Here is a 55,775-nt window from a genome sequence, read left to right as displayed (position 1 = left end):
CGTGCTCGGACCACATACCCGCCAGATGGTGGATGCCGTATTGCAGCGCGACAGCATGCAGCGGGCGATTCAGCGGGAACAGGATTACAGATCGGGGGCCGTGGCATAAATGGACACCGAAAAGCACCAACTGGAAGCCATGGTGAACGAATATTTTCAGGGCCTGCATACGGGCGATGCCAACCGACTGGCACCGTTGTTTCACCGGGACTGTGTGCTTAAGGCACCTGACCTGCGGCGCACACTGGATGAATGGCTAGCCGATGTCGCAACGCGACCAATACCCGCGCACATCGGCCACCCGAAGAATTACCGCATCCTCCGGGTGGAACTTGCTGGCAGCCAGGCCATGGTGAAAGTGGCGTGCCCGCTTCCCCACGGCAACTTTATCGACTATCTGGGTTTCCTGAAGGAAGACGGAGTTTGGAAGATCGTCAACAAGATGTATGCGCCGGTCACCACCTGAGTGAATATCTCCAACATGAAATGCCTGCTACAAAGCAGGCCATCCAACCAATGAAAAAGAGGAATTTCGAATGCCTTATGTCAACATTAAAGTCACCGACGACAACGTATCCGTCGAGCAGAAGCGCCAGTTGATTCAGGGAACAACGCAGCTACTGGTCGATGTTCTGAACAAGAACCCTGACGCCACCCACGTAGTCATTGACGAAGTGTCGACCGACAACTGGGGTGTGAAAGGGGAAACCGTCACCAATCTGCGAAAGCGATAACCAACCATCAAGGGAGCAACACTTATCATGACCACCCTCAGGGAACTACTGAACGTAGACTACCCAGTGATTCAGGCACCCATGGCCGGCGTGCAGGACAGCGCATTGACCATCGCGGTTTCCAAAGCGGGTGGGCTGGGTTCGCTCCCCTGTGGCATGCTCACAGGCGAAAAAATACGCGAAGAAGTCGCCAGTATCCGGGCCGCGACAGACCGGACCTTCAATCTGAATTTCTTCTGCCACATCCAGCCACCGGAAGACCCGGGTAAGGAAGCTGCCTGGCGGCAACGCCTGCAACCTTACTACGAGGAGCTGGGGCTGGAGTTAAACAAAGACGACGGCGGCGCAAGTCGTCGACCCTTTGATGAACAGACGGCCGAGTTGGTGGCTGAATTGAAGCCTGCGGTCGTCAGCTTTCATTTCGGCTTACCAGCCCCCGACTTGCTGGCCTACATCAAATCCAACGGCGTGAAGGTGCTGGCTAGTGCCACCACATTGGCCGAAGCCTTGTGGCTGGAGCAGCGGGGTGCAGACGCCATCATCGCCCAAGGCCTGGAAGCCGGGGGGCACCGCGGGCACTTTCTGTCTGACGACCTTGGCCTGCAAATGGGCACCTTTGCATTGCTCCCGCAAATTGCATCCAAAGTGAAGCTCCCCGTGATTGCCGCTGGCGGTATTGCCTCCGCTGAAGGCGTCAAAGCAGCCATACAACTGGGAGCCGTCGCCGCCCAGGTCGGCACCGCTTACCTGCTATGTACCGAAGCAAAAACCAGCGCAATCCACCGAGACGCCCTCCAGTCCGAGCGAGCTTCCCACACCGAGATCACTAACGTATTTTCCGGCCGCCCAGCGCGAGGCATCGTCAATCGGCTAATGAGGGACCAGGGCGCCATCAGTTCGAGCGTGCCTGACTTTCCCAATGCGGCAGCCGCGTTGGCACCTTTAAGGTCGGAGGCGGAAAAACTCGGCAAGGGAGACTTCTCGCCACTTTGGGCGGGGCAGAACACAATGGGATGCGAAGAAATCTCAGCTGGCAAAATGACGTTGAGATTGGCGGGTGTTCAGTAGTGCTTGCTGTCAAATCATTTCCGGTAATCCCCCCGAAAAACAGCAGTGATCAAAGGCAGAAGTTTCCGGCAGCCAGATCCTTTCGATCCTGAAACAAAACAACGTATTAAAGTTACAAGCTGTTTCGGTACCCAGCTCTTTTTTGACTACAATTTTCTGACCACCAACATGCCATGGATCAGGATGCATGGAGCACACCTATTTACACCGCATTATCGCCCTATACATAACGATTATTCTAAGTGGCTGCGCCACATCCGTCGGAAACCGAACATCCTTTGAAAACACCAGATTCGTTGTGGGAGAAACCCAGCAGCAAGAGGTTGCCAAAGTGCTTGGCCTTCCATCCGAGATCAGTCATTCCGAGGGCCTTTTGCTCTGGGGATATCCGGAAGCCCCAGAACTATCAGGCCTGATCGTCGCCATACCAACCGGCTCGAATGTGGTATCGACTTATGCCATCGATACTGCCTCTGAAGAAGGCGAGTTCAACCAGTCTCAGATGATTTATGCTTTTGACGAAGACGGCATTCTTCGTCAGGTCTCTGACCAACGCCAAAAAAAGGAAAAAGAATGATATTTCGCGCACTCGTGGTTTTGCTGTTTTCGATTGTTTTCGCAGGTTGTGCTTCAACGACCCTCGCTCCGGAGACTTCTGCTGGCATTCAACAGGGAAAGGTCGCGTCTGCGGCTTACACCGTTGACAAAAAAATCGTCTACGAAGAGATGGTCTACAAGGTCCTCTACAATGAAACGGTCACTCAGCAGGCCATGTTCGAGAATTTCTGGGATATCGACAAAGCCCATACTGACCGATTGACCTCCGCACTGAAGAATCTTGACCTGAACGCCACCCCAACCTCGAAGACTCTGTCGGAAGAGGCTCAGTTACAGCTGGAACAAACCATCAAACACTCGCTGGAATCGGCGAAGCAGGGAGAACCGCGCCCCTTCGAACTGGAAGACACAACCCGTTCGTCTCTTAGGGATGCAGGCTACAACTACCTGGTGCTACTGAGAACATCCAACATATTGGTAACCACAACATCCATGATCGACTCGGCAACCATCTGGCTGCCGTCCGTTTTGATTGTGGTCGACCTGGAGGCCGACCGCGAAGCCTACAATGAGCTTTTCCTGTTCCAGGTTTTTTCAGATTATGAAGACTCCGTCCGGCAGCTGGAGGAGAACAGTCTGGCCCTGATCAAAGAGGCAACCCAGCAGCGACTCGAAGATGGCCTGGAAAAGCGGATGGCGGATATTCTATCGATCGAGACCGCGCTTTGATGGCTGTATCCGGACAGCGCCGCATTCGTCAGGCAATCGCTCCCGGTCAGGGAGTCGTCTCGTTGAACTCCATGGTGGATGAATAGGTCACTGCAATTGTGCGATGACCGTCGCCGGATATTTGGACCTGGCGTTTTCGGACCGTACCGCTGAAAATTACGCTAGTGTCCGCGCTGTCATCAGGAAAGTAACTCAAGATGTCAGGATCGTCCGGGTCGTTAGAAGCCTCAATACCCGCATAAAACTTATCGGTCGGACCAAGTTCAACAGCATTGGGGTATGAAGCTCCGGGGAGAATGCTCCCCTCCGTAAGGGCATCGTTGGCAAACAGAAAGGTGGGAAAGGTATCCTCACTACGGGCAGCTAGATAGATTTTTGAGCCATCACTGTTTACAGCCAGATCCTCCACACTGTTAAGAATCTTGGGCAACCTATGTGTGCGGGTGATGTTGTATTGGTCTCTCACCGCAGAGTAGCCGGTCACATAGCGGGTCAGGTTCAACTCGCCACTGACTGAAGACTGGATCTCATAGATAGCTTTGCCGTCCCCTGAAGCTCCCACAACGCTGGAGCCAATAACATATTCAACGGGTAGCATAGCAACCTGCTCGCCACTAGATGCATCGAATATGTCATAGCGATCAGTCAGGACAACAGGCTTGCCGTTGATCCGCGTGTATTCCAGCATCGAAGGGTCTAACGATAATCTGTTGGCTGGCCACTTTGGCCCAATGTCCAGAGTAATTAAGTCGACCGGTACAATTCTTTCGTCGAAACCGTCAATCACGTATAGAGTGCCGCCATCACTGCTAATGGTCATAGCTTTCAGTTCGGTCCCGGCCGTCACACTGCCGATGAAGGCGCCGGTGTATATATTGTAAATGCTGACGTCAGTACCTTCGTCGGTCAGATAAACGTATGGACGAATGGGGTCTGCAGCGATATAAAGCCCAGGTATCCCCACGGTGGTAGCCGTTGGATCAGCACTGGAAACGTAATAGCCCACACGAACTGTTTCAGTGTTTTCAACCAAAGGATTGGCGGACGTTACAAAAACGTCAGCATAGTGAATGGTATCGCTGGTCAAGCCAGTAGGGTCTGCATTGAGTGTTAGATTTCCATCCGTCGTACCTGCGGCCGTGACGCTTAGCCAGCTTTGGCTGCTCGTTGCCGACCACGGAATTGACTCGCCTGCATTGTCTCGAACCTTGACGGAAAAGCTGGATGCCTCTGCAGCAGTGGGAAAGGAAGTCAGCGCAACCCCATTATCATCAATAAGAAGTAAGCGGGGATCAATATACAGTTCAATCGCTATTTCTTCCGTTTGCCCACTTGATTGGTTTTCTACTGCCACGATTGCGGTGTAAAGACCTGTCTCGGTAATTTGGTCTGGCTGGACACTGATGTCGAGCGTTGATGGTGCCGTGCCACTGCTGGTTCCCAGGCTTACCCAATCCTCGCTGGCAGTGGCCTGCCAATCGATCGTATTGCCGAGGATGTCGATTGACTGGGCATCGGGTGCCGTAACCGCCCCATTCAAGTGGGAAAATTCGATTTCCGTCTGACTCAGCGAAAGCTTCCTGTCGATTACCATCGTGACTGGGAGATCCACATAGGTCGCCTCCTCAGTTTCAGGATCACCCGTGACAAAGCGAACACTGGTCGTATACGTGCCTGCGGCCAAAATGGAAGGGTTCACTGACAACTCAACCTCAACCGGACTGCTTGTATCGGATGAATTAACTTGCTGCACCGTCAACCAGTCAGGTCGAGTTACGCCCGGTGCATGCCCGATAATCAAGCCATCTCCGTTGAACGTGGCTTCCACCGTTTGTGAGTCAGGTATGGTCCCTCCAATCGAATAACTGAAGTTAATACTCCCGGGGCTTAGCGAAACCGAATATTTGGAACTCTTGCTTCCACCATCACTATCCCCACCGTCCCCGCCGCCACATGCGGAAAGCATGGTAAAGAGAAGTAAGGTAAACGCTGTAAGCAAGACTTTATTCATTGTATTTCCCTATTTTTATCTTCATTAGCCAGCCAGCAGGCCGACCGTACCTAGCTTCCTGTTGACCGCCTCGTTACATGGCGATTCGGTAGTATCGACCATACTCTCCGTGCTTAGAACCACTGTGCGTGACCTGCCAACCCAATTTTTCGGCTACCCTTTTGCTGGCCGCATTCTTGTCCGCGATGAAGATCCCTCAGTTTCACCGCAATCATAAGACATGACTTCACCATGTGACGCGAAATTAAGCATCGGCCCGACAGAGGCGTCCGGTGGAGGCAGAAGGCCGGAACGAATTTGATTGCCTTATTAAAAATTTACAAAGCGACGTCATGGTGATGGACTGATTCCTCGTAGTGCGACATGAGCGCCTTTACTTGCTCCGGAACAACTGCCTGCTCGAAGTTTGGGCCAGCAAAGCGTTTTACCGCTTCAAGCGATCCAAACCAGAATATAGTTGTGAACTCCACGTTGTCCCCAGTTTCGCGGCGTAGCAGGTTGGTACTGATGTATCCGTCCACTCCCTGGGTAACCTTTTGAAGGACAGTATTCTTGAAAAGCTCTTCGTAGGCCCGGGCATTATCCTGAGTGGTCCATCCTTTCCAAATTCGAGCAATCACCTCGATTTCTCCCTGTAGTTTTAATGCGCTGAAAAAACCGCAGGCACTGCAACACAGTGCAATACGGGCCGGTTTCACCCACTCGTTAAAATGAGGTTTCGATATACCACTTCGGTTTTATTCGACCAAAATCTGTTCGGCAGTTGGTCGTTAGCCCAATTTTTGAATCAAAAACGACTTCGGCGCCGTCTTGCCGACAGAAAACGACCCAATGCCAGAAAGGGGTTCCATCGACTCTTCTCCATTTCACAGCCAGGAGAGCTGTATCGGGCAAGTACTGCCATCATGAAAAGGGCTTTTCCTCTGGGTCACATTCAATACCGTACTCCGCTAGAAGCTTCCTCACATAACTAGTATCTGACCAAAGGCTCTCATCTTCGATATAGATTCCCTTCGAATTGGCTACCTGCTTTACCTCTTCATATTGAACACCAGCCAGAACCGCTGTGGCGGCTATTCCGCAACCAGTTGTCTCTGTCTGAATTACCGGGTTTAACAAACGCTTCAATTGTCAGCCCCCCTCATTGATTCCACGAAACTATGCTCAATAACTTCATAATGCTGAACCGCAAGATCCGGCTCTAAATCGTATTTATCATCTTCAGGGTAGAGCCTTGCTATACCGATATCATCGCCTGCGAAATCCTTGATGGACTCAAGGTCTCGCCAATAGGTAGTCAAAGTGAACTCTACCAACCCATCGACTCCTCGCCTATATATCTGGGCACCCAAAAATCCGTCCGTATTACAGGTGTCCTTTACACCGGTCGCGTACAAATATCCCAGGAAGCCTTCACTTTTATCTTTAGGGACTCGGCATTTCCACTCCCTTGCGTGCATATGTTTCTCCATGGTTCAACACTGAAATAAGCTGGGTCCGGACAGGACCTTATGGTGCAGGCCAAAACGAATTTTACGAACTGGTTGTCAATCATCGTCTGCGGTCAGGCGAGTGGTTGATACCATCTGTGGTGGGAATCTCGCCTAGCTCGAACGGGTTCACGTCCTTTAGGCAGGCTACATTGACTGAGAATTGGTGCGGGTTGGATCGCCTTTTATGGTGGGTGTAGATGCCACAGATAGAGCAAAAGTAATGCTCGGCAGTCTTAGTATTGAACTGATAAAGGCTCAAGTTCTCTGCGCCTTGGATAACCGAAAAAGCAGCCAATGGAACCGAGGTTACAACAGCACCGCGGCGGGCACACATTGAGCAATTGCAGCGACTCAAGCCTTCAAAACCGTTGGGAAGATCAACTTCGAATTGAACGGAGCCACAATGGCACGCCCCATGCTGCAAACCTCTAATATCCATGGCGGAAAATCTCTTTTCTAAGGCGCCGATATTCAGCGGCTGATTTGTATTACAGGCATCGGTTCCCCCACGTTCGGGTTATCAATGCGCGTCTGTCGAAGGCGAGGAAGTGCGCAACATTCAACGCCCTACTGCGGGTTGATGTTGCCATAGTAAAAGCTATACGGCCCATCTTTGCGAAACCCCAGGCGCTCGTAGAATTCGGCAGCGCCGGAAGCCTCATGGGCAACCAACCATGCACTTCCGCTATGACCACCGTTTATACCCTGGACCAATGCGCGGGCTGCGCCCTGTCTTCTGCTTTTTTCAGCAACAAACAGCTCCTGGATACAAGTGAGCGTGCCTGAATGCCAGGGGTAGGAGTAAGAAAAAATTGCTCCGGCAACTACACCATTTTCTTCGAGCACAAGACAGCCTTTTGGATCGATCTCGTAGAACCGTCGAAGGTAGGCTGCGGCATTCTTTTCTTCCCACGATTCGTTGTAGGATGACGCAGAGTATGCTTTACAGAATATTTGCGCCGCTTGCTCAATGTCGGCGTCTTCGCACGTCCTTATTCTCATCTCACTTCTTCCATGAATAATCGGGCAATTGATTTAGGATTCGGTTGATATTACATCGCACCTGACTCCCGATGTCCTCGACTGTGGTCGCAAAGCGAACGTTTAGATTTGGCGTAGGCTCGGGGATAAGCGGCGACGTATGATGCCGACCGGATCGGCCCCTTGCTGGTTGCCATAACCGACCCCGGCAGAGAAGTTGGCTCTCGTAGATAAGCTCACGACGTGTTTTCCTCTACGCCCTTATAAAGAGACGTAATGAGCGGGCACTTCACGTCACCCTGCTCAGTGCAACATGCCTGCACCAGCCCCTCCAGCGTTCGCTCGATACGCCGCAGACTTGAAATTTTCTCACGCACCTTGGCGAGCTTCTGCTCGCCCAGTACCCGTGCTTCATCACAATGGGTACCGTCCTGAAGCTTCAAGAGCTCTCCGACCTCATCCAGGCTGAACCCCAACCATTGAGCTGTTCGGATGAAATGAAGACGCGCCAACGCCTCTTCGTCGTAGTGTCGGATGCTTCCGTAGGGTTTTTCGGGTTCCTCCACCAATCCCCGGCGCTGGTAATAGCGGATGGTTTCCACTCCCATGCCGGCTGCTTTGGCCAAGACACCAATGGTCATTGAACGTGGTTTCTTGGACATAGAGGTTGATTCCGTACCTGACTACGGGAGTAACCTTATCTTAGTCCCCTATGTCATTAAAGGAGCCAACGCTATGTCAGAGTCCAAATCCGGTGGCGGTTCGCTGGTTGCCGGAGGAATTGCCGCCGTCCTGGCATCAGCCTGTTGTCTCGGCCCCCTTGTGCTGATCACGCTGGGCATTTCCGGGGCTTGGATTGGTAATTTGGCTGCCCTGGAGCCTTATCGACCCTGGTTCATTGGTGCGGCACTGGTGGCCATGGTCTTTGCCTGGCGTCGGATATACCGGCCTGCACGGGATTGCCAGCCGGGTGATGTTTGCGCGGTACCGCAAGTGCGCACGACCTACAAGGCTGTTTTCTGGGTTGTCGCGCTGCTGATCCTGGTCGCGCTGGCGTTTCCCTTCGTCTTGCCGCTGTTTTACTGAGAGGTTCTACATCATGAAAAAATCACTGATCGCCACAGCACTCTCCCTGTTCGTTAGCTTGCCGGCCCTGGCAGCACCACAAACCGTCACCTTGTCAGTCCCTGGCATGACCTGTTCGGCCTGCCCGATCACCGTCAAGGCCGCTCTCAATCGGGTGGAGGGCGTGACCTCTGTCAAAGTCCGTTACGAAGAACGCGATGCGACTGTCACCTTCGACGATGCGAAAACCACCGTTGAGGCGTTGACTCAAGCCACGACCAACGCCGGTTATCCGTCCACTCTGAAACAATCTAAAGCGACACAGGAGTAACCATGGCCAACCCCAAAACCCTGTAGCGGGTGAGCGTCATCGGCACGGTGTTGGTCGCACTGTGCTGCTTTACGCCGATACTGGTCATATTGCTGGGTGCGGTAGGACTGGTTGCCCTCACCAGTTATCTCGACTACGTGCTGTTGCCCGCCCTGGTCTTTTTTATTGGCCTGACCTGCTATGCCGTCTGGCGTAAGAAGAAACACGACGCCTGCTGCGAAAACCCTCAACCAGGGAATGACGTTATATGAGTGACAACAACCTGCACATTGCGGTGATTGGCAGCGGAGGCAGTGCCATGGCCGCGGCCCTGAAAGCGACGGAACGCGGTGCCCGGGTGACGCTGATTGAGCGCGGCACCATCGGCGGAACCTGCGTCAACATTGGTTGCGTACCGTCCAAAATCATGATCCGGGCAGCGCATATCGCACATCTTCGCCGGGAAAGCCCGTTTGACGAGGGACTGAGTGCCCAAGCACCGGCGGTAAATCGTTCAGCACTCCTGGCTCAGCAACAAGCCCGAGTGGAGGAGCTGCGCGAGTCCAAGTACCAGAGCATTCTCAATGATAATGCGGCCATTACCGTCCTCAAGGGCGAAGCGCGGTTCGTGGACGAACGGACTCTAACGGTTACGCTCAACGACGGCGGCGAGCAGACAGTGAGCTTTGATCGGGCCTTTATCGGCACCGGTGCTCGACCCGCTGAACCGCCTGTCCCGGGGCTGTCAGAGACCCCCTATCTTACGTCCACCAGTGCTCTGGCGTTGGATCACGTTCCCGAGCGCCTCGTTGTGATCGGTGCCTCGGTAGCGGCCATCGAGCTGGCCCAGGCCTTTGCACGCCTTGGCAGTCGGGTCACCATTCTCGCCCGCAGCCGGGTGCTGTCACAGGAAGACCCGGCGGTGGGTGAAGCCGTGGAAGCGGCCTTCCGTCGCGAGGGCATCGAAGTGCTCAAACAGACCCAGGCCAGTGAAATTACCTATGACGGCCGGGTGTTCACCCTCCAAACCAACGCTGGCACCTTGGAGGCGGAGCAACTGCTAGTCGCCAGTGGCCGCACACCCAATACCGAGAACCTGAACCTGGAGGCCATCGGTGTGGCCACCGAGCGCGGCGCGATCCTAATCGACAACCACCTGCAAACTACCGCGACTGGCATTTATGCCGCTGGGGACTGCACCGATCAACCCCAATTCGTCTACGTGGCCGCCGCCGGCGGTAGCCGGGCCGCCATCAACATGACCGGTGGTGACGCCAGCCTCGACCTCAACGCTATGCCTGCGGTGATCTTTACCGATCCGCAAGTTGCGACCGTCGGTCTGTCCGAGGCAGACGCAAAAGCCCAAGGTTATGATACTGAGAGCCGTACCTTGGCCCTCGATAACGTGCCCCGGGCGCTGGTCAACTGCGATACCGGAGGCTTTATCAAGATCGTCGCGGAGCGTGACAGCGGGCGATTACTGGGCGTTCAGGCCGTGGCGGGCGAAGCCGGTGAGCTGATCCAGACTGCTGTCATGGCGCTGCGTGCGGGGATGACCGTGAACGACATTGCCGATGAACTGTTCCCCTATCTCACCATGGTCGAAGGACTCAAGCTCTGTGCCCAAACGTTCACCAAGGACGTAAAGCAATTGTCGTGCTGCGCGGGATAAGACGGAGTCGCCCATGTATAGCATAAATGAAATCGTTGAACGGCTAGGTCTAATCGGAGAAAGGGAAGCCTCGCTTCATGTGACGCTGTTGCGCGAGCTTGCCCTGGGACAACCGGTCACGATTGAGCGGCTCGCGAAGTCGCTCAACTGGACGACTGATAAGGTCTTGTTGGTGCTGGAGAAACTGCCCTGCGGAACCATCGAGTACGATGACCAGAGACGGCTGATCGGCTCCGGCATTACGCTGCGTGAAACCCCGCATGCATTTGTCATCAACGATCGGCCCCTTTACACCTGGTGTGCACTGGATGCCTTGATGTTTCCAACCGTTATTGGCGAACGGGCGCAGGTGCAATCGCGTTGCCCGCAGACGAACAACCCGATCAACATGACGATTACGCCACAGAGAGTGGTTTCGCTTGAGCCGGAGGACGCGGTCGTCTCTTTAGTGTCGGTGGCCGCATCGGGAGACATTCGAAGTGCGTTTTGTTGCGATGTCCTTTTCTTTGCCTCTCGACAGGCCGGGGAGGCCTGGGGGCGAGATAAACCAAGCGCGCAGCTGGTGACTGTGCAGGAAGGTTTCGAACTGGGACAGCGGATTGCGCACCTTATGCTCGACAGAGCAAGGCGTTACCAACATGACCTTTAATACCTGAATGTTCGATACCAATCTTGAACGTAGGTCAGCACCCAGGAGCTAGGCCATGTCATTTCCAAAGCGTTCCGTCGCTGCACCCTGTCTGTGCATCAAATCAGGAATTATCTGGACATGCGATTGGTGTATTCCTGTGGTGCCTCACCCGAACAACCGGACATGCACCCATTACACTGGCGATCGACGTGCCAGAACCGTGTGTCCGCCCGTTCCATTGCCGGGGTCTTGAAAGGCGATTTTTGCCCGTTTCGGGGAGTGAGAAGACCGGTAATTGGGGATGCATCGAATGTTCGCTTCTGTTTAGTATTGCCTGGGATGCGGGAGGTCGAAAAGCGACCATTCAGATGGCGATCCAATTCATAACCGGTGCCCCATGAACTTCTCACGCAAACTAGCCATGAGGGATCTCGCTACGCACACCTTGGAGCTCAATTTTTGGCTCATTGCGATATACACCTACCAATTTGAAAAGATCATCATCTTCTTGAACCGCCCCGTGTTTTGAGGAGGCTCCAGCATCTAAGAGAATGGAGCCATAAAACCGGCACACCGGAATGACCTGATGGAAATCATGTATGACCGTCACGGCACTCACTCGACCATGACCATCAGCCAACTGCCCACCGATCAGTGGTACGCCGCCATCGGTGACAACACCCTGGCAGATGCCATCCTGGACAGACTCATTCACAACGCCCATCGCTGGGCTCTGAAAGGAGAGTCAATGAGAAAACGACTTCAGGAAATTGACTGAATGTGAAAACCCGGGGTAAAAAGGTGTTCACATTCGGCCAGAATGAGCGTTCACGTTCGCCGGAATACGCAAGGGACCAGAATGAGTATCTGTAGCAAATGCGGTAATCCAGTTGAATTTAGGTACGTCAATGGCAGATGTATTCCAATGCATTTTGAAGGCGGCTGCATCGGCTCAAGCTCCAGCGTGAATGATTTCTCTGGATACAACACCGCAACTGAGAGCACTTGCTTTAGCACGACATGTCCAGAATGCGGGGATGAGGTTTTCTTTATTCGTCACAACGGCGGTAGTGTTTGGTTAGATCCTCCGCTGGGCTGGCCTTGGTACAAGCACGGTTGCTTTTATCCAGAAGAAAAAACTGCAGAATTCAATGATTCAGCATTGGTTACCGATAAGATAGCGCTGGAACTCGCGGAGGGCAGCAGCCTGGAGATTGGTATTGCCAAAAGAACGTATGTAGAGGCGAACCGAAACTACACAGACATTGTCTTAGAATCTGCAGAACTTGAGCCCACCGAGATTCGAGTCAAAAACAACGCCGGATTTCTCTTGGGAAAGCTATGCGTGCTCGACAGATCGGAAGAAACAATCTGGCCCTTCTATGAACCGGATTATCTCTTCTGGCTTTACGATGCCGAAAAATTTGGATACAAAGTACCACCCAAAAAAATTCAGCCACCAAAAAAGTCTGATCATAAAAAATTGAAGAAGCGCGAGGTGGTAAAGTGCGGCGTTTGCGGTTGTACGGTGTCCAAAAAGAAATTACGCAGACACATGAGGAAAGTGCATCAAGACACTCCTAAGTAAAGGGCTTCACTCGGCCGGGCCTCTACCATGTTTCCACGGATGGCTACATAACTCCTGTGGACTTACCCTGATACTCATGACATACCCCAGCCTAGCCAACCTTTCCAATATGACGCGGGCTTGAAGCACCTCCATCGGACGCTCTCATCAGGGCGCATTTGAACGCAAGCATTATGTGTATTTATACAGTCTGTACGCTTGAACAGTTATTGATCAGAGTGTAGGCTGGTTTTGTGTACAAAAATCGTACACCAATCGATCAGGGTAATCCTGGAATGCTCACACCCTTGAGGACGTTTCAGGATGGCTGTCAAGCACATACCAACGGGTGAAGTTCACAGCGGTAACAAAGGTGGTAAAACTGGTTGCGGTTTCGATACTCGTGACAACCCCAGCCACTGGGTTTCATCGCATGAAAGAATTACGTGCGGCAAGAACGGCTACAAAAACTGAATCTTACATGGATTGCGTCCGTTGCGGTTGGTCAGAGATCAACTCAAATGGGGAAAATCGTAATGACCAGTCAATTGAGTATGTTCCGGCCTACGGCCTCTACCGGACGTACTAGTCGGGCGCAGCTTATCATTGGCGTTGGGCGGATGATAACAGCGTGGCTCATTTTTCCCTTGAGGCTGTTAAGGCCCACCTTGATAACATCGTGGAGATAATTCCCAATGAATGATGTGGTTCGGGAAGCTGCCGCTGGACAGGTTGGACAAGAGGAAATCCTGCTCCCTGCAATCGTTTGGCAGAAGAAACACAACATCGGTGAAATAGCCCATGTCCTGCGCCCCGAGCGCAGCGAAAGAATTGTCGAACGCATCAGTATTAACGTCTCACCCCGAATAGAACAGCCTTTGCTTATCCTGGAGTCGGGTGAACGCATCGTTCTCACCAAAAGGAAAAAATGTCCTGTCCCTAACGGTGTAGACGGCGTTTTGCACGAGACTGATATCGGTACGCATGACTGGCAGTTCCATCGTGAACTCGCAGGGCAATCCGATCCTACGCAATGGGCAGAGAAAAAGTCACAAATTTCTGAATCGTGGACAAGTGGGATCCGGTATGCCGTGGAACAGGTTGATGGTGACGGTAATGTAGTGCAGCCAGGATTGCGTCCCCCCCAAATCGGAGCTTTACACGCCATCGGTGCACATTGGAGTCTTTACAACACCCCGGCTACGACCGTCATGCCAACCGGTACCGGAAAGACAGAGACAATGATCGCAGCTTTGATCGGACAGGTAACGGGTACGTTACTCGTGGTCGTGCCTAACTCTCCTCTGCGAGCACAGACAGTGAAAAAGTTCCTGACGTTGGGTTTGCTTCGGAAACTTGGCGTCATTCCAGAGGATATGCTCAATCCCATAGTGGGTGTGATCAGTAATCGCCCTCGGTCAGAGACCGATCTCGATATCTTTGACGCCTCCCATGTTGTCATTTCTACGATGGCTGCCATCAGTCAGGGAACGGCAGCAGAACTAATTCCAGAAATGGCCGAGCGATGCGCATGTCTTGTCGTTGATGAGGCACACCATGTGGGCGCAAAAAGTTGGACGGCCTTCAGAGATAAATTTCGGTCAACACGTGTCTTGCAGTTCACAGCAACGCCGTTCAGGCGTGACGGCGTTCTTGTAGACGGAGATGTAATCTACTCCTATCCGCTTCGTCGTGCGCAGGAGGACCAGTATTTCAAACCGATTAAGTTTGATCCGGTTTGTGAGATTGAAATGCGGGACGCGGATCGTGCCATTGCAGAGAAGGCGATCGCTCAACTTGATGCCGACCTTGATGCGGGGCATGACCACTTGATTATGGCACGATGTAACCGGATTGAGCGCGCCAATGAGATTCTGACGCTCTACCGGGAAATAGCGTCAGATCACAATCCGATTCTTATCCACTCAGAGGATCCCTCGTCGGCAGAGTACCTAAAACGCCTATACAGCCGCCATAGCCGCATTGTCGTTTGTGTCGAGATGCTCGGGGAAGGATTTGATCTTCCGGAGCTCAAGATCGCTGCGATTCACGACACGCACAAGAGCCTCGCTGTACTACTTCAGTTTACGGGCCGTTTTACCAGGACTGCAGGCAGTACGATTGGAGATGCGACAGTGGTCGCAAATATCGCCGATCAAGATGTGTCTGCGGGACTGGAAAGGCTCTACAGTGAGGATGCAGATTGGAACACGCTTCTTGCAGAGATGAGTTCAGATGCAGTTCGCGAACATCGTGAGCTTGTTGAATTTCTCTCGCAGTCGGCTTCACTGACCAAAGAAGTGGACGATGATTCGTTGGCTTCGATTTCCCCAACGTTACTCCAGCCGAAGTTCAGCATGGTCGCGTACAGGGCGAGCCAGTTTAATCCGCGCCGCTTTCATCGTGCTGTGCCGGCTGGCGCCGAAGTTCACGGGGTGTGGCTGCATGCCGAATCCAGAACCCTTTACTATGTGACAAAGACAGAGCCGCCCGTGCTATGGACGCGCACGCAGTCGATAAAGGACCGAGAATGGCACTTATATGTCGTTCACTACGCAGCAGATCTAGGCTTGCTCTTTATCCACTCTAGCGATAAGTCATCTTTGCACGAGAGTTTGGCGAAAACCGTGGCTGGCCAGGATGTCGTTCTTGTCCGTGGTGATCCCGTGTTCCGCACGCTAGCCGGGATCAAGCGGCTTCAGTTTCAGAATGTTGGCGTTACTAAGCATGCTCGCCGCAATCTGCGATACGCGATGTACACTGGTGCGGACGTTCGCCAAGCTTTGGAAATCTCTCAAACCGCTGGCTCTACTAAATCGGTTCTTCAGGGGATGGGCTTTGAGGATGGTGTCCCAATTGCGATTGGTTGCTCCTTCAAGGGAAGGGTGTGGTCTAAGCAACGCGGGCCAATCGCTCACCTAACTAAATGGTGCAATCGAGTTGGTGCGAAACTGGTTGACCGCACAATCAGTACGGACGAGATACTTCAGAATGTGTTGGTGCCGGAAGAGATTGATCGGTTTCCTGAGGCAACCGTGCTCTCCCTCGAATGGCCCCTGGAAATACTCCAGCAGCAAGAGGGTCGAGTGCAGATTATTCGGAATGGTATCGAAACCCCGCTTTATTACTTTGATCTGCGCTTTACCGAGATAGACGAAGGTCGTCAAACAATGCGATTTTGTCTCGAATACGATGGAGAACTGTCCGATTATGCGTTCCGGCTTGGTGTGGCCAACGCCTATGAGTTTGTTCACGTGGCCGGTCCAACTCTCTCCATTGGTATTGCCCGCCGGCAAATCCTTTTATCTGATTTCTTGAATGATTACCCGCTCCTTGTTCGCATGACTGACCTTAGTGAGTTGGATGGCCATTTATTGATCAAGCCTGAGGAGGCTCCAGAACTGTCCTTTCCGGCCGAACACTTCGATGTATGGGATTGGAATGGTATCGATGTCACCAAAGAATCAATGTGGCGTGACGGTGAACGGCATGAGGACACGGTTCAGGCTCGGGCGGCACGGCGTTTCATGGATGCAGGCTACGATGTAGTTTTCGATGATGATGCCTCCGGTGAGGCGGCTGATCTGATCTGCTTCAAGATTGATAATGAAACTATTCACTTTGCCCTTGTTCACTGCAAGTTTAGTGAAAATGTCGGCGGCGCCCGGCTTCAGGATGCTGTTGAAGTCTGCTCACAAGCGGTACGCTCCGGACGCTGGCTCTGGAAGTTCAAGGATTTGTGCCGTCATGTCTCTAAGCGAGAACAGCGCTTGCGGTCCAACACTCGTCCAACCCGCTTCCTTCGCGGTGGTACTCACGAGATAAACAACATACTTCGCGCAAGCCGGTTTAAGGAGGTCCAGGGGCAGATAGTTATTGTCCAACCTGGCATATCGCGGGCAAATCATAGCGACCGTCAGGCCACTATCCTCGCAGCTGCCCATAGTTTCCTGATGGATACAGTTGGTGTGCCGTTGTGCGTGGTTTGTGCACAATAGATGAGAGTTGCCAGTCATTTGATCTCCGCCCCACAAACTCTCTAGTCGGAAGCCAATGGCGCCGCTGATGTATCGTTACCATCTTAGGTGAGGGGCCGGATGCGGTTAGACAGAAAGGTCCTGTTTGAAAACAAAGCGAGCTGAAGCGCAAAGCGAACGTTCGCTTTTGTTTAAAAAGCTTGGATTTATGCTGGTGCTCTCGCCTGTCCTAGCTTATAAGTGGGAAGCCATCGAACGATGTTGCCGTGCATGCCGCAGCAAAGTAGCAGCAGACCGACCTCCCCGCAGGCCTTTATAAGCTCTTCAGCTCGCGAGGGGCTAGGGCTGCCCTTCGTGTTCAACAATTTTAACTGTCTGTATTAAGCCAATTCCACGAATATCATGAATAACGGGGCATGGCCGGAGAGCGCCTCCAGTTTTTACCTCAGAAAACGGCCGATCTCGCGGGCATTGTCCACTAGGCCCTCGGTTTCAATTTCATCGAGGGTGACGAGCGCTGCGTCGCGTGCCACGACGTTACCGCCTTAAGTGTCTCCCTGGGATCCGGGCCAGCGTTTTGCCATGAGATCTCTGCAGGACAGGAGCATACCTCTAGCCAGCCTTTTCGAGCGCGCCTGCCAGAGAAGACTAGATGGACGTCCGGGGCGATCTCTACGAGTTCGACGGCGATCCTGTGGGGGTTGACCTGAATCGTCACACGCACGCTTTGGCATCTACCATCCTAGGTTAACGATTAGTCGCAGGTTGGAGGCCATGTTTTAGAAAGTGCGCAGGAAGCCGGGACAACACCCCGATGACCAGAAACGCAAACAGGAGACGTGCCCAAAGAACGGCAGACAGGTCGGCCCCCAGCAGCAAAATCAGCAAGGTATCCTCAATCAGACTGTGACACAGGCCGAGAAAGCTCACTGCAAGCAGAGCATCTCGGGGGCTAAGCTTCTCGGTTCTGGATTCCTGGATGAGAAGCCCCGCGCCAAAACTAAGCCCCAGCATAGCGCCGATAACAATAGTATTGGCGGCCGCTTGGCTAACGCCCAGTAGCCGAAGAAACGGATTAAGCAGTAGGTGCAGCAGCCGTTCGATGCCCAACAGGCGGAACAGCTTGAGTGATGTTATCAGCGCCAGGATGACGAAAAAGATTATCGTAAGCGTCTGGATTTGCACTAGCGCCCACCCCATTAAGCTCTCGTCGGTGTACTTCGGTTGCCACGCCAGTTCGTTCGGGTACTGCAGCCATCCACCAGCTCGATAAAGCTGGTGAAGAACCCACGCAAGCAGGAGCGACCCGCCGATGCGCAGGCACAGCGTCAGCCACCAAGGCGCGCCTACTTTTCGGGCGACCGCGCCCTCCACAGGTATAGCATGCGCAACGATCATAAGCGTGCCTAACACGCTGACCTGGGCGACCGTCAGGGTCTCGGATCGAGCCACTTCAAAAAACAGCACCATGCCAGTGTAAATGTTGGTCAGCAGCGTCGCGGCCCATACAACGCTGACCGTGTCGGGCAGCCCCAGCCATCCCATCAGTGGTGCCAGCACAGAACCCAACCAGACTGTAAATCCTAACAACTCCAGCGACTTCACAACGATCAGTGCCGGGACCAGTATTCTTAGTAAGGTGAAGTAAACCCGGGTGGACTCCCTGAAAATCTCAAAAACTGAGTTTTTTTTCTGTGTCATTAACCAGGTCAACATGAATATCGCTCGTTTGAGGTGGAAGAAGCGATATTGTACGATGAGTGGCAAGAAATCTTTCGTCTAAAAGATACCAAACAATACATTTCATTCGTTTGTTGTGTTATTTGGAGAATATTATGCACCTGGATCGGCTCGACCTCCGACTACTGGACTGTTTGCAAAATGAGGGCGGCATCACCAACCAAGAGTTGGCGAACAAGGTCGGGTTGTCACCCTCTGCCTCCCTAAAAAGGGTCCGGCGACTACGGGAGAGCGGGATTATTGAGCGGGATGTAGTTTTACTGGCTCCTGAAAAACTCGGGCCCACCTTGCATGTGGTGGTTGAGGTCATCATGGAGCGTGATGATAAGGCATTATACCAGCGGTTCCTTAAGCGGGCACTGGCGGCTCAGGAGGTGAAGCAGTGCTATCAAGTCACCGGAGAGGTCGATTTTGTGTTGATCGTAATTGTAGCCGATATGGAATGTTATGACCTTTTTTGTGATCGGGTACTGTATGCGGATTCCAACATGCGTAAATTCCGCACGCTGATTTCTCGTAAACGAGCTAAGTTCGATACGAGAGTTACCCTTCCTGTTTTATGACTGGCGTTTGCGGTTTGGCCACAAGCTTAAAGAGGAGGGGTACCTTCACGCTGACGTTCAGTTGTGAGTGAAGTGGTTCAATGATTCCGGACACCAACGTAGGTGGGAAAGTCGCTACCCTAGATAACCCGTTTGGATGCGGTAAAAAGGTCCGCTTGCCAATGGAAACGAGCATCTTTACGGATGGCCTATCAATGTTCGCTTTTGTTTAAGGAACCAGGAAAGGCAGCGCGGGTCGCAAAGCGAACATTCGAAGTGGTGCCCAGAGCGCCATCTTCCAGCCGTAAAAGGCCAGGGATTTCGTTGAGACCGAAACCCAGCTACTGCGCCGTTTTCACAAACTTCAGCCTATCAAACTCGCCAGTTACTACGCGTCTGTTAAGTAAAAGTATTTGAAGGCTTCTCGATCACTCTACCTTTAGATTTTGCTGGTATTGCAGCATTTGCTCCATCATCAGCTGCATTTGATCCATGCGCTCCTGCATCATCTGAATTTGTTGCTCGTTAGACAGACTACCACCATTCTTTGATTTACCGCCGCCGTTCATCATGTGCTGACCTCCCATCATGCCGTTTTGTCCACGCATCATGCCGGGGCCCATCATACCGTGATGCATAAAACCCATTTGCTCTTGCATCGCCTCCCTGTGTTCTCGCATCAATCGTTGCCGTTCTTGCGGTGAAGCTTCATCAGGAATGCGTTGCATCAGCTGGTTCATGTGAGACCAGTTCTGGTGCATCTGTTGCATTTGCTCCTGATCCATCATCATGCCAGGACCATGCCCTTGCCATGAGCCTTGATCACCATGCGCTAGCACGAATGCAGGAAAAACCAACAACGCAGCGGTTGCTGTAAGTCCTTTAAATGAAATCATAAAGTTTACCCTCGAAATAAAATTAGACGTCCACACCATCGCACTTATCATTGTAGATCTTTATCCAGACAAACGCCGATTTTGACGACTACTAGTGTAGATTAGTTATTGACCCTGTAGTGGCTACAGGGTTTTAAATTGCATCATTTGTACGAAAACCGGAGCCGAGAAAATGAGCAAACCCTGCAATGGGCAGTGTGGTAGTGAAGACTCTGTCGTAGATGACAAGTTTCAGGGACGCGCCACCGCCGAAACAGGTAGCCAGCTAAGCACCTACAAAATACCAAAAATGGATTGTCCCTCGGAAGAGCGAATGATTCGAATGGCACTGACTGGCGTTGAAAACATTCAGTCGCTGTCATTCGATTTATCGGGTCGTACATTGGAAATTATCCACCATGGAGAAACCGGTCCTATTACCAGCAAACTGGAAAACCTGGGCCTGGGTGCTTCCTTGCAGCGGACAGAAGACGCCAGCGCTGAATCCGTCAGAGCGGCTGAATCTTCTAAGGCCAACGAAAGCGGAGAATCCGGCACTTTATGGATACTGCTGGCAATCAACGCTCTGATGTTTCTGGTCGAGATGACGATGGGCCTGATCGCCCAGTCTGCTGGCCTGATTGCAGACTCGCTAGACATGCTTGCCGATGCCGCCGTCTACGGTCTCGCACTTTACGCCGTTGGACACGGAATCAAAATGCAGGTCAGAGCGGCGCATGTGGCTGGCATCCTCCAGCTTATCCTTGCCGCTGGGGTATTGGTTGAAGTTGGCAGGCGCTTTCTGTTTGGGAGTGATCCCCAGTCGTTAATGATGATGGCCGTCGCATCTGTTGCTCTCATCGCGAATATCAGTTGCCTTCTTCTGATCGCAAAACACCGTGAGGGCGGTGCTCACATGAAAGCCAGCTGGATATTTTCAGCAAACGACGTGGTCATCAACCTGGGTGTAATACTTGCGGGGCTGCTCGTTGCCTGGACCGGTACCAACTACCCAGATCTGATTATTGGGGGAATTGTTGGTGCCATCGTATTGATGGGTGCCAAACGCATACTGGCACTGAAAGGCTGAACCATTCGGAGTCAAATGGTCGATTATTGGCCCGTCGTTGGCATTTCAGGGGGAGTAAACATCGATGCACAGTGAATTGAAGGCGTCCGATCTTACGGAGCTTGAGGCGACACGCAGGGCGGAAGGCGCAGGCGATTTCCAGACAGCCTTCACCCATCTGGAACGTGCCCATATCCTCAGCCAGAGGTATGCTCTGGCGCACGCTGCAACCCACTTACGGATGCTCAGACTGGGTTGGCGAACAAGAGACGTTCGTGAAGTGCTGGGGCAGTCTATTCGAACCATTGCCGCCCTGGTCTTTTCCCGAATTTAGGTTCCGTTGGGAAACACTGGTGCAAACATCAGCGCATTTGCACCCATGCCGGTGCCCGAGGATTTGGCAGTGGTGCTTTCGGAGGCGGAGGGAAGGCGTGACTAGAATGTTCGCTTTTGTTTAGGTGCTGGTCGCAAAGCGAACATTCTGGGGTCAGTTCACGAAACGGAAAAAATTGTACGCTAAGCCTTTGGCATCAATGATATCGACACCATTTTTTCCACAATTCATAAAGTTGCGCAGTAATTAGTCGACGACTGGCCCTTGCTAAATAATTTTCATTTCAGCATGAGTTGTGCTTTAAAAATTCAATTCTGCAACTACACTCATTGGGCGAACAGAGCGAGAAATCCGCCGTTAATTCCAATAGCGGGTACGCGAATGAATATCAGCTCTTAGGGGAATATTATGTTAAATTGTCTATTCACCGCTGAAGAACTAACCCCCCAATAACCCCTGCGCAAAATGCCCAGTAGCAAACGCCAGCCCCGCTGCGGCCGTACCCATGATCAAAGTCCGGAGTCCTGATCGCATTGCTGGTAAGCCATAGACGATACTTTTAAGCATTCCGATACCCAAGAAGACGACGCCTGCCAAACCAAGACTCGTCAGGAACTGAATCTGACTCTCCATACCCGGGATGGCATAAGGCAGTAAAGGTAAAGCACCAACCGACAAAAATGCGGCGAAGGTAGTCAACGCGGCTCGGCGTGGGCTGAGTCCGGCACCCGAGAGTCCGTACTCTTCTCGCAACATGGTTGCTACCCACACATCGGGATTACGACTGATAGCCTCCACTACTTGCTCCAGCAATTCGCCGTCGAATCCCTTCGCCTGAAACAGCTGGCGAATTTCCTCACGTTCACCTTCTGGCACAGCACGGATATGTTCACGTTCTGTGCGTTCAGCAAATTTGATCTGATTCAACTGCGCCTGGCCCGCTTCGTAATTACTTACCGCCATGCTGAAGCCGTCTGCAATCAGGTTTGCAAAGCCGAGTACCAACGCAACCTGTGGCGAGAAACCTGCGCCGAACGCACCCGATACAACCGCAAACGTTGTAACGCAGCCATCGATGCCGCCAAGCACAGCATCTGGTAGCGTCGAGGCCTTAACGGGACCAGCAAGCCGTGCACGAACGGCATTAGGCTGGTGCTCGCTGAGCAGTCTTTCATTTTCTGTGGATGGCATCTTTCAGCTTCCTGTTCAGGACGCGATTTGGTGCTTTGGGATTATAGGCTCAGTTCGACCTTGTCACTTTATCTGTCAATATACATCTTCAAGATAACGTCCCTGGCCTCTCAGAGTTTCAATATCGATGTGCAAGGGTTTGATAATGTCTTCTATAACCTGCCGCACAGCCGCCGCCATATCCCGGCCACCACAGACCAGTATCTGCGCACCGGTGTTAACCATCTGTCGCACGGCTAATTCATCCTGTTTGAGCTTATCCTGCACGTAGGCGCGCTCGTCTGTTCTTGAGAAGGCTGTGTTCAGCCCGCTCAGTCGATGATCCTCAAGATAGCGCCCAAGCTCAGGTTGGTAGAGAAAATCTGACCTGGCATCGCGACCGCCCCAGTACAGATACATAGGGTTGCAACTGGTATTGTTTCTGATGAAACCGGTTAACGGACCAATCCCGGCACCTGCACCGACAAGAATCACTGGTCGGTTACCGGTAGCTGGCCGAAAGCCTGGATTGGGGCGGATGAAGCCATCGATACAATCACCCGGCTTGAGGTCATGCAAATAACCGGAGCAAAGACCGCCGGCCTGCTTACGGACGCATATCTCAACAATTTCGTCATTTGCCGAGGACGCGAGCGAGTAGAACCGCGGGGGTTGACCGTGTGGGGGAATAACCCCCAAAAGGTCTCCCGCCTCGAACGGTGGCAGCGCTTTAAATCTTCTTGGAGAAGCCGTTAGCCATCCGCCCTGCTCCGCCGGTTTGAACCGGAAGATACTGGTGGGCGCCTGAACCGCAATCCCGTAATCCGCCCTTTCTACCAGTTCCAGTTTGACCGTTGCTGGCTGCAATGCACAGTAGTTCAAGAAAAGCGGAGTACCGATAACCTCACCAACCCGGTTTCCCCACTCACTGAATTGCGAGGCAGAACACCGATCAATCAGTTCAATGGCGTGCAAACGGCTGACGCCTTTACCGGCGAGCGCAGCATCCACCGACAAGGCAAACTGACAGAAGTTCGGAAACTGCCGGTCACCAAAACCCAGTACCGTGTATCGCAGGTTCTTCTCAGCCCGGAATTCTTTGAGCCTGGCCATAAACTGCCGGGCCGATGCGGGTGCATCACCATCACCGTATGTCGAAGTCAGCACGAACAGCCTGGAAGCCTGCGGATACTGCTTAGCCAGGGCATTCATCTCGCTGCAATGCACGCGGAAACCGGCCTTATTCAGGCTGCTATGGAGTTCCTGGGCAAATCCCCAGGTGGCATTACCTTCGGAGCCGACCAGAATAATTGTATCCGCCTGAGCGGCATCGGCGTTGTCAGGAAGCTGCCCTGAAGACCGGCGACGCTGCCACCAGATGGTTGCACCTGTTATCGAGAGAGCTGGCACAGTCAGTGCCGCAGCGCCAAGAATCAGGCCAAGCCACCATAGGCCTTCACCGGTGTGCAAACGTACAATCCAGTCCTGCAATACGCCGCTGTCAGAGCGCGGCTGGAACTGCAGCAACTCGCCCGTAGCCTGGTCCACGAATCCGGAGCCGCCGGCGGTTGACAGCGAATAGACGTCCTGCGGATCACCGGGATAGGGAAACACCAGTTCCCGGAGTTCGCCAAGATCGAAATTGCCTAGCGCTTTTAAGGTGCCCACAGGCGATGGTTGCCCGCCCGAGACCTCAGCCGGAAACCCTGGCCCTGTGTCAGGCGCTTCCGGCAGCAAACCAAAGCGCTGTGCCGACATATAGCTACCGGTCAGTGCGGATAACAGTAGGCCGAGCACGGCAAACCGGGCCAGCTCGGCATGGATTCGTTTCCCGCCTGAGCCGGAAAGCGGTCTTAGTATATTCTTCCAACCCCCGGTACGCCGGGCTATCAACAATATTCCCGAAAGACACAGAAGTACCATCAAAGCAGCTAATACGCCGGCCAGCGCTCTACCGGCATCATCCAGCATAAACGCACGGTGCAGGTCCTTGACCCAGCCAAAAAATGCGGAAGGTTCGTAGGGTGCGGTGCCCTCACCTGTTACCGGATTCACCAGATCCGCACCGGCCTGGCCGTCACGGCTGTAATAGACAATGACCTTGCCAGAAGGCTCTCGCACGATCTGCTCAGTCCCGGGATAGTGAGCAACGACCCGGTCTGCCAGCTCGGCAATACTGACTTCACCGGAAGCCGGAATGACCGCTGACACTCTATCCAGCGTCGGAGCCAAAGCCAACACAGCTCCCGTGACCGAGAGAACGATCAGGAACACGCCTGCAAGCAAACCCGGTAAACTGTGGAACTTGCGCAACATAATAGTCGATGCTCCTGGTGAATTATTGAAGCTCGTAGGTCAGAGCGCGCACGTAACCACGTCCTGAAACCGGCTTTCCGGACCCTTCGGTGGTCAGGGGGGCTATCACATCGGCTCTGATATCGCGCATATCTTCAACAGCAGAGTCGACTCGAACCTCATAGCCGTTGTCGATCAGCGAATCATCGAGGTTCAGAGTCACTTTCAGCGTGCGGCCACTGGTAACACTGGCGCCAGTCAAGCCGTCATACTCTGCAGGATCAAGCCCACTGCCCCGGGCCCAGCCTCCCAGGTGTTTGTAGTATTTAGATTTCTTCCCGGAAACCCAAAGGGTACCCTGATACTCTCCGGCGGCATCGGTAAGATACAGCGCCAGATAGGCTCCATCGCCGCCGTAATTCTGTAGTTCCGTAGTGAAGGTCACGTCACGGGCCTGGGCGAATACCGGTAAAGCCAAGGCGGCGAAAAGGCTGCAAGTGAGAACAAACGTTTTCATAAATGGTCTCCAAAAACCTGATGAACGTTAAAGGAACAGGGCAAATTCGCTGAGTTACTCAACGGTAACCGTGGGACGCCCCTTGACGATGCCGTTGCGTGGCGCCTGACTTTTGGGATTGTCCTGTCCATTTTTCCTGTTGCCGCGGTCCCTCTCCTCATCGTCACTGTCTTCACGCTCCCATTTCATCATGGTCAATGAAGCGGGCGCGAAAGAGGCTTCTGCCCTGACCCCATCGGCATCGAGGCCCCGGACTTCATAACAACCGTCGTCAACCTTTATTCGGTGAACTGTCCAGCCTTCGGCTTCCAGCTTTTCACGCAGATTTTCACGGGGCTGCCAACTCGCCACCGGATCATCGCAGTCGTCATCGGCCACTGCGGTACCGCTCAGAAGTAACAAAGACAGGCTCAGAATAATGGGTTTGGTCTTCATGGTGTCTCTCCTGCTGGTTGTGTTAAATCCACTCTAAGGCGCTAACCTGACAACGACCTGAACAAACGAGGCCATTTCAGCGGAACTGAAAAGCTTCTTTATGGAAGCGAGTCAGGCGGAAGGGTGCTGCCCGCAAGCCGTTTCTAATGGCTTCCCCCAGCCCTGCCGGGCCGCAGAACCAGACCTCTGCGCCTGCTGCCGAGCGTCCGTTGGTAGACAACGTCTCGGCAGACAACCTCTGCCCCTTGCTGCTGTCATGAATCTCGAGGTGTATCCCGGGAAAGCCATCGCAAAGCGCCCGAAGTCGATCCACCATGGGATCCTGGCCGGCGTTGCGCGTGCAGTAATGCAGATCGGCTTCAGGCACGGTGGCGTCGGTGGCGCTGCTTAGAGCTTCGAGCCAGGCCAGAAACGGCGTGATCCCGATGCCACCGGCTATCCAGATCTGGTGGGATTTGCGGTTGCGGCGATCGAAGTTAAAACAGCCGTAAGGGCCTTCTATATTTACGGTTTGCCCCACGCTGATTTTTTGGCTCAGATTGCGGGTGAAGTCGCCGAGCGATTTAATGATGAACGTAACCGTGCCATTTTCCCTATCGGCACTGGCAATCGTGAACGGGTGCGCGCCCTCTAGTCGGTCGAAGGTCACAAAGGCGAATTGCCCCGCACGGTGACCGGGCCATGCCGGCCCCATGTGGCAGGTAACTTCGGTGACGTCCCGGTCTGGTGTTTTGATCGCGGTGACCATGCCGCGAACCTGGCGACGACGACCAACTCTGCCGGTCAGGGATAGCCCGCTGGCGATGCTGCCGCCAAAGAGCAAAATGGCCATCAGCACACCGATTGGCTGCTGCCACCATTGCAGCGGAGTAAGCCACGCCGCGTGGAAAGCGAGCAACAGATAAAGCACCGGCATGCCGCGATGCAAATAGCGCCAGTATTTGTAGGGGAACTTGCGCAACAAGGTGATCAGCAGCATGGCGAACAGCAGATAGATGGCGAACTCCCCTACCTCTTCCGCCGCATCGCGCATGGTGTCGATGAACCCGGAATAATCCTGATCGTGCAGCTTGCCGGCTTTTCCGAACACCGACTCTATTACATCGTCACCCATTTCAATCAGCCAATGGGCGGCGGCGAATACCACTGCCAGAATGCCCGCCCATTTGTGGGTGCGATAGATCTGATCCAACCCGCCCAGCGGTCTCTCCAACCAGGCTGGGCGCAGTGCCAACATCATGGCTAGTGACATCAGAGCAATGGATAACAGCCCACTGAGCAGCAGGCTCTGGTCATAGACTGCCCAGGGAGAACCGGCCCCAGGACCTGCAAAGAGGTTCCAGGCCCATAGGCCCAAAACCAACACAACGAAAGGAAAAATCATCCGCATCATCACATCTCCTGCGATCGGTACCTGGAATATTCCCCCGAAGGCTAGCGCCCAAACCTGACAGCCAGCTGAAGGTCGGTGAAGAGAGATCGAAGCGTTATTGACCATTCAGGCTGTTGTCAGGTTCGAGCTGTAGTATCTTGATTTCAGGGCTGGGTCAGAGGTGAACAATGCGGGTTCTTTTGGTGGAGGATACGGCGGGATTGGGCGAGGCGGTCCGGGATCAGATTGCGGACGACGGCCACGCCGTGGACTGGGTGCAAACTCTGCGCTTTGCTGAGGCGAGTATCAGGACCACAGCCTACGACCTGATTCTGCTGGACCTGATGCTGCCCGACGGCCATGGCTTCGGCTTTTTGCGAACGATCCGGGCTACCGGAATAACAACACCGGTGATCATTCTGACCGCCAGGGATCAGGTGTCTGACCGGATTGAAGGATTGAATGCCGGTGCTGACGACTACCTGGTCAAACCCTTTGATCTTTCGGAGTTGTCGGCCCGCGTGGCCGCGGTGGCTCGCCGATATCGCGGCAATCCAAGCCCGATCATACAAGTGGGCGAGCTGATGATTGATCTTGGCGATCACCGCATCAGTCGCAACGGCCTGCCGGTAGAACTTACGGCACGGGAGTGGGCATTGTTTGAGGGCTTTATCCAGCGACCCGGAATGCTGTTATCGCGATCGCAACTGGAGGATCGTCTATACGCTTTCGGGGCCGAAATCGAAAGTAACACCATCGAAGTTTATGTCAGCCGTCTGCGTAAAAAGCTGGGGCGGGACGCTATCGTAACCGTCAGGGGAATGGGCTATCGCCTGGAAACACATGACCACTAGAACCAGCCTGCAAAAAACACTCGGTATCGGCCTGACACTCGGTGTCACCCTACTCTGGCTGTTGGGCGTGACCGCTTCGGGACTGGTGGCACAGCATGAAATGAACGAGGTCTTCGACAGTGCCCTGGAAGAAACCGCCCAGCGCATACTGCCACTGGCGGTCACCGACATCCTGAACCGTGAGAACGGCGCGGGCAATCAAAAGGCCCCAGCCCTGAAAGACCATGACGAATACCTGACCTATCTGGTACGGGACGAAGCTGGAAATATTCTGCTCCAGTCCCACGATGCCGACCCTGGCGTGTTTAGCAGGACCCCCGCGGAAGGGTTTTCAGATACTCTGACCCACCGGCTATATGGCGTATCTGCAGTCAGCTATACCATCTATCTTGAAGTGGCCGAACCCTTGGCGCACCGGCGTGAATCCGCTCTGGAGGCGGGATTAGCCTTACTGTTGCCTTTACTGGTGCTGATTCCGGTCAGCCTGTTGGGTGTCTGGTGGATTGTCCGGCTTTCCCTTCGTAAGGTGGTCGATTTTCAGCAAGACATTGAATCCCGCGGCGCGGGAGATCTGTCCCCTGTTGTAGAAGAGCAGTTACCCCGTGAATTTGAACCAATCGCCGGTGCCATCAACCGGCTGCTTGAGCGTTTGCATCGTGCTCTCGAATCAGAACGCAGCTTTACCGCCAACAGTGCCCATGAACTGCGAACTCCCCTGGCAACAGCGCTTGCCAAAGTGCAGCGACTGAAAACCAGAATGCCCGATGATTATCTCAAGAATGATGTTGCAGAAATTGAAGAAGCGTTACGCAGTCTCTCGGTGCTGTCCGGAAAACTGCTCGAGTTGGCAAAAGCAGAAGGTGGCGGTGCACTCTCACAAAGTCAGCAGGATCTTGTGCCCATCCTCGCGATGATTGCCCGGGATTTTGAGGCCCAGGCACCCGGGCGAGTTGTTTTATCCCTGCCGGAGCGCGAAGTGAACTCCTTTCTTGATCCCGATGCCTTCGCCATCCTGGTGCGTAACCTGATCGAGAATGCCCTTAAGCATGGTTCCCGTAGCGAGCCGGTGAAGATCAACCTGAACGATAATGGGGTTTTAAGGGTCTGCAATGGCGGTGCAAGAGTGCCACCGGAACAGCTCGCTCTTTTAAGAAACCGGTTTGCACGCGCCAAAACGGACGCTGCAGGTTCTGGCCTGGGCCTCGCGATTGCCGATGCGATTGCTAAAGGTGCCGGCATGACCCTGCATCTCAGATCGCCGGCAACAGGACGGCAGGATGGTTTTGAAGCGGAGCTGAATCTGGCATGTATCTGACACTCACCGACATTGTGCTGCTGACGAGCATCATTCAATCGCTGGCTCTTGCCGTTTTTCTCCTACTTCCATCCAACAGTGGGCTCATATCTAACCGACTCCTGGTTGCCACTCTGGTGTTCTTCGCCGCCGGGCTGGGAGAGATCTTCCTCTATGGCAGCGGGCTTGCGCTCCAGTACCCAAACTTCGCCTACCTCGGAACACTCATCGGACTTCTACAAGCCGGCTCGCTCTATCTATATGCGCAATCGCTGATGTATCAGAATTTCCAGTTACGCGGGAAGCATCTCGTGCACACGTTGCTCTTCTGGGTGGTCGGCGCAATTTTTCTGATTGAATATTATTTACAGCCAAGCGAGACCAAAGTTCAGATTCTGCTTGAACGGGACCACCCGGGCGTACTTACCTCTCCCCTTCTTGCAGTCGCTATTCACGCGGTCTTTCTGGGCTACCTGTACGCGACGATTCGTGCGATTAACCGTTTCGGCCTTGGTATTCGACAGATTTTCTCGAGTATTGAAAACAAACAACTTGCGTGGTTACGGACGCTTCTGATCGGCTATGCAGTGGCTTGGACCGTGAGCATGATGTACTGCCTTACAGCGCATGTGTTTAGAAGCGTGCCTGGAACCGAGTGGGTGGCCGGCGCTGGCGCTGTAACGGGCTTCATTTTCATCAATTTTCTGATGATAAACTCTCTTCGCCAACCCGTTGTTTTCTCTGGATTGGCAGCAGACCAGGCCGCCTTGCTGGAAGAAGAACCCACGCCGCAGTTTGATCAAACTTTAAAGGTCAGGCTCCAACAGTTAATGCACCAGGAAAAGCCCCACTTGCACCCCAACCTGACCCTGGAACAACTTTCACGGAAATTGGGCGCCCCTTCAAGAGAGGTTTCACGGGCCATTAACCAAGGCTTTGGCTGCAATTTCTTTGAGTTCGTCAGTCGCTATCGCATCGACGAGGCGAAATCGCGCCTGGCCGATGCAGCCAATCAGGCAAATATTCTGCAAACTATGTATGACTCTGGCTTCAACTCGAAGTCCGTATTCAACACTGCTTTCAAGAAAGAGACAGGATTTACCCCCAGTGAATATCGCCGACGAGCCCTGCAGGGCGATATCCGACCCTAGCCACGATCCTGAACCTGGCTACCCGGCGTTCGAGTACGCTCTCACCCGATACTGAAACCTCTATCCTTTTGAATTATATATTTTATTTCCAAACCATGGAATCGGTTCGGTTTCGTACCTGAGAACGCTTCTTTGACCTCCCTTCCGTACTCTGATTGCCAAGCGACACCAAACCCGGTGCTCGTGAAGCTCAACGCAATATGAAGAGGTCATGTATGAAAACCAAATTACGCAAAACCGCTGTTCCCGCAGTGGCCGCAGCAATCTTCAGCCTGATGTTTGCCGGTAGCGCCCAAGCTCATTGTGATGCTCTGGACGGTCCCGTGATTACCGAAGCCCGTGCGGCACTGGAGTCAGGCAATGTTAAGCCCTTGCTCAAATGGGTGCCGGCAAAGGATGAGGCCGAAATCAAAAGGGTATTCGCCGATGTGCGCCAAGTCCGCGGGCAAAGCGAAACTGCGAAAAACATTGCCGATCAGCATCTGTTCTCGACGCTCGTTGAGGTTCATCGTGCCTCCGAAGGCGCACCCTTTACCGGCATCAAGCCTTCCGGACAGATTGATCCGGGTTTAATGGCGGCGGATGCGGCGTTGGAAAACGGGCAAATTGATCGCCTCGTGGCAAATATAACCCGCAAGATCGAGAACGGTATTCGTGAGCGTTATCATGAGGCTCAGCGTGCAAGGGCCATGGCTGATCAAAGCAGCGATAAGGGGCGTGCCTTTGTCGCTGACTACGTCAATTACATTCACTATATAGAGGGCGTGCATGGCGCTGCTGGAGGGCAGGGGCACTAATTCCTATCTTCACGCAGACGCAAAGCAGGCTGACGGCCTGCTTTGCCGTTGTATTCATTTCCAGTTTCGCCTTCGGCTGAATTGGTACCATCATTCTATTAAGGCGCATCAAAAAACATAAATGAAGCCAACACCAATCTCCGCTTCATAATCATTCCGGGATATCGGGCAGCCATATTACTAACTGAGGGGCGTGCTGTGTTTTATCTAATTTCGGTATTTCCGCAATTAGAGAAAAAAATTCCAAGCGCCAGGTATGGAAGGCGTATCAGCGCGTTAAATCAAATCGAGGTGCGGCCGGTGTAGATGGCCAGACGATTCAGGACTTTGATCGAGACTTGAGTAAGAACCTCTATCTAATTTGGAATCGGATGTCCTCCGGCAGCTATTTCCCACCGTCCGTCAAAGCAGTTCCAATTCCGAAGAAAAGTGGAGGAGAAAGATTGCTCGGGGTACCCACGGTTAGCGATCGTATAGCGTAAACTGTGGTTACTATGACGCTGGAACCTATCCTGGAACCTGTCTTTCATGTGGACTCGTACGGGTATCGGTGCGGGAAATCCGCGCATGATGCGCTTGTGATCACGCGAAAGCGGTGCTGGGAAAGGGACTGGGTGCTGGAGTATGACATCCGTGGCTTGTTTGATCATATTGATCATGAGCTATTGCTCAAGGCTCTTGACCACCATTGCTCTGAATCCTGGGTGCTGCTGTATGTGAGGCGCTGGCTAACGGCACCGATGCAGACGAAAGATGGTAAGCAGGAACGACGGAACGTTGGCACACCACAAGGTGGCCCGTTATCGCCAGTTCTGGCAAACCTGTTTCTGCATTATGCATTGGATCGTTGGCTGACCGTTCGTCATCCGGATATCCCATTCTGCCGATATGCAGATGACGGAATACTGCGTTGTCGAAGTGAGCGTGAGGCTCAGTATCTGCATTCCCAGCTAGATATGCGTGAGGTGGACCCAATAGCTATTCACAGAGATGCCCAACAAACGAGTATACTGGCCTGTGTTTGTCCAGGCTGCTCGGATAAATCACCATCAGCTCCTTGCTAAGGCCAGGCTCACTCACGGGAATAGCCACCAGACTTCCATTTTGGACCTCCTCCCGTACAGAACTTTCAAGCACCAACGATGCGCCAAGTCCGACCTTAACCGCTTGCTTGACGGCTTCGGTGCTACCCAGCTGCATAGATACCGTCGGAAATGGCCCATGCTCACCGAAGTAGGTCGCCAAAAGCCGGCCAGTGCCGGTGCCGGGTTCGCCGCCGATCAGAGCCATGTTAGACAGCGTATCGCGGTCGATATCGGTTCGACGGGCTAACGGGTGACCAGGCGGAACGATTAGAACAACGGGCTCGTTACGCCACGCCTGAGCATGGAATCCGGGTAGATCATGCCACCACTCCATAATCGCCACGTCCAGCTCACCGTCCGATAAATGCCGTGCAATAGTCGGATTGGAATCTATTACCACATCCACCTCGGGCCCTACGCCCAGCTCCTTGTAACGACGGATGTAGGGCTGGAGCATATAAATCCCAATATTGGAGCTCGCCCCAACGCGAAGTCGAGCCTCCATAATGGAAGATCTCGCCTGCTCCTCCAGCCGGAGCAGACTTCGGGCAAAAGGCAACAAGGTTAAGGCAGCCCGGGTTGGCTCACAGCCAGAGCGCCCCCTGTGGACCAATAAAACGCCAAGTTGGTTTTCGAGTTTTTGAAGGTGCTGGGACAGTGTGGGTTGTGCGATGTCCAACTGGCGGGCTGCGGCCTGAAACCCGTTGTGGTCCAGCACCGCCACGAAACTCTTCAGCCAGACAAGATTCAGCATGGGCCGCTCTCGCGGCCACTGGGATCATTGATCGCATCACCCGGCCGCTCACCCCGAAGCACTTGCAGAATGTTCCGAGCAGCGCGTTGCTCGATAGCCAGACGCACCTGGCTGACTGCCGATCCGATGTGAGCAGTAAACAGCGTGTTGGGGTGGGCCCTGAGCCCCTGGGCGATCTCCCTCGGACGATCTTCTCTCGCCCAATCTTCCATCTCAAACACATCAGCGGCGTACCCCCCCAACTGACCGGATTGAAGCGCTTGCAGAACACTACCCTCATCCACCACAGATCCACGGCAGGGATTGATAAGGAATGCGCCCGGTTTCATTCCTGTTAGCGTTTCGCGATTAATGGTGTGGAGGGTTTGCTCATTGAGCGCCAGTGCCAGGATCACAATATCTGACTGGGCCAGCAGCATCTTGAGGGGAGTATGGGACAAACCCAGTGCCTGCTCATGCTGCACGGGTAAACGTTCCGGCTGGGAATAGATTAAATCCGCTCCCCATCCGTTCAGGCGCTGCGCCACCGCTTGGCCGATGGCCCCCATACCCACAATACCAATCCGTGAGCCTTCGATCCCCTGCCCATAGAAGCGTGGTGTCCAGCCAGTAAATTCACCGGATCGAACGAAGTGGTCCGCCGCCTTGACTTGTCGGGTGAGACTGATCGTCAGCCCGACCGTTAGCTCTGCAGTAGGCACGGTTAGCAAATCCGGTACAAATGTCAGCCAAACCCCATGACGCGTGCAGGCATCCACATCAAAGTTGTCATAGCCTTTCAGGGCTGCACCAATCACCTTCAAGCGCGGACACCCCTGTAGGAACTCCACTCCAACTCGGTCTGGCATGAACGCCATCATCGCATCAGCGTCTGCAACGCGCGCAGCCACTTCCTCCTGGGGCAACGTGGCGCCGGATTGGTTGGTGACCAGCTCGCAATCTTGGGCAAGTTCATCCAGAACACTGTCATGGATCTTATGGGTTATCACAACCTTGGGTTTCATCGACGTTCCTTATTTGAATTTCTTACGAAGGCGGCCACTGAGACTGTCCACGACGGTGACCATCAACAAGATGACAATGAGAATGGCGCTGACTTCCTGATACTGCATGATTCTCAGCGAGCCCATCAATTCGAAGCCAATACCACCGGCACCCACCATGCCCATTACGGTCGAGGCACGGAAATTGTATTCCCAGCGATAAATGGACACGTCCGCGAATTGAGGAAGTGCTTGTGGCAGCACGGCGTGATAGAGCACCTGCAAGCGAGTAGCGCCGGCAGCATCGGCCGCTTCCACTGGCGCCTCATCTACATGCTCAATCGCTTCGGCAAAAAACTTTCCAACCATGCCAATGGAGTGAAGACCGAGCGCCAGTACGCCAGGCAACGCCCCAAAACCAACAGCAGCCACGAAGATGATGCCCATGATCAGTTCCGGGACTGAACGCAAACCGTTTAAAAGGGTTCGAGTTACTTGGAACACCACCGGATGTGGAGAGGTGTTGCGCGCAGCCAGGAATGCCAGTGGCACAGACAAGGTTACTGCAATGGCAGTACCGGCAATGCTCATCGCAAGCGTGTCGATTAACGGCGACACCCAGCTGGCCACATTGGTGAAGTCAGGTGGAAGAGATTCGCCAATGAGTGTGCCTATGGCTGGCACGCCATTGGCAAGTGTATTGAAATTGAGCAGCCCTACGTACCAACTTGCGACAAAAATGATGAGCAGCACTAACAGCGACTGTCCGAGTTTTTTCCGCCAGCCTTTCGCGTGCTCATCCAGCACGGAGGCCGACGGGGCCGGCGACAGAGTCGCCGGTTCCGTCGTTGTATAGTTCATGGGGCACTCCTCACATTTTTGCGAAATCAAGATTGAGCAGGCCACCCATAGCGCGGATGACATCGTAATCTTCGTCGGTAATTGCCGCGAATCCCTCAGCCTTCAGGTTGTCGAGAATCTCCGGGTCATCGATCTGCAGAAAGGCTTTCTGAATGTTGCTCTTCAGCTCAGGGGCCAGGTTCGAACGCATGGCCCAGGGGTATTGAGGAAAGTCACCGCTGTAGCCCAGCACTTTGACCTTGCTCCGATCAATCAAACCGCGGTCCATCACATGCTCGAAGATAACTTCGGACAACCCTCCGGCGTCGGCATTGCCATTGGCGACGTTAACCGCAACAGCGTCATGGCTACCGACGAAATGAGCCTCATAGTCCTTTCCGGCTTCGAGCTCTGCCTTCTCAAGGAGTACGGTCTTGGGGATCAGGTGGCTGGAAGTGGATGCGCGGTCACCGTAGGCCATTTTCTTGCCTTTGATATCCGCGAAGGAGCCAACGCCAGAGTCCGCATTGGCAATAATGATGGAGCGATAAGTCGGCTTCCCGTCTACCACCATGGCGGCAAAGGGTTCAATGTCACTCTTACTCTTGGCCATCACATAGGACAACGGACCAAAGTAAGCCAGGTCAATTCGGCCAAAACGCATGGCTTCGATCATGGAGGAGTAATCGGTGGTAACAATCAGTTCTACTTCCTTACCAAGAGTGGTTTCCAGGTAATCCTTCAAAGGTTGGTTTCGCTTGATCAGTTCTGACGCGTTCTCATCCGGCAGCAAGGCAACTTTCAAAAGATCAGGGTCTGTATCTGCGGCATGGGCTGACCAATGGATGCCGAGCATCATTATCAGAGCCAGCAAAGAGTGAATCATTGTCTTCATTGTGCTATCTCCAGTACGTCTGTCGTTATCGGGGTGGTCTTAGGTTTATGGATGGCTGGTTTGCCTTCCGCAGCTACCACGCTGGGTGAACGGTGGTAAATCTCGTCCAGGTGTTTCGATTTCAGGTTTTCAGGAGCATCGTCAAAAACGATATGAGCGTTCGAAAGGCCGATGATCCGGTCTGCAAAACGCTGGGCGTATTCCAATTGGTGCAAGGAAATAACCGCGGTGATTCCATCTTCCTGACAAATATCGCGCAGTAGGCCGAGTACCTTTTCAGAAGTGGCCGGATCCAGGCTGGCAACGGGCTCATCGGCAAGAATCATGGATGGTTGCTGCACCAATGCTCTGGCGATTCCAACCCGCTGCTGCTGGCCGCCGGACAACTGATCTACTCGGGAAAGCGCTTTGTCAGCCAGACCTACGCGGTCGAGGCATTGCAGAGCCAACTCCAGGTCCTGCCGGGGCAGGGGAAGCAGGCTTCGCCAAGTACCGTGATACGCAAGTCTGCCTGTCAGCACATTCTGTAACGCGGTGTATCGTTCGATCAGCTGGTGATGCTGGAACACCATGGCGGTGCGGCTGCGGTGCTGTCGCAGGATTCTACGGTTGGTCAGTTCACCAAACTCGCCAGACACAACCTTCCCGGTTGTGGGCTTAACCAGGTGATTCAGTGAACGAAGCAGAGTGGATTTACCCGCGCCTGAAAGTCCCAGTAGCACGGTGAATTCGCCCTTGTGAAAGTGAACGTTGGTGGGTTTGAGCGCGAGGACGTTTCCCGGGTAGGTTACGCCCATACTCTCGACTCGAAGCATCACATTGGTTGATTGAGTTGGCGCCACAGGATCACCTTTTGCAATAAATAAGCTCGCCGTATTGCGAGTTACAATTGAACGGTAAAGCTGAGAGATGACACTGTCGTGTCACTGACGTGACAGGTTGATGAAGTGCTTTTGGTTCGCAAGGATTTTCCGAAGGGCTCTGTGAAATACATGGAGCTCAGCCAAAGTGGAACGAGCCACCCAGGAGCTTAAGCAACAAAAATTGCGTTCCACCGTCAGTCGGCGAATCTCACGGTACAGTTCGTCCGTGCTGAGTTCATCGAATTGCTTACCGACTATACTCTTGCCTTCGAGGAGGTCGGACGCGCTCTCCAATAGGTCGCGCTTCCAGGTGCTGACTATGGTGGGGTGGATCTGGAAACGGGCAGCAATTCAAGGTGTGGCCTTAAGGGTGGGCAAGGACAGCCTTGCACTTACTAATTCGAAATAAAGTAAGCGAACATTACCCGGAGATATAAGCCAAATCCGGATGGCCAAAAAACGATTTCAATAGTCGTGGCAATTTTTGCAAACGTCGAACTGCGTCGCCGCGTGCAGGTTGGTTTGAATAAGGGCGAGGCTAAGAACGCGCTGGCTCGTGCCGTCTTCCTGAACCGGCTCGGTGAACTCCGCGATCGCAGTTACGAGAATCAACGCTACCGTGCAAGCGGACTCAATCTCGTCGTCAGCGCTATTATCCTTTGGAATACGGTTTATATGGAGCGGGCGGTTCAAGCACTGCGCGAAGACGGCCGGGATATCGACGAGACGCTTCTGCGGCATCTTTCTCCCTTGGGCTGGGAGCACATCAACCTGACCGGCGACTATATCTGGCAGCAGGACAAACAGGTCGAACAAGGAAAGTACCGATCGTTACGAACACTGCAGAGGTCTTAGCGTACGATTTTTTCCGTTTCGTGAGCTGACCCCATTCTGTCCCCCATCCCTTCAACCACGCGTAATCCTTCGTCGAGCCTTTGAATGTCTGCGAGATGACACTCCGTCGTATTCGCCCGATTAGCCAAACGCCACTGTTGCCAGTCCTCCTCCGCGCCAAAATAAGACGTTCAGCTAGTCATCGGAAAGTCCACTCCCTTTCCGACCGGGCGAGTGTGTTTTGGGAATAGAAAAGTGCTAAGATCTTCGGAACTGACAGAGTAATTGCATGTCAGAGCTCATGTCCTCAAAGCTTGGTGCTAAAGATCAGGATGTCCGCAAAGAACCGCCCAATCATCTCCCTATTGCTATCACTGCTTCTTGTGATCAGCGCGCCGGCGTTTGCTTTGTCAAAAGTAGCAGGCGGCCAGGCGGAGCCAGCGATGGCGGATTGCGGCACCATGATGATGGACCAGACTGAAGACACCGCTTACTCCTCAGACACAGAACCGGATTGTGTTTCCGCCCCGGAAATGGCCTGTCCAAGCGCCACTGGGCCGGTCAAATGCGGCGTCAACGTAAGCTTTGCCCTACTACCGGGGCATTCTATCGGTTTTACCGACACCGGTTCCCAAACGGTGTTGATCGGCCGAGCGGCCCTTTACCAGAATCCGTTCCTGGCCTCTATTACACCCCCTCCAGAACATCACTCCTGAGTTTTAACCCGGGTTTTTGCCCATCGCGGCAAGCTCTTTGAAGTTAATTCTTGCAACAAAGTCTCGTACTTCCGTTCATCCGTAACGAGGCTTTAACTGGAGTGAATCAAATGCGTAATTCAAATCTCAAGCTCACCGTAACCGCCGCCGTTCTGGCCGGCAGCGTCGCCCTTTTCTCTGCCCTTGCCCATGGCGAAGGCGCCGGCATGATGGCTGGTCATTCCGAACACAGCCGCATGATGTCCTCGCACGGTATGGAGGGTATGGGCGGCATGATGGGGATGATGAACATGATGTCAGATATGTCCCCGGAAGACCGTAAAGCCATGACCGAGGCTTGCATGAAGATGATGCAGGCTCATAGCGACGATGGCATGCCTGGTGGCATGAAAGACAAAGACACCGGCGCCAAATAACCATTTGGGCACCCTCATGAACTGAAGCTCTGGGCCGGGGATGCATGTGCACCCCCGAGCCCTGCACTGCCCATAAGCGATTACAAACGAGGATTTCCCATGAAGACCAAGAAACTCGCCCTGTATACGGGTATAGCCGCTATCGTTATCGGCGCTGGCGCCACCACATTGGCCCTCCAGGCCGACGAATCCGCCCAGCCGTCGGCTTCTCTAACCGAGAGTGAAGAGGCAGGCCAAACCATCACCATCTACAAGAGCCCCAATTGCGGTTGCTGCCAGTCCTGGGCCGAGCACCTCGCGACCAATGGCTTTGACACCCGAATCGTTGAAACCGACAACCTTAATGAAATTAAACAGCAGCATGGCGTGCCACGCGATATGGCGTCCTGCCACACCGCACTGGTTGATGATCTGGTGATTGAGGGGCATGTGCCGGCCAATGACATCCTGGCCTACCTTGAGGATCCGCAATTCAACACGGCCGGCTTGTCTGTACCCGGAATGCCCCATGGCACCCCTGGCATGGAAACCGGCCGGAAGGACGATTACCAGGTCATTGCCTTTAACGCCAATGGCCAGCAACAGGTTTTCCGTGAGCACAAGGATTACTGAGGTCAGCCCTATGAGAGCAATGGTTTCCCGCCTGAATTCAGCAGTCTCCAGACTTTTTCTGTTCGCGTTCGTGGCTGTCATGCCGACCCTGGTTCAAGCCCAGTCTGTGAATGAGGGCCAAGCAGTGAGAGCGCTGACGACGGACTCATCTGGCGCTTTGCTGGTGCTTCGGCAGAGCGGTCTGTTTGCCCTGGATAGCCAGAACACTACCGAGATCCCCCTGCCACCGTCCGATTCCGGCGCCCAGCCCCGGTCCATGGCAAAGGGCGGAGACGAAAGCCTGTACCTGGCAGGGCCTGGCCTTGGCATCTGGCGCTATGACGAGGCCAGCAAGCGTTGGCAATCCCTCAATGACACCCTGCCGGACCTGGGTGTCACGGCGATTGCCGCCCACGCCACCCAACCGGATACGCTCTACGCCTATCTCGGTGACGGCGGCATGTTCCGATCCAGGGACGACGGTGCCGAATGGGTGAAGGTAGACAATGGCCCTCGGGAGCCGGTGCAGGCCTTCCTGCACTCCGATATGCCAGGCAGCATGGAAAGTGGCTGGCTGTTCGCCGGCACCACCCGCGGTGTGGCCCGATCCATGGACTGTTTCTGCTTCTGGGGCGATGCCGGCGAATTGCGAGGAACTGTTTCCGCCATTGATTACGATCCTTGGGCCCCGGAAAACGTCTACGCCGTGATCGAGGGGGAACTTCACCGCAGTTCTGACGGTGGCGAAACCTGGGCTGGCCTTGAGATACCCCAAGCGGTGACCGCTCTGACGTTCTCGCCCACGGAAAGACTCGTGGTCGGCACTGAAAACGGAGAGTTGCTTTCGCAGAACGCCTCTGGCGAATGGGTTCCTGTTTATGAATAAGTGGTCTTTCCCGCTGGTCTTGCTCGTTGCCCCGGCCCTTGTGATGGCGGGGGGCGCGCCAACAGACAGTGGCAGCGTGCCGGCCGGAGTAACCGAGGGCCGCCAGATTTATGAGCAATACTGCGCCGCTTGCCACGGATGGCAGGGTGAAGGTGCGGCCGACTGGAACAAACCGGATGAGAAAGGCGAAATGCCGCCACCGCCTCACGATGAGACAGGCCACACCTGGCGCCACAGTGATGCCATGCTGTTCAGGATGATTGCCGAGGGATGGCGGCATCCCTTCAACAAAACAGACCGCCTGACCATGCCAGCATTTGAGGACACCCTCACCGACCAGGAAATTCAGTCGGTGATCAACTACCTGAAAACACTCTGGACCGAGGACCAGCGCCGCTATCAACCTAACGAAAGTCAGGAATAACGAACAACCCTCCCTCAAGTCTTTGGTAACTGGAAAATGGCATTGAAACAGCTTTTTAAGAAGTGGTCATGGTTATTCGGCCTCATCGGTTTCAGCATTGTGGTCACAGCAATCTTCGTGCTGCCACAGTACCTGAAGCCTGATCTGGATGCCGGTGTTACCTTTTACGCCACCGAGGGATGCGCACCTTTCAAAGGTCAGTGTATCGGGCGAAAGGGCGATCAAACCATCACAGTCGGCTTAGGTAATGAAGCCATCGAATCGATGACAGAGATTCCCATCCGTGTGTATCTCGGCAACGTGACAGCCGACTCCCTGATCGTGGATTTCGAAGGGCTTGAAATGTACATGGGCGTGGTCCGCACCCAGCTGTTACCGCATACCCAGGGTGTTTACCAGGGAACCATTACCCTGCCGGAATGCGGTACCGGCAAAATGCTATGGCGCGCACGGGCCATCATCGACAACGGCACGTCCAAGGAAGGCATCAAATTTGATTTCTGGGCGGTTTAACGAACTAACAAAACTTAGGGGGCTGAATGCCTGATCTTGCAACCTGGGGAATTGCCGCCGCGTTTGCCGGAGGTCTCGTGTCGTTTTTCTCACCCTGTACTTTACCCTTGGTTCCCGGCTACCTGTCGGTTGTTACCGGAGGCGCTCTGACTGAGGCTTCAAATCGGTTGAAGGCGTTCTGGCTGAGTCTTTGTTTCGTGATGGGGTTCAGTCTCGTATTCGTTGCCCTGGGAGCAAGCGCCAGTGTTCTTGGGCAATGGCTGATGGCTTATCGTGAAGAGGCCAACCTGGTGGCTGGCGTGCTCATCGTGTTAATGGGCCTGTTTATGTTGGGTTGGTGGAGCATGCCGGCGTTACAGCGGGACTGGCGCATTGGGCAGTCTCTTGAAGGCGGGCGCCCCACTGCCGCCTTCCTCCTGGGCATCGCGTTTGCCATCGGCTGGACACCCTGTATAGGCCCCATACTCGGGGCCATATTGGCGCTCAGCTCCACCCATGCCAATGCTGAGGCTGGCATGCTGTATCTGGCGGCGTATTCGTTCGGGTTAGCTCTCCCTTTTCTCGGAACTGCCCTGTTTATTGAACACTTTCGGCAACGAGTACGCTGGCTCAGTCGCTGGAGTAGACTACTGAGAGCGCTTGCTGGCTTGGTGCTCGTTGTAATGGGAGTAATGGTGCTCACCGGTCGGATGACACTCTTTGCGTCGTGGATGTTGTCGACGTTTCCGGTTCTCGGAAGGCTTGGTTGAGCTTCCTACAGCCAAACTACAGGGAGCGGTCCATGGCTTCATACTCAAATACTGCGTATAAACAGGTTTCATGAACAAATGGGGCTGCCATTTCGTTAACTAATGGTTTTGCATTGCCGAACGATTGAAGCGGCTCATTGTTCTTCAGGACTAGATTAAAAACCGCTTCGCAGTGGAGGATGGTGAACGTTCGCTTTTGTTCAGAGCCCGGAATGTGACCAGGGGTCGCAAAGCGAACATTCAGGAAGGTTCATGAGTTTTGGTCCAAGTGGTTTTTTCGAGTCTTCGGGCATTTGGAATGGAACTTTCTGGTGCTATCCAAAATGCCCGAAGACTTGACCATTGAATTACCTCTTTAATTTAACGCATTGATAGTACGCACCGGTATCAGGGCTTCGTATCCGGCCGAGGCACTATATAGATCACGGATCACCCCAGCTCGACGGAGTTTGACCCCAGTAAGCTGTCTTGCGCTATTTATTGCGTCCTCCAGTCTGCCAGTGCCACTGGCCAGCTCGTTCAGACTGGCTTCCCAGTGCGCGCGCTGGTTTGGCAAGTGTCGCTCGTTGAGGATGTTCAGGCGACCATGGCCGGCCTCAACGCTTGCCCTCAGTTTAGCGATCGAAGCCCGCCATTCCCGCTGATCCTGAGTGGCCAGCCATCGTTTTTGTGAGGCTTCGGCAGTCGCCTTTCGAACGGCGCTGTGCTGGCGCTGCCCACTAAATGGAATCCGAACGCCAATGCCGACGACCCAACGTTTTCTCTCGTCAGCCCACAGGCTGTTATAGCCGGCATTAGCTGTGAACGTAGGTCTACGATCGACTTCGGCAACATCCAGCCGCGCGCGCGCCTCGGCTTCCCTTGCCTCGGCTGCCCGAATCAGCGGATGATCTGGTTCCAACTGTCCATCGGCGAACAGAAGCGTTTCAGATGCCTCCGTCAGTTGCAAACTGGCCCCCGTCGGACGACGCCCAAGCAGAGGAATCAGGTCGCTGGCTAGCCCGGCCTTTTCCGCTTGCAGCTCTACTAGTCTGGCATCTAGAGTGTCCAACTCCGTTTTGACCCTGAGCATTTCACTTTGCGAGCCGATGCCATAGTCAAGCCTCTGTTCCGTTACGGTGGCCAGTTGCTCTACCAAAGCGCGTGTCTCATGATGGAGATTGATCGCTTCATTGGTATACCACCAATATGCATACGCCTCCTTAACGCGAGCTGTCAGCTGCCTTATTAGCCACTGAGTCTCCTGCTGGGCGGCAAGCATTCCGGCCTCCGCTGCCTTGCGAGACGCCGACAGATGATCCGGCCAGGGCAGCTGCTGGCTTACCTCAAAGCGATGCCCAACTGTATTAGGTCCCTCTAGAGTTTCAGGCGCAATGCCATACTTGATGACCGGGTCGGCCCAAGTATCTGTGTAGTGGCATAGTGACTTTGGCCACCTGATTTTGAGTGTATGATCACTCACATAATGAATCAGGTGAAGACGATGACGAAAAAGAGATCCTTCAGCCCGGAATTCCGTTTGGAGGCTGCCCAGCTGGTGGTCGACCAGGGGTACACAGTGAAAGCTGCCTGCGATGCCATGGGTGTCGGTAAATCCACCATGGAGTACTGGGTCCGTAAACTTCGTTCCGAACGGGCTGGCAAAGCGCCCAGAGGCGAGGCCCTGACCACAGAGCAGCGTGAGATTCAGGAACTGAAGCGCCGCCTTCGTCGGGCGGAGGAAGAGAAAGAAATCTTAAAAAAGGCCACCGCTCTCTTGATGTCGGACTCCCTGAGCAATTCTCGATAATCGAGCGACTTGAAGAGAGCCATGCGGTGCAGCGCCTGTGTCAGGTGTTTGGGGTGCATCGCAGTAGCTATCGGGCATGGCGTGACCGGGATAGAACGCCCTGTGAGGCTGAGCAAGCGCTCCAGGAGCAGGTTATGGAGGCACACGAGACCAGCAATGGTTCAGCCGGGGCGCGAACGATTGCCAGCATGGTGACACAGGCCGGAATACCGCTGAGCCGGTACCGTGCCAGCCGACGGATGAAGCAGCTGGGACTGGTCAGTACGCAGCCGCCAAGCCACGTTTACAAGAAGGCCGATCAGCCGCACCTGGATATTCCAAACCTTCTTGACCGGGAGTTCGACGTAGAGGAGCCCAATCAAGTATGGACCGGAGACATCACCTATCTTTGGACCGGTGCGCGCTGGGCTTATCTGGCTGTTGTGATCGATTTGTTCTCCCGTAAACCGGTGGGTTGGGCCATATCCCTGTCGCCGAATACAGACCTGGTGAAGAAGGCTCTGACGATTGCGTATGAATCCCGTGGGAAGCCATCAGGAGTCATGTTCCATTCGGATCAGGGGGGCCAATATACCAGCCTGAGGTTCCGGCAGTTGTTATGGAGCTACCAGATGAAACAGAGCCTCAGCCGACGGGGGAATTGCTGGGATAATGCCCCGACAGAGCGCTTCTTCCGGAGTCTGAAAACAGAATGGGTGCCGGAAATCGGGTATCCATGCTTTGCCGCGGCGAAGCAATCGGTCACGGACTACATAATCGGCTATTACAGTGCGCTGCGACCGCACAAATACAACGGCGGATTGCCGCCGAACGTGGCCGAACAGGCCTACTGGAAAACTCAAAAGATGGTGGCCTAAAACACTTGACCACTACAAAGGCACCTTGCTTTTATTGCTACTGCCAGCGGGCATTGCGCTAATGGGGCTTGCATGGCTGGTTCACGGCCTCTTACTGGACCGGATGTCCCGGGAATTCGTCGAGACACGTCTCAAGGATGAGGTCGCCTTTCTGGAGCATCAGATTCGTGATTCTGGCGGTCAATTGGACAGTCTCCAGACTGGTGACTATTTTCAGGAAGTCTTTCACCACGCCTTCGCCATACATTCTCCGTCCAGAACGATCATTTCCCCGGATTCCTGGGCACCGGTGTTAACGTCGTTAATAGAATCAGCAAAGGATGGGACCGTTCGTGTTCGGGATGCGGACACCGTCGAAGGCCCAAAGAGCATTCTTGCGTACCGAAAGTCGTTCCGGATCGGCGATACGCCGATTGTAGTGATCGTGTCCGAGGATCTTGGCGCACTGAAACGCAGCCAGGCAGAGTTGCACGGGTGGACGGCCATCGTCTCTATTCTGCTGATTCTGCTGTTGGTCGTTGTGATCTGGTTCGGTATCAATCTGTCCATGCGCCCTGTCGTCGAACTGAAGGCCACGCTGAAGCGACTTCAGGATGGCAAGGTCTCGCGGATTCATGTCCAAGCACCTGAGGAATTTCGACCGCTGGTCCAGCAGCTCAACCAATTGCTCGACTCGCTGGATCAACGCCTGGAACGATCAAGGGATGCGCTGGCGAATCTGTCTCACAGCGTCAAAACCCCCATTGCGGCCGTCCGGCAGATTCTTGAGGACACCAGTCGTCCGCTCTCCAACGATCTCCGCCTTCAGATGACCGCGAGACTCAATGACATCGACAAACAGCTTGAAGCCGAGATGCGCCGAAGTCGCTTTGCAGGGCCACAGGTTGGGAAAAGCGCTTACCCTCTGAAACAGGCACGGGATCTAGTCTGGATGCTGGGGCGACTATACCCGGAAAAGTCCTTTGAACTGTCGAGCTCCCTGCCGGAGGACGCCCGCTGGCCGATCGAGGAGCACGACCTGAATGAAATCATGGGCAACCTTCTGGACAATGCAGGCAAATGGTCGGAACGATGCGTGGAGCTGTCACTCGTTCAACACTCCGGAAATCTGCAGATCGGCGTAACAGACGATGGGCTCGGCGTCGCGGACGCTGAAATCGGCAATCTGGGTCGACGGGGGTTGCGGCTGGACGAGCAGACCCCAGGCCATGGCCTTGGGCTGGCGATTGTTCGAGAAATTGTCGAACGCTACAGTGGAACCCTCAACTTCTCACCTGCTCCGAAAAGTGGGTTGTCCGTGATAGTTGACCTTCCCAGGGCGGTCCCGGTGATCAATCGTTGACCCGGCCACCTGGTATGTGGTTAAGCGATCACATGTGGATAGTGTTTGTATAGAAAACTTTCCTCACCGTAATGCCTTTTTCAAGCTAGATTCAGCTTCGTCTGTTGTTATAGCGGGTCGCTTGAAGTCCGGTCTCTTAGCTAATTTTGATTTGCTCTCGAGAAGGGCGACAGCCACAATTTTCCAACATCCAGAGACGGCGCTTATAGATGAAGGTTCTAATTGTCGAAGACAACGCGGTACTCGCAGAAAAAATCTCCGTTTGGCTTGCGAAGGAAAACTTTACTGTAGATGTTGCCCAAAACGGAAAAGAGGCAAATTTCTTCGTAGAGACAAGCAGTTATCAGGCGATCATTCTGGATATAGGACTGCCCGACGAGAACGGGCTTTCTTTGATGCAAAAATGGAGAAGCAGTGGCAGAGATGAAGCTATTCTTATTTTAACTGCCCGCTCCAACTGGACAGAGAGAGTTGAGGGCTTGAATGCCGGGGCAGACGATTATCTTCCAAAACCCTTCGAATTCGATGAACTAAAAGCTCGACTTAGCGCCATAATACGAAGAAAAGACGGGCGAGCAACTGATAAGATCATCGTGGATGGTTTTCTACTTAATGCAACCTATAGAACCCTAACAACTCCCGATCATAAAGAGTTCAGACTAACCGCAACGGAGTACCGCCTTTTACAATGCTTTCTTCGCTCTCCTGACAGAGTTTTCTCACAGGACGAACTTGTTGAAGCACTCTATAATATCGAAAGGTGCCCAACCAGAAATGTCGTTCAAGTCTACATAGCCAGGCTCAGAAAGATACTCGGAAAAAAACGAATAAAAACATTGAGAGGACAAGGATATTACTTTGCAAGAGATTCTCTTCAAAAAAGGGTTGAAGCTTAAATGATTTTACTGTGATTTAACCATTTTCCTCAAGGACCAGGGCTCGCCAGATAAATGCGCTGGCCCACAAACCGGGCCAGCTTTCTCAACGATTAACCATTTCGGTGAAAAATACCAAATAGATTAAAAAGACTTAGTCCAGCCCAGCCAAAACTTCGGGTCGTCCGAACTGACCGAACCAAGTGCGTTACTTGAATCGATATCAGCGTACTCCAGATTAACACTAAAAGCTCCAAAGCTTCCCGCATCTTTGGTGACGTTAACAGCTGCATGTCCGTAGCTCGCCTCGCCAATAGACGCCTTGCCATCATCAGTGAAATCATAATAGCCAATCAAAACACCTGTGCTGAAATCGTCTTCCAGTGGCACATCAACTGATGCGTAATAATAGATATCGCCTGGAACGAACAGCCCTTCGCCGCTTACGTCGCTGTTTGCTGTGTAAGCAACACCTATAGATACAATGCTGTAACTCAACTCTCCGTATATTTCGCCAAAATCAATAGATTCAGGAGCATCAGGGTAAGAGTAATAAATGTAGCCAACATCGTAACCGATATCCTCAATTACACCGGAGAAGCCAGCATAAAGATCAAGCTCGTAGCTCGTCCCATCGCCGAAATCCACATTGGAGCCCCAGCCGCCAACATAAAGCCCCGACGCATGTTCGTAGTCAAGCCCGCCTTGCGTCGCCGTTGAGCCATCTGTTTGTGTCACACCGCGAAATAAGTAGTTGCTTGTTATGCCCAAATTAGCACTAACACCTGCGCTGGCAATTAACGGGACCGCTTGGAGAGTTACGAGCAAACCAACATTTAGCAAACAATCTTTAGTCGAGATACGTCTTTTCATCGTTTTTACCTTCTATTTGGGCAGCTTAGTTATTTGCGCATTGAATAACGCACCTATAATGCATACACGTTTTGTGCCACCTTTTAAAAAACTTATTCTATGAGCAATTATTGTCAAATCAGGGCCGCAGTTCATAAAAATGATTAAATATTTAACAATTCAATGCAATAAGCACTCTGCTTCAAGTGTTGCATTGCTCGTCGATAGTGCGCTCATCAATAATGCGCACCAAATAGGAACAAGAATTGAAAAAACGATGACTAAAATAGAACTATTTTTAACTTGGTAATTCTAGATTAGATATGGTTTTATGAAAAATCGAGGGAGGTCTGAATTAGCCATGAATACTGCAAAATATCTTAGTTAAGAATGCAGCTTTCCAACATTTTGCGCTCTGTCTTCCTTACGAGATTCATCAATACTAAAGCGCGACTTTCGCAATTTTGGGAAAATTAACAAAAATCTACCATTAAATTAATCTTGGAGCCACGTAATTGCCCGTCTGGCTCCAAGTAAACAACGATAAATGTTATTGCTTTTCCAAGAGATCCCCAATCAACTCTTTAATCAATCTATGTTCTTCCTTCAGTTTTTTGATGGTCTCGCTCTCTTCCACACGATACTGGGAGGAACGTTCATCTATGCTCTTATTAGGATAGCTTCTTGCCTCGTTGTATCTGTCCGCTTGCCCTCCTGCGTGGGCTATAGAAGCACCACTTGCCACGAAAGAAGCTACTATAATCATGGATACTTTCTTCATAAAACGGCTCCGACATTTTTTTCAATTAGACCAGCAACATTCAATGGCCTTGGGTGTTTAGTAGAACATCGAAACTTTAAACACACTTGAAAATATATGCTGATGAAACGTTTTTTTCAGCGGCTACCACAAGCTCAAAAGCCATTTAGGTCGGCTTTGATTTGATGACACTAAATCAAGTTATTCAAATGCCTAAGAACGATAAGACCAAGCCAGACCGATCTGAAGACCAGAGCGTCCCTCGCTCCGGCTCGCACCCGTTGCGGCACGCTTCGATTCCAACTATGCTTTCCGATCAGAGCACCTCTATGTGCCTTCAACTGAAGCCTTCCGCTCAATCGACAAAAGCACCTTCATGACAGCGCAGAAAAGCATCGGAAAAACTGTCCTCCAATATGGCATCGCTTTCAGCCTCTTGTATTTTTTACTAATTTTTTTCTCGCACACTTATGTAATAGAGCAGCTTTCGAACGAGTCCAGAAAACATCGCCTTGACAAGGAGGTGGAGAGTTTTCAAACCATCATTGAAAACGAAGTTCCGACGCCCGACGAGATTGGCAGCATGATTGATCGATTCCAATTGCTACTGGAGCACGCCCTCGTCGTCGAAGTGAAAGACGGAAGCATCATTGCCAGTAGCAACATAGATCAAACAACGTTGCGAATGGTTTCAAGAAAGCCGGCGGGCTTTGTAGAAATATCCCAAGGTGCAGATGGCCTTCTTGGATTGAAACGAGGTTTCGGAATTGACAGCCCGCTTTCGTCAGTCACCATCCTGGAAATGGAAAGTGGACTCGCCGAGCGATCCAGTGGGGCTCACCTGACCTTGCTGGCTGCCTCCGCATTATTACTTGTTGTTCTCTTGGCTCTGGTAGGCACCATTACTTACCTCGCTTTGAAACCGATCGAACACATCAAGGAAGACATGAGGAGACTGCAATCTGGCAAACAACCTCGTTTGAATCCTGACGCACCAGAGGAGTTCAGTCCGCTGATCAAACAGTTCAATAACCTACTTGAACTAGCAAGTCGTCGCCTTGACCGCCACCGCCGCCTCAATTCCGATCTTTCTCACATGGTCAAGACCTCGATCTCTGCCAATCTCGCAATCTTGTCAGACACTGGTTCATTACCTCCGTCCCGCGACGACATAGAGTTCATGACCTCCAACCTAAAGGATCTAAGCCGGTCCTTGAACTACCGCATGAGCAAGGCAGATATCTCCGGCAGGCAGATGGGGTAAACATGTTTGCCGATTGAAATAGCGAACAACGTCATTTCTGTCATGGAAAAAATCTTTCCCGATAAGAGTTTCCGTATTAATACATCCTTGCCGAATAACTTCAGTTGGCCCATGGAGCGTCAGGACCTATCAGAGTTATTCGGTAACCTGCTCGAAAACGGCGGGAAATGGAGTCAGGCTGAGATTGACGTTTCAATAAGCCAGACCGATTCCGGGCTAACGATAGAAGTTGCAGACGACGGCCCTGGGATTACTCCAGAAGCGGCCTCAAAAGTGATGGATAGAGGTTCCCGGCTTGACGAAACCGTTTCTGGATTTGGATTGGGACTGTCCATCGTGTCCGAAATACTAGAAGACAATTTCGGACGGATGAACATTGGCCCCTCAGAAACAGGGGGCGCCAGAATTACAGTTGTGCTTCCTTTCCCAGAGTAGAGCACAACCATAATTCCTCCGCCCCGCTATGACGGAGGGATTACCCTCCCCTGCTCGCGATCAAAACTGTGTATTTCCACCTCTCTTCTACCGTTGCATATCATCGAGTTTAGACCTTGAGAAGCGCGTGAATAGAGCCGGCAAAACAAAAAGCGTTAGGAAAGTCGCAGTCACGAGGCCACCTACAATCACGCTGGCCAATGGCTTCTGGATTTCCGCACCCACGCCCGTCGACAATAGCATCGGTATCAAACCGAGTGCCGAGGTTATTGCTGTCATCAAGACAGGACGCAAACGGGAGACGGCACCTTCAAACACCGCAGTATCCACGTTCAACCCATCCTGTATTCGCTGATTGATGCTTTCGACCATTACGACCCCGTTAAGCACCGCCACACCAAACAGTGTGATAAATCCAACGGAACTGGGCACCGAAAGATACTGGCCGGAGATCCAGAGTGAAAAGACGCCACCAATAACGGCAAGCGGCACGTTGACCAGAATCAACAGCGCTTGACCAACCGAACTGAAAGCAAAGTACAGCAACAGCGCGATCAGGCCCAGAGATACAGGTACCACAATGGTCAATCGCTTCTGAGCTCGTTGCTGGTTTTCAAACTGACCACCAATATCCACCGAATAGCCGGGGGGAAGGTTCACTTCTGTCGCGATGGTATCCTGAATATCGGCAACCACACTGCCCATGTCACGACCCTGCACATTAGACTGAATGACCACACGGCGCTGAACGTCATCGCGGCGCACCTGAGGCGGGCCGGACTCAATAGACACATCGGCCACATCACCGAGTCTCACCCAGGCTCCGGACGGCGCCTGTAACCTGAAATCGGCAATGGCATCCCGGTCTTCCCGGAAACGTTTGGCCAGACGCACATAGATATCGTACCGCTCATTTCCGTTGATGATCTGGCCCGCGGCGGCACCACCCAGTCCATCCCGGACGACACTCATCACATCAGACACGGCGAGTCCGTACCGGGAAAGTGCCTGACGGTCAGGCTGAACCACCAACTGCGCTTCACCAGCAATCTGCTCCATGGCCACGTCTCGTGTTCCCTGAACTGTTCGGACCGCCGCTTCAATCTGCTGGCCTTTCTCCGCCAGTACGTCGAGATCCGGGCCAAAGAGTTTGATGGCCAGTTGCGCGCGGACACCTGACAGCAATTCATCAACCCGAGTCGCGATAGGCTGAGAAAAGTTAAACAGTAGCCCCGGGTGCTGTTCGAGCTTCGCCTCAAACAGGGCCTGCAATTCATAGCGATTACTGGCGCTGGTCCACTCGGCTGTTGGCTTGAGGCCAATGTAGATTTCGATGTTGTTGACGGGCTCCGGATCGCCGCCTATTTCCGGTCGGCCCGCCCGGGACAGCGCGTAGGTCACCTCTGGAAACTCCATCAGCATGGCCTCCAGTTTCGGCGCCACTTCAAGCGCGGTATCAAGGCTTGATGAGGGGGCTAGCGTTACCCGGAGGTTAATGGTCCCCTCTTCCAATTCGGGGACAAACTCAGTACCGAGTCGCGGCACGACCAAGGCCGCCAGCACAACAAGGACAGCTGCTGCACCGACAACAGAGCGGGTGTGTTTCAACGACCAGTCAAGGCCCTTGCGATAAAGCTTTTCGAGGGGCTTTAAAATGAAACTTTCCCGCTCCCGAATACCCTTGCGAAACATAAACGATGCCAAGGCCGGCACAACCACCAGAGCAACGATCACAGCGGACACGATGGCCAACATTATGCTGATCGCCATTGGCTGAAAAAGCTTGGCTTCCACACCTTCAAAGCTGAATAAAGGCATGAAAACGACCAGGATAATCGCCGTCGCGAAAAAAATTGGTCGCGCCACTTCCCGGCCTGCCTCCTGCAGTCGAAGCGCAATGCCATGGTCATCGTGTGACGCGTCCAATGGGTCAGGGTCGTTTTTCACCAATTCATCCCGACGGGCGTCATGCTCAGCATCAGGATGGGTCAGATGCTTGAACATGTTCTCAACCATAACAACAGAGCCATCCACCAGCATGCCGATTGCCACAGCAATACCGCCCAGAGACATCAGGTTGGCCGAGAGACCGAACCAGGCCATGATCATCAGGGCAATCCCGATGGAAATCGGTATTGAAAGCAGCACCAGCGTTGTTGCCCGCAGATTCATCAGGAACAGGGCAAGCACGATCGCAATAAACACAAAAGCCAACAGAAGCGCATTGGTCACCGTCTCTACGGCCTTGGTCACCAGATCCGCCTGGTTGTAATAGGGCTCAAAACGAACCCCACTCGGAAGCGCCTGATTTATGCGATCAATGCGGGCCTCGATGCCGTCGATGGTGGCTTTTGTGTTGGCCCCCATTCGTTTGAGTACAATGCCAGAAACCACTTCACCCAGTTGTTCAACCTGACCGGCTTCATCCTTCCGGGTCATGGTTACCGCACCCTGGCGAATTTCAGTGCCCAGCGCTACCTCGGCGACATCGTTCACTGTCACTGTAATGCCATCACTGGTTTTAACGGGCACCTGACGGATCTGCTCGAGCCCCTGCTCGCCATTACCCAGCCAGCCCATACCGCGAATAACCAACTGCTCCTGCCCGCGGCCCATATACCAGCCCCCAACATTGGAGTTGTTGTTCTCCAGGGCTTCCATGACATCGTTCTGTGATAAGTCATAGGACAGCATTCGCGCCGGGTTCAGGTTAACCTGGTACTGGCGGACCTCTCCGCCAAACGACAGGATTTCCGTAACCCCTTCAGCCGGTATCAGCAACAGTTTGACCAGCCAGTCGTGCAAGCTGCGCAATTCCATTGCGTCGTACCCCGAATCCGGGTCCGCTATCAGCAAGTACTGGTAGACCTGGCCAAGACCGGACGTATTCGGCCCCATTTCAGGCACCCCGACCCCGTCCGGAATCAGCTCCCGCGCGGCCTGCAACCGCTCGAAAACCAGTTGGCGCGCGAAATAGATATCCGTGCCCTCTTTAAAGACCACGGTGACACCAGACAACCCGGTTTTGGAGATGGACCGAACCTCCTCAACATCCGGCAACGCATACATCACCGCTTCAATGGGATAGGTGATCAGCTGCTCGACTTCCTCAGCCGCAAGTCCGGGCGCCTCTGTATTAACAGCGACCTGGACGTTTGTAACGTCGGGGAAAGCATCAAGATTCAGTTTTGGTATCTGAAACGCGGCCGTGGCGATAAGCACTGCAAGCGCAATAAGAACCAACAGGCGGTTCTGAACCGCCCAGTCGACAACTCGGTTGAACATAATGGCTCCCGGAATCAGTGGTTGTGCGGATCAAAGCCGCCTTTGGCAATCTCAGAGGCCACAAAAAATGCGCCCCGCAAAACGACTCGTTGGCCCGCAGCCAGGCCGGAAACCTCACGGAGCCCGCCAATTGAGCGGCCCAGTTCCACTTCCACGGGTTCATACTCGCCTTCGGCCTCTTCCACATAGACCGTCCAGTCGCCGTCCGCGCCACGCATCAATGCAGTCTCCGGCACGGCAAGCACCGGCTCGCTGGTCTTAAAACGAAAATACACATCTGCGAACATTCCTGGATGAAAACGATCTTCAGGATTGTCCAGCTCCAGCCTGACAATCCGCGTGCGGGTCACAGGATCAATGGTGTGGGCTTCCTGGGACACCGTTGCCACGCCCACACGACCCGCTGCCCTGACTTCGGCTTCCGCGCCCTTCTCTAGAACAATGTCGGAGCTTGCTGGCAGATGGGCTTCTACCCAAAGCTCACTCTCATCAGCAAGAGTCACCAGCGGCTGGCCAGCCTCAACTCTTTGTCCTTGCTCAAACTCATCGGTCAGTACTGCACCATCCACGCGAGCCCTGAGCATGTATTCACCGAGACTATCCACCCCGCTGGCCTTCAACGCACCAATGTCATCATCGTTCAGCCCGTAAGCAAGCAGAGTCGCCCTTGCTGCTTCAATGTTGGCTTTCGCTGTATTGAACCGCTGATCGCCAACCACGGAACGACCCAGCCCGCTGATTCGCTTCCATTCAGGAAAAGCCTTCCTGTAATCCGCCTGCGCCTGTGCCACCGTCTCACTGAACAGGGTTACCAGCGGCTGGCCCTTGGTTACGTGCTCACCCAGTTCCACGTGACGCCGCAGCACCACTGAGGCAACCCGGGGGGACACGTGATAGCTGGTATAGCCGTTGGTCAGCAGCTCACCGGGAGCGTAGATTTCATAGTCAACGTGCTTGCTTTCGAGGGTTGCTACTTCAATGCCGGCGAGCTCTTTCTGTTTGGCATTGATGCTTGCGGTAGTTGATTCTTCATGACCACCATCGCTCTCCTCTTCGTGGCCATGACCTTCTTCCTCTTCATGCTCACGTTCTTCAGCATGCCCGCCCTCATGCTCATCCTCTTCACCGGTACCTTCTCGATGATCGTCGCCACCGGCGGCATGATCATGGCCCGCCTCGTTATGCGCATCTTCCTCGGCCTGCACCAATGAAGGGGGAGCTATAAACAGCGTCAATACAAATACTGAAATCAGAGTTTTTTTCATGATGACTATCCAGTTTCCAGAATATTATTGGAAGGGGGTGATCAGTTCGCCAGACTGGCTCAAGAGTTCAATCAGGCCCAGCTGCGCCAGCTTTTCCAGTTCAATACCGGTTTTCAGGCTCTCCGCGCGCTGGCCTAACGCCTGGAGATACTCAGAGGTGGAGAGGTCGCCGACCTGCCACTGCTTCTCAAGCAAATCGGCACTTCGCTGTACACGCCCCTGGGATAGTTCTTTCCATCGACGAAGTTGCTTGTCGTATCGCTTCCAGGAAGCGCGAGCGCCTGCCAGGTCATATTGTTGTTTCCGGTAGAGCGCCTGAAACCGCGCTTCGGCCTCCAGAGCCCGTCGATTCGCGGCCCGGATTTCAGCGCTGTAGTTATTACGGACGTTCAGAGGGATCGAGAATGTCAGGCCAACCACGTTCTCGCCGCCGTCACGCCCTCCGCTCAGCCCTACTGTCGGCGATGCTGTGGCTTTGCGTCTCGCAACCTCTGCCTCACTTTTCAGCACCTGCCACTCGGCTCGAGCGACTGCAATTGACGGGTGTGACAGCAGATCAGCCTCACCAATCTGGGACTCCAGCGCTGGCCATATATACTCGGGGATTCCCCCATCCTGAGGCCTCCAGTCCGGCAGACGTTCTTGAACCTGAGTTTCTGCCCGATCAACTGCGGCCTTTGCCTGGGCGACTTCGCTCAACTGACGGGATAGATTTAGAAACAGAAGCTCTGCATCGGCACGCCCCAGATCACCTGCCTGCTGGCGCTGTTCAACCTGGTCCAGCAAAGCATCCAGGCGCTGCTGTTGGGATTCAGCAATTTCCTCAAACAGCGTAGTGGCGCGCCACTCGACAAGCGCAAACAATGATTCAGACGTTTGTGTCAGAACTGCTTCGCTCAAGCCAGCTTGCGCAGACAGCCTGATCAGCTTTGCCTTCTCCTGTAATGCGCCCTGTTGATCAGACCAATCGATCGTTTGTGACAGCCCTGCCTCAAAGTTATTCTCACTGCCCGTTCTGTCTGCTCCTACGGACAACTCCGGGTTATACAGCGGTTGTTCGCTTGCCTCAGCGTCCTCTTTCCGCGCTGCCGCCTGCTCTGTCGCTGCCAGTACCTCCGGGTGCTTGCTTATCTGGCCAGTGAGCCAATTCGCCCAATTAACAGTCTGTAAGCGCCAATAAACCAGCACCTACCCCACAGCTATAAGATTACCCAAACTGGATTCCTCACCAACCCCAAGAGGAATCGTCATGACACCAACC

Annotated in this window: 57 protein-coding genes and 3 pseudogenes (1 of these 60 running past the window's edge); 35 read left to right on the top strand and 25 right to left on the bottom strand. The window is 53.4% G+C overall.

The window, feature by feature from the left end:
• The 4 genes from ABIE59_RS16445 to ABIE59_RS16430 form a co-directional block, all read left to right on the top strand.
• Nucleotides 1-109 carry the end of a glutathione S-transferase family protein gene (locus ABIE59_RS16445; RefSeq protein WP_354448563.1) on the top strand. It extends 509 nt beyond the left edge of the window, so 109 of the gene's 618 nt are visible here — the last part of the coding sequence; the start codon falls outside the window, past its left edge; its stop codon occupies nt 107-109.
• Nucleotides 110-466 carry a nuclear transport factor 2 family protein gene (locus tag ABIE59_RS16440; RefSeq protein ID WP_206855273.1) on the top strand — a complete coding sequence of 119 codons (357 nt, stop codon included), beginning with the start codon at nt 110-112 and terminating at the stop codon, nt 464-466. It begins immediately after the preceding gene.
• 70 nt (nt 467-536) lie between these two features.
• A complete protein-coding gene (locus ABIE59_RS16435) occupies nt 537-734 on the top strand; it encodes a tautomerase family protein (RefSeq protein ID WP_206855276.1) in 198 nt (65 codons plus the stop codon).
• 27 nt (nt 735-761) lie between these two features.
• Nucleotides 762-1,802: an NAD(P)H-dependent flavin oxidoreductase gene (locus ABIE59_RS16430; protein ID WP_206855279.1), complete on the top strand. Its 1,041-nt coding sequence runs from the start codon at nt 762-764 to the stop codon at nt 1,800-1,802.
• Nucleotides 1,803-1,811: 9 nt separating this feature from the next.
• Here the strand turns inward: ABIE59_RS16430 and ABIE59_RS16425 are convergent, their stop codons facing one another.
• Nucleotides 1,812-1,991 (bottom strand): hypothetical protein, encoded by a 180-nt coding sequence (locus tag ABIE59_RS16425; RefSeq protein ID WP_354448560.1) that lies wholly within the window; start codon nt 1,989-1,991, stop codon nt 1,812-1,814.
• Here ABIE59_RS16425 and ABIE59_RS16420 point away from each other — a divergent pair.
• Both ABIE59_RS16420 and ABIE59_RS16415 read left to right on the top strand, forming a co-directional pair.
• On the top strand, nt 1,990-2,379 hold the full coding sequence (locus ABIE59_RS16420; protein WP_206855283.1) for a hypothetical protein: 390 nt from the start codon (nt 1,990-1,992) through the stop codon (nt 2,377-2,379). The genes ABIE59_RS16425 and ABIE59_RS16420 overlap by 2 nt on opposite strands.
• A complete protein-coding gene (locus ABIE59_RS16415) occupies nt 2,376-3,089 on the top strand; it encodes a hypothetical protein (protein ID WP_354448558.1) in 714 nt (237 codons plus the stop codon). Before ABIE59_RS16420 ends, ABIE59_RS16415 begins: the two co-directional genes overlap by 4 nt.
• Nucleotides 3,090-3,135: 46 nt before the next feature.
• Here the strand turns inward: ABIE59_RS16415 and ABIE59_RS16410 are convergent, their stop codons facing one another.
• The 6 genes from ABIE59_RS16410 to merR all read right to left on the bottom strand — a co-directional run bounded on the left by ABIE59_RS16410 (nt 3,136) and on the right by merR (nt 8,236).
• Nucleotides 3,136-5,100 (bottom strand): BACON domain-containing protein, encoded by a 1,965-nt coding sequence (locus ABIE59_RS16410; RefSeq protein WP_354448556.1) that lies wholly within the window; start codon nt 5,098-5,100, stop codon nt 3,136-3,138.
• A 317-nt stretch (nt 5,101-5,417) separates the two neighbouring features.
• Nucleotides 5,418-5,720: an antibiotic biosynthesis monooxygenase family protein gene (locus ABIE59_RS16405; RefSeq protein ID WP_206855290.1), complete on the bottom strand. Its 303-nt coding sequence runs from the start codon at nt 5,718-5,720 to the stop codon at nt 5,418-5,420.
• 504 nt (nt 5,721-6,224) lie between these two features.
• A complete protein-coding gene (locus ABIE59_RS16400; protein WP_206855293.1) occupies nt 6,225-6,560 on the bottom strand; it encodes an antibiotic biosynthesis monooxygenase family protein in 336 nt (111 codons plus the stop codon).
• A 91-nt stretch (nt 6,561-6,651) separates the two neighbouring features.
• Complete coding sequence (locus ABIE59_RS16395) at nt 6,652-7,032, bottom strand: GFA family protein (RefSeq protein WP_206855295.1); 381 nt, start codon at nt 7,030-7,032, stop codon at nt 6,652-6,654.
• 128 nt (nt 7,033-7,160) lie between these two features.
• A complete protein-coding gene (locus tag ABIE59_RS16390) occupies nt 7,161-7,595 on the bottom strand; it encodes a GNAT family N-acetyltransferase (protein WP_206855296.1) in 435 nt (144 codons plus the stop codon).
• Nucleotides 7,596-7,810: 215 nt separating this feature from the next.
• Nucleotides 7,811-8,236 carry a mercury resistance transcriptional regulator MerR gene (gene merR, locus ABIE59_RS16385; protein ID WP_354448553.1) on the bottom strand — a complete coding sequence of 142 codons (426 nt, stop codon included), beginning with the start codon at nt 8,234-8,236 and terminating at the stop codon, nt 7,811-7,813.
• 73 nt (nt 8,237-8,309) lie between these two features.
• Here merR and merT point away from each other — a divergent pair, with 73 nt between their 5' ends.
• The 8 genes and pseudogenes from merT (at nt 8,310) to ABIE59_RS16345 (ending at nt 16,817) form a co-directional block, all read left to right on the top strand.
• Nucleotides 8,310-8,660 carry a mercuric ion transporter MerT gene (gene merT / locus ABIE59_RS16380; RefSeq protein ID WP_100689513.1) on the top strand — a complete coding sequence of 117 codons (351 nt, stop codon included), beginning with the start codon at nt 8,310-8,312 and terminating at the stop codon, nt 8,658-8,660.
• Between the two features lie 13 nt (nt 8,661-8,673).
• A complete protein-coding gene (gene merP, locus ABIE59_RS16375; RefSeq protein ID WP_100689512.1) occupies nt 8,674-8,970 on the top strand; it encodes a mercury resistance system periplasmic binding protein MerP in 297 nt (98 codons plus the stop codon).
• 29 nt (nt 8,971-8,999) lie between these two features.
• A complete protein-coding gene (gene merF, locus ABIE59_RS16370) occupies nt 9,000-9,221 on the top strand; it encodes a mercury resistance system transport protein MerF (RefSeq protein WP_354448550.1) in 222 nt (73 codons plus the stop codon).
• Complete coding sequence (gene merA / locus ABIE59_RS16365) at nt 9,218-10,621, top strand: mercury(II) reductase (protein WP_354448548.1); 1,404 nt, start codon at nt 9,218-9,220, stop codon at nt 10,619-10,621. The genes merF and merA overlap by 4 nt, the downstream gene beginning before the upstream one ends.
• Before the next feature lie 13 nt (nt 10,622-10,634).
• The gene (gene merB / locus ABIE59_RS16360; RefSeq protein ID WP_100689509.1) at nt 10,635-11,270 is read left to right on the top strand and encodes an organomercurial lyase MerB; all 636 of its coding nucleotides are present in this window, start codon (nt 10,635-10,637) and stop codon (nt 11,268-11,270) included.
• A 556-nt stretch (nt 11,271-11,826) separates the two neighbouring features.
• Nucleotides 11,827-12,030, top strand: a pseudogene (locus tag ABIE59_RS16355) (ATP-binding protein); the annotation flags it as partial.
• Nucleotides 12,031-12,177: 147 nt separating this feature from the next.
• On the top strand, nt 12,178-12,840 hold the full coding sequence (locus tag ABIE59_RS16350; protein ID WP_354448546.1) for a hypothetical protein: 663 nt from the start codon (nt 12,178-12,180) through the stop codon (nt 12,838-12,840).
• Between the two features lie 674 nt (nt 12,841-13,514).
• A complete protein-coding gene (locus ABIE59_RS16345; RefSeq protein WP_354448544.1) occupies nt 13,515-16,817 on the top strand; it encodes a DEAD/DEAH box helicase in 3,303 nt (1,100 codons plus the stop codon).
• A gap of 726 nt (nt 16,818-17,543) precedes the next feature.
• Here ABIE59_RS16345 and ABIE59_RS16340 read toward each other — a convergent pair.
• Nucleotides 17,544-18,563: a hypothetical protein gene (locus ABIE59_RS16340; protein WP_023009401.1), complete on the bottom strand. Its 1,020-nt coding sequence runs from the start codon at nt 18,561-18,563 to the stop codon at nt 17,544-17,546.
• 68 nt (nt 18,564-18,631) lie between these two features.
• Here ABIE59_RS16340 and ABIE59_RS16335 point away from each other — a divergent pair, with 68 nt between their 5' ends.
• Nucleotides 18,632-19,099 (top strand): Lrp/AsnC family transcriptional regulator, encoded by a 468-nt coding sequence (locus ABIE59_RS16335; RefSeq protein ID WP_023009402.1) that lies wholly within the window; start codon nt 18,632-18,634, stop codon nt 19,097-19,099.
• A 407-nt stretch (nt 19,100-19,506) separates the two neighbouring features.
• On the opposite strand, the gene ABIE59_RS16330 is transcribed toward ABIE59_RS16335, so the two are convergent.
• The gene (locus ABIE59_RS16330) at nt 19,507-19,974 is read right to left on the bottom strand and encodes a hypothetical protein (RefSeq protein ID WP_041343552.1); all 468 of its coding nucleotides are present in this window, start codon (nt 19,972-19,974) and stop codon (nt 19,507-19,509) included.
• A gap of 172 nt (nt 19,975-20,146) precedes the next feature.
• Here ABIE59_RS16330 and ABIE59_RS16325 point away from each other — a divergent pair, with 172 nt between their 5' ends.
• The gene (locus ABIE59_RS16325; protein WP_011784792.1) at nt 20,147-21,043 is read left to right on the top strand and encodes a cation efflux transmembrane domain-containing protein; all 897 of its coding nucleotides are present in this window, start codon (nt 20,147-20,149) and stop codon (nt 21,041-21,043) included.
• Nucleotides 21,044-21,107: 64 nt separating this feature from the next.
• Nucleotides 21,108-21,461, top strand: a pseudogene (locus tag ABIE59_RS16320) (DUF3703 domain-containing protein).
• A 333-nt stretch (nt 21,462-21,794) separates the two neighbouring features.
• On the opposite strand, the gene ABIE59_RS16315 reads toward ABIE59_RS16320, so the two are convergent.
• From ABIE59_RS16315 to ABIE59_RS16295, 5 genes are all read right to left on the bottom strand, one after another.
• Nucleotides 21,795-22,547 carry a VIT1/CCC1 transporter family protein gene (locus ABIE59_RS16315; RefSeq protein ID WP_011784790.1) on the bottom strand — a complete coding sequence of 251 codons (753 nt, stop codon included), beginning with the start codon at nt 22,545-22,547 and terminating at the stop codon, nt 21,795-21,797.
• Between the two features lie 75 nt (nt 22,548-22,622).
• Nucleotides 22,623-24,842, bottom strand: a complete 2,220-nt coding sequence (locus ABIE59_RS16310; RefSeq protein WP_011784789.1) for a PepSY domain-containing protein — start codon at nt 24,840-24,842, stop codon at nt 22,623-22,625.
• Between the two features lie 22 nt (nt 24,843-24,864).
• The gene (locus tag ABIE59_RS16305) at nt 24,865-25,338 is read right to left on the bottom strand and encodes a DUF2271 domain-containing protein (RefSeq protein ID WP_011784788.1); all 474 of its coding nucleotides are present in this window, start codon (nt 25,336-25,338) and stop codon (nt 24,865-24,867) included.
• 54 nt (nt 25,339-25,392) lie between these two features.
• Entirely contained in the window at nt 25,393-25,773 is a 381-nt protein-coding gene (locus ABIE59_RS16300; protein WP_011784787.1) for a PepSY domain-containing protein, read from the bottom strand.
• Nucleotides 25,774-25,849: 76 nt separating this feature from the next.
• Complete coding sequence (locus ABIE59_RS16295) at nt 25,850-27,166, bottom strand: ferredoxin reductase family protein (RefSeq protein ID WP_011784786.1); 1,317 nt, start codon at nt 27,164-27,166, stop codon at nt 25,850-25,852.
• 167 nt (nt 27,167-27,333) lie between these two features.
• Between ABIE59_RS16295 and ABIE59_RS16290 the strand changes: the two genes are divergently transcribed.
• The 5 genes from ABIE59_RS16290 to ABIE59_RS16270 all read left to right on the top strand — a co-directional run bounded on the left by ABIE59_RS16290 (nt 27,334) and on the right by ABIE59_RS16270 (nt 32,305).
• The gene (locus ABIE59_RS16290; protein ID WP_011786648.1) at nt 27,334-27,999 is read left to right on the top strand and encodes a response regulator; all 666 of its coding nucleotides are present in this window, start codon (nt 27,334-27,336) and stop codon (nt 27,997-27,999) included.
• On the top strand, nt 27,989-29,314 hold the full coding sequence (locus ABIE59_RS16285; protein ID WP_019677803.1) for an ATP-binding protein: 1,326 nt from the start codon (nt 27,989-27,991) through the stop codon (nt 29,312-29,314). Before ABIE59_RS16290 ends, ABIE59_RS16285 begins: the two co-directional genes overlap by 11 nt.
• Complete coding sequence (locus ABIE59_RS16280; protein WP_011784783.1) at nt 29,305-30,444, top strand: helix-turn-helix domain-containing protein; 1,140 nt, start codon at nt 29,305-29,307, stop codon at nt 30,442-30,444. The genes ABIE59_RS16285 and ABIE59_RS16280 overlap by 10 nt, the downstream gene beginning before the upstream one ends.
• 215 nt (nt 30,445-30,659) lie before the next feature.
• Nucleotides 30,660-31,241 carry a DUF6448 family protein gene (locus tag ABIE59_RS16275; RefSeq protein WP_011784782.1) on the top strand — a complete coding sequence of 194 codons (582 nt, stop codon included), beginning with the start codon at nt 30,660-30,662 and terminating at the stop codon, nt 31,239-31,241.
• A 494-nt stretch (nt 31,242-31,735) separates the two neighbouring features.
• Nucleotides 31,736-32,305, top strand: coding sequence for a reverse transcriptase domain-containing protein (locus ABIE59_RS16270; RefSeq protein WP_081432065.1), 570 nt, complete (start codon nt 31,736-31,738; stop codon nt 32,303-32,305).
• Here ABIE59_RS16270 and ABIE59_RS16265 read toward each other — a convergent pair.
• The 5 genes from ABIE59_RS16265 to phnC are packed head-to-tail and all read right to left on the bottom strand — an operon-like array spanning nt 32,220 to nt 36,640.
• Nucleotides 32,220-33,080 (bottom strand): LysR family transcriptional regulator, encoded by an 861-nt coding sequence (locus ABIE59_RS16265; protein WP_011783503.1) that lies wholly within the window; start codon nt 33,078-33,080, stop codon nt 32,220-32,222. The two genes, ABIE59_RS16270 and ABIE59_RS16265, sit on opposite strands and share 86 nt — an antisense overlap.
• Nucleotides 33,074-34,084 (bottom strand): phosphonate dehydrogenase, encoded by a 1,011-nt coding sequence (locus tag ABIE59_RS16260; protein ID WP_011783502.1) that lies wholly within the window; start codon nt 34,082-34,084, stop codon nt 33,074-33,076. Before ABIE59_RS16260 ends, ABIE59_RS16265 begins: the two co-directional genes overlap by 7 nt.
• Before the next feature lie 9 nt (nt 34,085-34,093).
• Entirely contained in the window at nt 34,094-34,924 is an 831-nt protein-coding gene (gene phnE, locus ABIE59_RS16255; protein WP_011784781.1) for a phosphonate ABC transporter, permease protein PhnE, read from the bottom strand.
• 10 nt (nt 34,925-34,934) lie between these two features.
• Complete coding sequence (phnD, locus tag ABIE59_RS16250; protein WP_011784780.1) at nt 34,935-35,798, bottom strand: phosphate/phosphite/phosphonate ABC transporter substrate-binding protein; 864 nt, start codon at nt 35,796-35,798, stop codon at nt 34,935-34,937.
• Nucleotides 35,795-36,640 (bottom strand): phosphonate ABC transporter ATP-binding protein, encoded by an 846-nt coding sequence (gene phnC / locus ABIE59_RS16245; protein WP_011784779.1) that lies wholly within the window; start codon nt 36,638-36,640, stop codon nt 35,795-35,797. Before phnC ends, phnD begins: the two co-directional genes overlap by 4 nt.
• 510 nt (nt 36,641-37,150) lie before the next feature.
• Here phnC and ABIE59_RS16240 point away from each other — a divergent pair.
• From ABIE59_RS16240 to ABIE59_RS16205, 8 genes and pseudogenes are all read left to right on the top strand, one after another.
• Nucleotides 37,151-37,516 (top strand): annotated as a pseudogene (locus tag ABIE59_RS16240) (Tn3 family transposase); the annotation flags it as partial.
• Between the two features lie 386 nt (nt 37,517-37,902).
• A complete protein-coding gene (locus tag ABIE59_RS16235) occupies nt 37,903-38,211 on the top strand; it encodes a hypothetical protein (RefSeq protein WP_223268882.1) in 309 nt (102 codons plus the stop codon).
• Between the two features lie 110 nt (nt 38,212-38,321).
• Complete coding sequence (locus tag ABIE59_RS16230) at nt 38,322-38,627, top strand: hypothetical protein (RefSeq protein ID WP_011784777.1); 306 nt, start codon at nt 38,322-38,324, stop codon at nt 38,625-38,627.
• A 99-nt stretch (nt 38,628-38,726) separates the two neighbouring features.
• Nucleotides 38,727-39,239, top strand: coding sequence for a DUF411 domain-containing protein (locus tag ABIE59_RS16225; protein ID WP_011786663.1), 513 nt, complete (start codon nt 38,727-38,729; stop codon nt 39,237-39,239).
• Between the two features lie 10 nt (nt 39,240-39,249).
• The gene (locus ABIE59_RS16220; protein WP_011786664.1) at nt 39,250-40,104 is read left to right on the top strand and encodes a WD40/YVTN/BNR-like repeat-containing protein; all 855 of its coding nucleotides are present in this window, start codon (nt 39,250-39,252) and stop codon (nt 40,102-40,104) included.
• Entirely contained in the window at nt 40,097-40,528 is a 432-nt protein-coding gene (locus tag ABIE59_RS16215; protein ID WP_011784774.1) for a c-type cytochrome, read from the top strand. Before ABIE59_RS16220 ends, ABIE59_RS16215 begins: the two co-directional genes overlap by 8 nt.
• Before the next feature lie 36 nt (nt 40,529-40,564).
• Nucleotides 40,565-41,041: a hypothetical protein gene (locus ABIE59_RS16210; protein ID WP_011784773.1), complete on the top strand. Its 477-nt coding sequence runs from the start codon at nt 40,565-40,567 to the stop codon at nt 41,039-41,041.
• Nucleotides 41,042-41,067: 26 nt separating this feature from the next.
• Nucleotides 41,068-41,790, top strand: coding sequence for a cytochrome c biogenesis CcdA family protein (locus ABIE59_RS16205; RefSeq protein WP_011784772.1), 723 nt, complete (start codon nt 41,068-41,070; stop codon nt 41,788-41,790).
• Nucleotides 41,791-42,145: 355 nt separating this feature from the next.
• Here ABIE59_RS16205 and ABIE59_RS16200 read toward each other — a convergent pair whose 3' ends face one another.
• Nucleotides 42,146-43,252, bottom strand: a complete 1,107-nt coding sequence (locus ABIE59_RS16200; protein ID WP_235853723.1) for a TolC family protein — start codon at nt 43,250-43,252, stop codon at nt 42,146-42,148.
• A gap of 21 nt (nt 43,253-43,273) precedes the next feature.
• On the opposite strand from ABIE59_RS16200, the gene ABIE59_RS16195 reads away from it, so the two are divergent.
• The 3 genes from ABIE59_RS16195 to ABIE59_RS16185 all read left to right on the top strand — a co-directional run bounded on the left by ABIE59_RS16195 (nt 43,274) and on the right by ABIE59_RS16185 (nt 46,674).
• A protein-coding gene (locus ABIE59_RS16195; RefSeq protein ID WP_113880238.1) for an IS3 family transposase occupies nt 43,274-44,436 on the top strand; the annotation gives its coding sequence in 2 pieces (ribosomal slippage) (nt 43,274-43,535 and nt 43,535-44,436; 1,164 coding nt in all).
• 61 nt (nt 44,437-44,497) lie between these two features.
• Nucleotides 44,498-45,778 (top strand): ATP-binding protein, encoded by a 1,281-nt coding sequence (locus ABIE59_RS16190; protein ID WP_226595800.1) that lies wholly within the window; start codon nt 44,498-44,500, stop codon nt 45,776-45,778.
• A gap of 209 nt (nt 45,779-45,987) precedes the next feature.
• Nucleotides 45,988-46,674: a response regulator transcription factor gene (locus ABIE59_RS16185; RefSeq protein WP_004581714.1), complete on the top strand. Its 687-nt coding sequence runs from the start codon at nt 45,988-45,990 to the stop codon at nt 46,672-46,674.
• 123 nt (nt 46,675-46,797) lie between these two features.
• Here the strand turns inward: ABIE59_RS16185 and ABIE59_RS16180 are convergent, their stop codons facing one another.
• Complete coding sequence (locus ABIE59_RS16180) at nt 46,798-47,526, bottom strand: TorF family putative porin (protein ID WP_058341911.1); 729 nt, start codon at nt 47,524-47,526, stop codon at nt 46,798-46,800.
• A gap of 529 nt (nt 47,527-48,055) precedes the next feature.
• Nucleotides 48,056-48,286 (bottom strand): hypothetical protein, encoded by a 231-nt coding sequence (locus ABIE59_RS16175; protein ID WP_004581712.1) that lies wholly within the window; start codon nt 48,284-48,286, stop codon nt 48,056-48,058.
• 310 nt (nt 48,287-48,596) lie between these two features.
• On the opposite strand from ABIE59_RS16175, the gene ABIE59_RS16170 reads away from it, so the two are divergent.
• Together ABIE59_RS16170 and ABIE59_RS16165 are read left to right on the top strand one after the other, a co-directional pair.
• Nucleotides 48,597-49,529, top strand: a complete 933-nt coding sequence (locus ABIE59_RS16170; protein WP_227513206.1) for a hypothetical protein — start codon at nt 48,597-48,599, stop codon at nt 49,527-49,529.
• A gap of 6 nt (nt 49,530-49,535) precedes the next feature.
• Nucleotides 49,536-49,964, top strand: coding sequence for an ATP-binding protein (locus ABIE59_RS16165; RefSeq protein WP_227513205.1), 429 nt, complete (start codon nt 49,536-49,538; stop codon nt 49,962-49,964).
• Between the two features lie 87 nt (nt 49,965-50,051).
• On the opposite strand, the gene ABIE59_RS16160 is transcribed toward ABIE59_RS16165, so the two are convergent.
• From ABIE59_RS16160 to ABIE59_RS16150, 3 genes are read right to left on the bottom strand one after another with little or no spacing between them, the layout of a single operon-like run.
• A complete protein-coding gene (locus tag ABIE59_RS16160; RefSeq protein WP_068351588.1) occupies nt 50,052-53,249 on the bottom strand; it encodes an efflux RND transporter permease subunit in 3,198 nt (1,065 codons plus the stop codon).
• A 14-nt stretch (nt 53,250-53,263) separates the two neighbouring features.
• The gene (locus tag ABIE59_RS16155) at nt 53,264-54,514 is read right to left on the bottom strand and encodes an efflux RND transporter periplasmic adaptor subunit (protein WP_068351585.1); all 1,251 of its coding nucleotides are present in this window, start codon (nt 54,512-54,514) and stop codon (nt 53,264-53,266) included.
• Between the two features lie 24 nt (nt 54,515-54,538).
• On the bottom strand, nt 54,539-55,414 hold the full coding sequence (locus tag ABIE59_RS16150; RefSeq protein ID WP_502915379.1) for a TolC family protein: 876 nt from the start codon (nt 55,412-55,414) through the stop codon (nt 54,539-54,541).
• Nucleotides 55,415-55,775 lie beyond the last annotated feature (361 nt).

Origin of the sequence: Marinobacter sp. MBR-99 (genome assembly GCF_040547575.1) — a bacterium.
GTDB lineage: Bacteria > Pseudomonadota > Gammaproteobacteria > Pseudomonadales > Oleiphilaceae > Marinobacter.
The sequence above is the reverse complement of the archived record's forward strand: the minus strand, read 5'-3'. Positions and strand labels throughout refer to the sequence as shown.

What these genes read in the sequence shown, in the direction of transcription:
- ABIE59_RS16440 (WP_206855273.1), top strand. Translation starts at nt 110, where the DNA reads ATGGACACCGAAAAGCACCAACTGGAAGCCATGGTGAACGAATATTTT.
- ABIE59_RS16435 (WP_206855276.1), top strand. Translation starts at nt 537, where the DNA reads ATGCCTTATGTCAACATTAAAGTCACCGACGACAACGTATCCGTCGAG.
- ABIE59_RS16430 (WP_206855279.1), top strand. Translation starts at nt 762, where the DNA reads ATGACCACCCTCAGGGAACTACTGAACGTAGACTACCCAGTGATTCAG.
- ABIE59_RS16420 (WP_206855283.1), top strand. Translation starts at nt 1,990, where the DNA reads ATGGAGCACACCTATTTACACCGCATTATCGCCCTATACATAACGATT.
- ABIE59_RS16425 (WP_354448560.1), bottom strand. Translation starts at nt 1,991, where the DNA reads ATGCATCCTGATCCATGGCATGTTGGTGGTCAGAAAATTGTAGTCAAA.
- ABIE59_RS16415 (WP_354448558.1), top strand. Translation starts at nt 2,376, where the DNA reads ATGATATTTCGCGCACTCGTGGTTTTGCTGTTTTCGATTGTTTTCGCA.
- ABIE59_RS16410 (WP_354448556.1), bottom strand. Translation starts at nt 5,100, where the DNA reads ATGAATAAAGTCTTGCTTACAGCGTTTACCTTACTTCTCTTTACCATG.
- ABIE59_RS16400 (WP_206855293.1), bottom strand. Translation starts at nt 6,560, where the DNA reads ATGCACGCAAGGGAGTGGAAATGCCGAGTCCCTAAAGATAAAAGTGAA.
- ABIE59_RS16395 (WP_206855295.1), bottom strand. Translation starts at nt 7,032, where the DNA reads ATGGATATTAGAGGTTTGCAGCATGGGGCGTGCCATTGTGGCTCCGTT.
- ABIE59_RS16390 (WP_206855296.1), bottom strand. Translation starts at nt 7,595, where the DNA reads ATGAGAATAAGGACGTGCGAAGACGCCGACATTGAGCAAGCGGCGCAA.
- merR (WP_354448553.1), bottom strand. Translation starts at nt 8,236, where the DNA reads ATGTCCAAGAAACCACGTTCAATGACCATTGGTGTCTTGGCCAAAGCA.
- merT (WP_100689513.1), top strand. Translation starts at nt 8,310, where the DNA reads ATGTCAGAGTCCAAATCCGGTGGCGGTTCGCTGGTTGCCGGAGGAATT.
- merP (WP_100689512.1), top strand. Translation starts at nt 8,674, where the DNA reads ATGAAAAAATCACTGATCGCCACAGCACTCTCCCTGTTCGTTAGCTTG.
- merA (WP_354448548.1), top strand. Translation starts at nt 9,218, where the DNA reads ATGAGTGACAACAACCTGCACATTGCGGTGATTGGCAGCGGAGGCAGT.
- merB (WP_100689509.1), top strand. Translation starts at nt 10,635, where the DNA reads ATGTATAGCATAAATGAAATCGTTGAACGGCTAGGTCTAATCGGAGAA.
- ABIE59_RS16350 (WP_354448546.1), top strand. Translation starts at nt 12,178, where the DNA reads ATGCATTTTGAAGGCGGCTGCATCGGCTCAAGCTCCAGCGTGAATGAT.
- ABIE59_RS16345 (WP_354448544.1), top strand. Translation starts at nt 13,515, where the DNA reads ATGAATGATGTGGTTCGGGAAGCTGCCGCTGGACAGGTTGGACAAGAG.
- ABIE59_RS16335 (WP_023009402.1), top strand. Translation starts at nt 18,632, where the DNA reads ATGCACCTGGATCGGCTCGACCTCCGACTACTGGACTGTTTGCAAAAT.
- ABIE59_RS16330 (WP_041343552.1), bottom strand. Translation starts at nt 19,974, where the DNA reads ATGATTTCATTTAAAGGACTTACAGCAACCGCTGCGTTGTTGGTTTTT.
- ABIE59_RS16325 (WP_011784792.1), top strand. Translation starts at nt 20,147, where the DNA reads ATGAGCAAACCCTGCAATGGGCAGTGTGGTAGTGAAGACTCTGTCGTA.
- ABIE59_RS16315 (WP_011784790.1), bottom strand. Translation starts at nt 22,547, where the DNA reads ATGCCATCCACAGAAAATGAAAGACTGCTCAGCGAGCACCAGCCTAAT.
- ABIE59_RS16310 (WP_011784789.1), bottom strand. Translation starts at nt 24,842, where the DNA reads ATGTTGCGCAAGTTCCACAGTTTACCGGGTTTGCTTGCAGGCGTGTTC.
- ABIE59_RS16305 (WP_011784788.1), bottom strand. Translation starts at nt 25,338, where the DNA reads ATGAAAACGTTTGTTCTCACTTGCAGCCTTTTCGCCGCCTTGGCTTTA.
- ABIE59_RS16300 (WP_011784787.1), bottom strand. Translation starts at nt 25,773, where the DNA reads ATGAAGACCAAACCCATTATTCTGAGCCTGTCTTTGTTACTTCTGAGC.
- ABIE59_RS16295 (WP_011784786.1), bottom strand. Translation starts at nt 27,166, where the DNA reads ATGATGCGGATGATTTTTCCTTTCGTTGTGTTGGTTTTGGGCCTATGG.
- ABIE59_RS16290 (WP_011786648.1), top strand. Translation starts at nt 27,334, where the DNA reads ATGCGGGTTCTTTTGGTGGAGGATACGGCGGGATTGGGCGAGGCGGTC.
- ABIE59_RS16285 (WP_019677803.1), top strand. Translation starts at nt 27,989, where the DNA reads ATGACCACTAGAACCAGCCTGCAAAAAACACTCGGTATCGGCCTGACA.
- ABIE59_RS16280 (WP_011784783.1), top strand. Translation starts at nt 29,305, where the DNA reads ATGTATCTGACACTCACCGACATTGTGCTGCTGACGAGCATCATTCAA.
- ABIE59_RS16275 (WP_011784782.1), top strand. Translation starts at nt 30,660, where the DNA reads ATGAAAACCAAATTACGCAAAACCGCTGTTCCCGCAGTGGCCGCAGCA.
- ABIE59_RS16270 (WP_081432065.1), top strand. Translation starts at nt 31,736, where the DNA reads ATGACGCTGGAACCTATCCTGGAACCTGTCTTTCATGTGGACTCGTAC.
- ABIE59_RS16265 (WP_011783503.1), bottom strand. Translation starts at nt 33,080, where the DNA reads ATGCTGAATCTTGTCTGGCTGAAGAGTTTCGTGGCGGTGCTGGACCAC.
- ABIE59_RS16260 (WP_011783502.1), bottom strand. Translation starts at nt 34,084, where the DNA reads ATGAAACCCAAGGTTGTGATAACCCATAAGATCCATGACAGTGTTCTG.
- phnE (WP_011784781.1), bottom strand. Translation starts at nt 34,924, where the DNA reads ATGAACTATACAACGACGGAACCGGCGACTCTGTCGCCGGCCCCGTCG.
- phnD (WP_011784780.1), bottom strand. Translation starts at nt 35,798, where the DNA reads ATGAAGACAATGATTCACTCTTTGCTGGCTCTGATAATGATGCTCGGC.
- ABIE59_RS16230 (WP_011784777.1), top strand. Translation starts at nt 38,322, where the DNA reads ATGCGTAATTCAAATCTCAAGCTCACCGTAACCGCCGCCGTTCTGGCC.
- ABIE59_RS16225 (WP_011786663.1), top strand. Translation starts at nt 38,727, where the DNA reads ATGAAGACCAAGAAACTCGCCCTGTATACGGGTATAGCCGCTATCGTT.
- ABIE59_RS16220 (WP_011786664.1), top strand. Translation starts at nt 39,250, where the DNA reads ATGAGAGCAATGGTTTCCCGCCTGAATTCAGCAGTCTCCAGACTTTTT.
- ABIE59_RS16215 (WP_011784774.1), top strand. Translation starts at nt 40,097, where the DNA reads ATGAATAAGTGGTCTTTCCCGCTGGTCTTGCTCGTTGCCCCGGCCCTT.
- ABIE59_RS16210 (WP_011784773.1), top strand. Translation starts at nt 40,565, where the DNA reads ATGGCATTGAAACAGCTTTTTAAGAAGTGGTCATGGTTATTCGGCCTC.
- ABIE59_RS16205 (WP_011784772.1), top strand. Translation starts at nt 41,068, where the DNA reads ATGCCTGATCTTGCAACCTGGGGAATTGCCGCCGCGTTTGCCGGAGGT.
- ABIE59_RS16190 (WP_226595800.1), top strand. Translation starts at nt 44,498, where the DNA reads ATGGGGCTTGCATGGCTGGTTCACGGCCTCTTACTGGACCGGATGTCC.
- ABIE59_RS16185 (WP_004581714.1), top strand. Translation starts at nt 45,988, where the DNA reads ATGAAGGTTCTAATTGTCGAAGACAACGCGGTACTCGCAGAAAAAATC.
- ABIE59_RS16180 (WP_058341911.1), bottom strand. Translation starts at nt 47,526, where the DNA reads ATGAAAAGACGTATCTCGACTAAAGATTGTTTGCTAAATGTTGGTTTG.
- ABIE59_RS16175 (WP_004581712.1), bottom strand. Translation starts at nt 48,286, where the DNA reads ATGAAGAAAGTATCCATGATTATAGTAGCTTCTTTCGTGGCAAGTGGT.
- ABIE59_RS16160 (WP_068351588.1), bottom strand. Translation starts at nt 53,249, where the DNA reads ATGTTCAACCGAGTTGTCGACTGGGCGGTTCAGAACCGCCTGTTGGTT.
- ABIE59_RS16155 (WP_068351585.1), bottom strand. Translation starts at nt 54,514, where the DNA reads ATGAAAAAAACTCTGATTTCAGTATTTGTATTGACGCTGTTTATAGCT.